Here is a 48,042-nt window from a genome sequence, read left to right on the forward strand (position 1 = left end):
AATCGTTTTCTTGCACGCGACTATCGCAATCCGATCGTCGAGTCCGAAATCAAAGGCGTCGGGTTCGATTTTTTGAAATGCCTGGACCTGTACCACAGCAAGGAACTCGACGCTCAGGTCAAACGGTTCGTCATCAACCCGAAGCGCAGCTATCGACTCGATAATCGCTCGTCAGACCGCTCCAGGTGAGGCCGATCCTCCCGCACCGCTCAAGCCCCCGCTTTCACCGGCCGGCCATGCCAGCGCAGCACGAGGTAACGCCCGACGAAACACAGCACGCCGCAGACGCCGATCGTCACACCCATCGCGAACGGCGTGCCGTCCGCCAGTGCGCCGATCGCGATGCTCGCGAGCGCGCCGAGCGCGAGCTGCATCGCGCCGAACACGGCCGCCGACGCACCCGCGTTGTGCGGATAGCGGTGCATCAGGTCGGTCGTGCAGTTCGCGGACAGGATCCCGACCACGCCGACGACGAAGAACAGGCACACGACGATCGACCACAGCCCGCCCAGTCCCGTCAGCGCGACGAATGCGACCGCGAGCGACGCGACGCAGCTCACGAGCGACGCGGTCGCGATGAGGCGCAGCGAGCCGACGCGGCCGACGAGCCGCGTGTTCGCGAAGTTGCCGATCATGATCCCGACGACGTTCAGGCCGAACAGCAGCCCGTAATGCTGCGGCGACACGTGGAAATACTCGATGTACACGAACGGCGTCGCGGTGATGTAGGAGAACATCGACGCGAACGCCATCCCGCCGCACAGCATGTGCCCCCACGCGACCGGATCGGACAGGATGCGCCCGTACGACGCGAACGACGCGAGCACGGCCGTGCTCTTGCGCCGCTCCTTCGGCCAGGTTTCGGGCACGCGCAGGTACGCGGTCGCCGCGCACAGCGCGCCGAACGCGGCCAGCACGACGAACACGCCGCGCCAGCCGGCGAAGCGCAGGATCTGGCCGCCGATCAGCGGCGCGAGCAGCGGCCCGACCGCGGTGACGATCGCGACCATCGACAGCACCTTCGCCGCATCGGTCGGCTCGTGCGCGTCGCGCGCGATCGCACGGGCGAGCACCGACGCGGCGCCCGCGCCGAGCGCCTGCAGGAAGCGCACGAGGATCAGCATGTCGATCGAGCCCGACACGAAGCAGCCGACACTCGCGAGCGTGAACAGCGCGATGCCGCCGAGCAGCACGGGCCGGCGGCCCCACGTATCGGACAGCGGACCGTACAGCAGCATGCCGATCGAGAAGCCGGCCATGAAGCTCGTCAGCGTGCGCTGCGCGGCGCCGGGGCTCACGGAGAAGCCGTCGGCGATCGACGGCAGGCTCGGCAGGTACATGTCGGTGGCGATCGGCCCGCAGGCGGCGAGAGCACCGAGCAACAGGATCAGCCGGGCATCGGGCCGGCGCCGGACGACGTGGGACATGGGTATCCGCAATGGAGGCCCGCGCGCATCGGGGCACGCGTGGCGGTGAAGACGGGAGGCTACGCCGCAAGCGGCGCGTTCAAGCACATGATTGTACGCGCAACTTTTTCGCGTGCCGCGCGCGGTCTGCCGCGCCAGGCTGGAACACGCGCGCATGACCGGCGTCGCGGCAGACCGCGCGCGGATTCGATTAAGCTTGCTGCTCCCCGCCTCTCTTGTCTGATCAATCCGACGCACGACCGACCCGATGACCGCCTTCCTGCTGATCTGGAGCCCCAAGAAATGGCCGTGGCCCGAGCTGCCCGACGTCGCCGCGCGCGTGAAGGCCGGCGATGCCGTGCACGACGTGTGGGGCTGCGGCTTCGCGCGCGGCATCCTGCCGGGCGACCGTGTGTTCCTGCACCGCGTCGCGCAGGAGCCGAAGGGCGTGTTCGGCTCGGGCTACGTGACGCGCGCGCCCTACGAGGTGCCCGACCCGGCGACGAAGCGCGGCTACCGGCTGTGCATCGATTTCGTCTACGACTGGCTGGTCGACGCCCACCAGGACGTCGTGATCCCGCGCGACGCGCTGCGCGCGCATCCGTACTCGGTGCAGACCTGGGACGCTCAATCCTCCGGCACGTCGATCAAGCCGATGGTCGAAGGCCCGCTCGAGAAGCGCTGGGCCGAGCTGACCGGCAAGCGCCGGTCGCCACGATAAGCGGGCCGGATCGGCCGCGCGCCGTTCGCGCCGGCCAATCCCCCACGCGCGCAAAGGCCGCAGACCCGGCCGCGGGCCCGCCGGGCGCGTCTCCGGTACAATCAGACGATCGTTCCGCTCAGGCGCCGCGGCCCGTGCACAGGCCCCCGCGCCCTTCTCTCGCAGGTTTCGCACATGTCCAACAATCAGATCCTCTTCGAACGCGCCCAGAAGACCATCCCGGGCGGCGTCAACTCGCCGGTGCGCGCCTTCCGTTCGGTCGGCGGCACGCCGCGCTTCGTGTCGCGCGCGCAAGGCCCGTACTTCTGGGATGCCGACGGCAAGCAGTACATCGACTACATCGGCTCGTGGGGCCCGATGATCGTCGGCCACGTCCATCCGGAAGTGCTGTCGGCCGTGCAGAACGTGCTCGCCGACGGCTTCTCGTTCGGCGCGCCGACCGAAGCGGAAATCGAGATCGCCGAGGAAATCTGCAAGCTGGTGCCGTCGATCGAGCAGGTGCGGATGGTGTCGAGCGGCACCGAGGCCACGATGAGCGCGCTGCGTCTCGCGCGCGGCTTCACGGGCCGCAGCCGCATCGTCAAGTTCGAGGGCTGCTACCACGGCCACGCGGACAGCCTGCTGGTCAAGGCCGGCTCGGGCCTGCTGACGTTCGGCAACCCGACGTCGGCCGGCGTGCCGGCCGACATCGCGAAGCACACGACCGTCCTCGAATACAACAACGTCGCCGCGCTGGAAGAAGCGTTCGGCGCGTTCGGCCACGAGATCGCCGCGGTGATCGTCGAGCCCGTCGCGGGCAACATGAACCTCGTGCGCGGCACGCCCGAGTTCCTGAACGCGCTGCGCGCGCTGTGCACGAAGCACGGCGCCGTGCTGATCTTCGACGAGGTGATGTGCGGCTTCCGCGTCGCGCTCGGCGGCGCGCAGGCGTACTACGGGATCGCGGCCGACCTCACCTGCCTCGGCAAGGTGATCGGCGGCGGGATGCCGGCTGCCGCGTTCGGCGGCCGCCGCGACATCATGGCCCACCTCGCGCCGCTCGGCGGCGTGTACCAGGCCGGCACGCTGTCGGGCAACCCGATCGCGGTCGCCGCGGGCCTGAAGACGCTGCAGCTGATCCAGGCGCCCGGCTTCTACGACGCGCTCACCGCGCAGACGAAGCGCCTCGCCGACGGCCTCGCGGCCGAAGCGCGCGCGGCCGGCGTGCCGTTCGCGGCCGACTCGATCGGCGCGATGTTCGGCCTGTACTTCGCCGAGCGCGTGCCGACCAGCTTCGCGGAAGTCACGAAGAGCGACACCGAGCGCTTCAACCGCTTCTTCCACCTGATGCTGGACGAAGGCGTGTACTTCGCGCCGTCCGCGTACGAGGCCGGCTTCGTGTCGAGCACGCACGACGACGCGGTGATCGACGCGACGCTCGCGGCCGCGCGCCGCGCGTTCGCGGCGCTGGCCGCCTGACCCGGGTCCGCACGCATGTTCTCGGATACCGATTTCGCCCACATGCAGCGCGCGCTGACGCTCGCGGCGCGCGGCATGTATACGACCGCGCCGAACCCGCGCGTCGGCTGCGTGATCGTCAAGGACGGCGACGTGATCGGCGAAGGCTTTACGCAGCCGGCCGGCCAGGACCACGCGGAAGTGCAGGCGCTGAAGGACGCGCGCGCGCGCGGCCACGACGTCGCCGGCGCCACCGTGTACGTGACGCTCGAGCCGTGCAGCCACTTCGGCCGCACGCCGCCGTGCGCGAACGCGCTGATCGACGCGCGCGTCGCGAAGGTCGTCGCGGCGATGGAAGACCCGAATCCTCAGGTGTCCGGGCGCGGCCTCGGAATGCTGCGCGACGCGGGCATCGACGTGCGCTGCGGGCTGCTCGCGCATGAAGCGGGCGAACTGAACATCGGCTTCGTGTCGCGTATGACGCGCGGCCGCCCGTGGGTGCGGATGAAGACGGCCGCGTCGCTCGATGCACGCACCGCGCTGCCGTCCGGCGAAAGCCAGTGGATCACCGGCGAGGCCGCGCGCCTCGACGGCCACGCCTGGCGCGCGCGCGCGTGCGCGATCCTCACCGGGATCGGCACCGTACGCGAGGACAACCCGCTCCTGACCGTGCGCGGCATCGACACGCCGCGCCAGCCGCAGCGCGTGCTGGTCGACAGCCGCCTCGACCTGCCGCTCGATGCGCGCCTGCTCGAAGGCGCGCCGCTGCTGATCTTCTGCGGCCGGCTCGATGCCGCCGGCGAAGTGCGCGCGAACGTGCTGAAGTCGCGCGGCGCGGAAATCGTGCCGCTCGCGAATGCGCACGGCAAGGTCGACCTGCCCGCGATGCTGGCGGCGCTCGGCGCGCGCGGCGTCAACGAGCTGCACGTCGAGGCCGGCCACAAGCTGAACGGCTCGCTGCTGCGCGAGCAGTGCGTCGACGAGCTGCTGGTCTATCTCGCGCCGAGCCTGCTCGGCAGCGACGCGGCCGGCATGTTCGACCTCGCCGCACCGGCGAGCCTCGACGCCCGCACGCGGCTCGCGTTCCACAGCGTCGAGCGGATCGGCGACGATCTGCGGATCCTGGCGCGTGTCGCGCCGCCCCCTGCCACGCATTGAACGGAGCCGTCACGATGTTTACCGGAATTGTCGCGGCCGTCGGCCGCATCGAATCGATCACCCCGCTCGGCGCGTCGCCCGACGCGGGTGTGCGGCTGACCGTACAGGCCGGCGGGCTCGACCTCGCCGATGTCGCGCTCGGCGACAGCATCGCGATCCAGGGTGCGTGCATGACGGTGATCGCCAAGACCGGCACCGGATTCGACGTCGACGTGTCGCGCGAAAGCCTGAACCGCACGGTCGGGCTCGCGCAACCCGGCGAAGTGAACCTCGAGAAGGCGCTGCGCGCGCACGACCGCCTCGGCGGGCACATCGTGTCGGGCCACGTCGACGGCCTCGGTACCGTGACGCGCTTCGCGCCGGTCGGCGAGTCGCACGAGCTGCGCATCGTCGCACCGCGCGAGCTCGGCCGCTATCTGGCGTACAAGGGCTCGATCACGGTCAACGGCGTGAGCCTGACCGTCAACACGGTCGACGATCGCGCCGACGGCTGCGAATTCTCGATCAACCTGATCCCGCATACGGTCGAGGTCACGACGCTGCGTCACGTGACGGCCGGCGACAAGGTCAATCTCGAAATCGACATGATCGCGCGGTATGTCGAGCGGATGATGTCGGCATCGCAGGGCGTGCATCAGGACTGATCCGGCGGTTCCGCCCCCTGGGCAGGGATTGGCGGCTGGCGGCTCGGCGCGGCACCTGGCCTGATGGCCAACGACGCGCACGCGCCATCCCGTCGCGCTAAGATGCAACGGCAGCGTTTTCGGCGCCGCGACGCACGGTGCGCCGCGTACCGGCTGCCCCTTTTCCTCCAGGAGTCGTCCCCATGTCCATCTCGATGTACCAGGCTTCGCTGCCCGTCCTGATCCGCGGCCTGACCAACCTGCAGCACATCCTCGGCAAGGCGCAGGCGCATGCGGCCGAGAAGCAAATCGACCCGTCGGTGTTCATCGGCGCACGCCTCTATCCGGACATGCTGCCGCTCGTCCGCCAGGTGTACATCGCGACCGACACGGCCAAGGGTTGCGCCGCCCGGCTCGCCGGCGTCGACATCCCGAGCTTCCCCGACGTCGAGCAGACGTTCGACGAACTGCATGCGCGCATCCAGAAGACGATCGACTACCTGAAAGGCTTCGACGCCGCGCAGATCGACGGCAGCGAAGAACGCCAGGTCGTGCTCAAGATGCGTGTCGGTCCGATCGAGTTCACCGGGCAGTCGTACCTGCTGAACTTCGTGCTGCCCAACTTCTTCTTCCACGTGACGACGGCGTACGACATCCTGCGTCACAGCGGCGTCGAACTCGGCAAGCTCGACTACCTCGGCGGCCGCAACGACCACGCGTGACGCACGGCGGGGCCCCGGCCAGCCTGCGGCTGCCTGACATCGGGCGGGCCGCGGCGGCCCGGGCAGGCCCGCCTCGCAGGCCGGTCGCGCCGCGTTTCGGCGCGCTCGCCGGCCGCGCGCAGCCGGTGCCAGCCGAAACGCGGCCCGGCTGGCGTAAAATACGCACTTTCCTCTTTCTCGCCCCCTTATGACGCTCGCCTCCACGCTCGACATCATCGCGGAGTTGAAAGCCGGCCGGATGGTGATCCTGGTCGACGAAGAAGACCGCGAAAACGAAGGCGACCTCGTGATCGCCGCCGAATTCGTCACGCCGGAAGCGATCAACTTCATGGCCAAGTACGGCCGCGGCCTGATTTGTCTGACGTTGACGCAGGAACGCTGCAAGCAGTTGCACCTGCCGCTGATGACCTACCGCAACGGCACCCAGTACGGCACCGCGTTCACGGTCAGCATCGAAGCGGCCGAAGGCGTGACGACCGGCATCTCGGCCGCCGACCGCGCGCATACGATCGCCACGGCGGTCGCGCACGACGTCCGTCCCGAGCACATCGTGCAGCCGGGCCACGTGTTCCCGATCATGGCGCAGCCGGGCGGCGTGCTGGTGCGCGCCGGCCACACCGAGGCCGGCTGCGACTTCACCGCGCTCGCCGGGCTCACGCCGGCCGCGGTGATCTGCGAGGTCATCAAGGACGACGGCACGATGGCGCGCCTGCCCGACCTGCTCGAGTTCGCGAAGGAACACGGCCTGAAGATCGGCACGATCGCCGACCTGATCCAGTACCGCAGCCGCACCGAATCGATCATCGAGCGGATCGCCGAGCGCACGATGCAGACCGCGCACGGCACGTTCCGCGCGGTGCTGTACCGCGACCAGCCGAGCGGCTCGCCGCACATCGCGCTGGTGCGCGGCACGCCGTCGCCCGACGTCGATACGCCCGTGCGCGTGCACGAGCCGCTGTCGGTCCTCGACCTGCTCGAGACGGGCGTCTCGACACACTCGTGGACGCTCGACGCGGCGATGCGCGACATCGCGGAACGCGACCTCGGCGTGATCGTGCTGCTCAACTGCGGCGACACGAAGGAACATCTGATCGACGTCTTCAAGGCGTTCGACGAGGAAGAAAAGGCCGCTGCGCTGAAGCGCCGGCCGGTCGATTTCAAGACGTTCGGCATCGGCGCGCAGATCCTGCGCGATGTCGGCGTCGCCAGGATGCAGGTGCTGTCGAATCCGCGCAAGCTGGGCAGCATGTCCGGCTACGGCCTCGAAGTCACGGGCTTCATTCCGATGCCCGGCGGCGAAGCCAAGTCCTGCCCGGCGTCCCACGCGTAACCCGCCACGACGCTTTCGCCCTATAACCGTTCATCCACACCACGGACCAGATCATGGAAATCGGACAATACCAACCGAATCTCGAAGGCGACGGCCTGCGTATCGGCATCGTGCAATCCCGCTTCAACGAACCCGTCTGCAACGGCCTCGCCGATGCGTGCGTCGAAGAACTCGAGCGCCTCGGCGTCTCCGGTGAAGACGTGCTGCTCGTGTCGGTGCCCGGCGCGCTGGAAATCCCGCTCGCGCTGCAGAAGCTCGCGGAAAGCGGCCAGTTCGACGCACTGATCGCGCTCGGCGCGGTGATCCGCGGCGAGACGTACCATTTCGAACTCGTGTCGAACGAAAGCGGCGCGGGCATCACCCGCATCGGCCTCGACTTCAACCTGCCGATCGCGAACGCGGTCCTGACGACCGAAAACGACGAGCAGGCCGTCGCGCGCATGACCGAAAAGGGTCGTGACGCCGCGCGCGTCGCGGTCGAGATGGCCAACCTGACGATGGCACTCGACCAGCTCGGCGACGATGAGGACGAGGACGAAGAAGACGAAGACGACGAAGAGGAGCGCGCATGAAGAAGAGCGCCCGCCGACAATCGCGCGAGCTGGCGACGCAGGGCCTGTATCAGTGGCTGCTGTCGAACGCGGCCCCCGGCGAGATCGACGCGCAACTGCGCGGCGCGCTCGGTTACGACAAGGCCGACAAGGAGCTGCTCGACGCGATCCTGCACGGCGTGATTCGCGAGCATGCGACGCTCGTCGAAGCCCTCACGCCGTCGCTGGACCGTCCGGTCGACCAGCTGTCGCCGGTCGAACGCGCCGTGCTGCTGATCGCGACGTTCGAGCTCACGCATCATGTCGAAACGCCGTACCGCGTGATCATCAACGAAGCAGTCGAACTCGCGAAGACGTTCGGCGGCTCCGACGGCTACAAGTACGTCAACGGCGTGCTCGACAAGCTCGCCGCGAAGCTGCGCCCCGCCGAAACGCAGGCGCGCCGCAACGGCTGATTCCGCAGGTAGACGGGCGCGCGAGCGCCCGTTTTTCGTTCTCCCTCCCCTCCCCGCTCCGCCCGACCGATGAATACCACTGCCGATTCGCTCGTCACGCTCGCCGCACGCGTCGACGCGATCCAGCCCTTCTACGTGATGGAACTGATGAAGGAGGCACAGCGGCTCGAGTCCTCCGGGCGCGACGTTATCCACATGGGCATCGGCGAGCCGGACTTCACCGCACCGGAGCCCGTCGTCGAGGCGGCGGCGGCCGCGTTGCGCCGCGGCGTCACGCAGTACACGAGCGCGCTCGGCATCGCGCCGCTGCGCGAAGCGATCGCCGCGCACTACGCGCGCGCGTACGGCCTCACGATCAGCCCCGAGCGGATCGTCGTGACGGCCGGCGCGTCGGCCGCGCTGCTGCTCGCGTGCCTCGCGCTCGTGGGCCGCGACGACGAGGTGCTGATGCCCGACCCGTCGTACCCGTGCAACCGGCACTTCGTCGCGGCGGCCGAAGGCCTCCCGGTGCTCGTGCCGAGCGGCCCGGAAGCGCGCTTCCAGCTCACCGCGGACGACGTCCGCACGCGCTGGGGCAGCCGCACGCGCGGCGTGCTGCTCGCGTCGCCGTCGAACCCGACCGGCACGTCGCTCGAGCCGGACGAACTGAAGCGGATCGTCGAAGCCGTGCGCGCACGCGGCGGCTTCACGATCGTCGACGAGATCTACCAGGGGCTCAGCTATGATGCGGCGCCCGTGTCGGCGCTGTCATACGGCGATGATGTCGTCACCGTCAACAGCTTCTCGAAGTACTTCAGCATGACCGGCTGGCGGCTCGGCTGGCTGGTCGTACCGCCCGCGCTCGTGAGCACGTTCGAAAAGCTGTCGCAGAACCTGTTCATCTGCCCGTCCACGCTCGCGCAGCACGCGGCGCTCGCGTGCTTCGAACCGGCGGCGCTCGACATCTACGAGGCGCGTCGCCTCGAATTCAAGCGTCGCCGCGACTTCATCGCGCCGGCGCTCGAACGGCTCGGCTTCACGGTGCCGGTGATGCCGGACGGCGCGTTCTACGTCTATGCGCACTGCGGCGGCGTCGCCCATCCGGCGGCCGGCGACAGCGCGGCGCTCACGCAGGCGATGCTGCACGACGCGGGCGTCGTGCTGGTGCCGGGCATGGATTTCGGCGTGCATGCGCCGCGCGACTATATCCGGCTGTCCTATGCGACCGCCTATTCGCGCCTCGAAGAGGCCGTCGAGCGGCTCGCGACGCTGTTCGGCCAGCACTGACGTCCGAGCGGCCCTCCCGGCCGGCGTGCCGGACGCTACCGTCCACGCCAAAACGAAAAGGCACCCGAACGGGTGCCTTTTTGCTTGAGTCCTGCCGGAACCGCGGGGCGTTGCGTGACTTACGCGCCGAGCTCCGAATGATCGCCGTGCGCCTGCTTCGCGGTGTCGACGCTTGCGTCGTCCTGCTGCGGCGCGCCCTTCGGCGCCGCGGCGGCCTTCGCGGCGATCGGCTGCGCTGCGTCGAGCGTCGCGTGCATGCGCTTCGTGCTGCCTGCCGCCGCCGTCACGGCCGCGGTGACGATCGGCTTCGACGGCTGGGCCGGCGCCTGCGGCGCATTGACCGGCACGCTGCGGCCGTGCGCGACATCGCGCAGGCGGCCGCGCTCGGCCATGACCTTCGAGCCGTACACGGTGTCGTCCGGGTTGGTCGAGCCGTTGTACAGACGCAGGCCGTTCGCAAGCGAGCCGCCGCGGGCGATGCAGTCCTTCAGCACGAGCGCGCCGACCTGCAGGTTCGCGAGCGGCTGCAGTGCGGTGTCGGTACCGCCGAAATATTCGAACTTGTCGGAATGGACCTTCGACATGACCTGCATCAGGCCTTGCGCGCCGACGCCGCTTTCCGCGTACGGGTTGAAGCCCGATTCGATCGCCATCACGGACAGCAGCAGCAGCGGATCGAGGCCGACGTCGTGGCCGGTCTGGAACGCGGCCTTGACGAGCTGGCCGAGCGGCTCCTGGGCGACCCGGTAACGGCGCGACAGGTAGGTGGCGACGAGCGCCTGCTGGCGGTTCGACGCGAGCGCACGGTCGTCGCGCGCATCGGCCGGGACCCGCTGGGACGGGATCAGTTTCGCGAGCGCGACAGGCGACGGGCCGTTGCGGGCCGGATCGGACGCATCGCTCTGCGCGGCGGTTTCCGGTGCCACGTCGAGACCGACGGCGAGCGCATCCGTCTCGGGAGCCTCTTCCTGCTGCGGCTGCGCGCCGGCGGGCGCGAAGTTCGGCAGCGGATGGCCGGTCAGCAGACGGGCCGGACCGGCCTGCACGGCCGCGGATACGACCGGCATCAGCTTCGCGGCGAGGTTCCCGCGCACGGTCGGCAGCAGCCACAGGGCCAGTGCGATCGCGACGGCGAAACAGCCGACGACGCTGAATAAATGGTGACTGACACGCGTCCCGCGACGCAGCATGTTGCGCACGATCTGTGCATGCTGCTCACTGGGACGCCACGATAACCAAGCGTTCATTCAGATCATCTCCCATGAACATGACTCGTGCGACTCGCTCGGCTCGATGGCGAGACAGAAAACGCGCCGCGGAATCACGACGCCGCACGCCTTGGTCGGGGCATGCAGGCATCGGGGAAACGGTATAAGTACCGTTCGAGGCCACGGTATAAGACGGCCGGCACCTTCGCACATTGGGCGAGGCGGGCATACGCGGTGGCACCCACGCAAAAAACCAGCGTCTGGTGGCGCTGGCTGGGACTACGACAAAGGCCGTCGAATACGCCGTGCAGGTTTCGGCGGACGGTGACGCGCTGCGTCAAAGATCGGTGATTGGCGGCTCGAAGCCTTTTACCCTGCAGCCAATGTGAGCGGATTCTAGCAGGGTTTTATAGATCGTCAACACTATAAAACCTTCAAATTATAACAAAAAGTAATTTTGAACCGCCCTTCAGATCGCAAGCCCCCTGCCGTAGGGGCTCTCCGCGCGGTCCACTTTTTTCTCCGCCCGGGCGTGCGCGCGGCGGCCCGGGTAAAATCTGCGCTCGATTCGGGGCCGCAGCCGGCCGCTGCGCCCGCCCATCGCTGCCCGCCTTGCGGGCGGCCCGGACCTTGTTCATGAAATACAAAGACTTACGCGATTTCATCCAGCGCCTCGAGGCGCTCGGCGAACTGCGGCGCGTCACGCAACCCGTGTCGCCCGTGCTCGAAATGACCGAGCTGTGCGACCGCGTGCTGCGCGCCGGCGGCCCGGCGCTGCTGTTCGCCGCGCCGCCCGGCAATGCGTTCCCGGTACTCGGCAACCTGTTCGGCACACCGCGCCGCGTCGCGCTCGGGATGGGCGTCGATGCCGGCGACGACGCCGCGCTCGGCTCGCTGCGCGACCTCGGGCGGCTGCTGTCCGCGCTGAAGGAGCCGGATCCGCCGAAGAGCCTGAAGGACGCCGGCAAGCTGCTGTCGCTCGCGAAGGCCGTATGGGACATGGCGCCGAAATCGGTGTCGTCGCCGCCGTGCCAGGAGATCGTCTGGGAAGGTGCCGACGTCGACCTGCACAAGCTGCCGATCCAGACCTGCTGGCCCGGCGACGCGGGGCCGCTCGTCACGTGGGGCCTCACGGTCACGCGCGGGCCGAACAAGCCGCGCCAGAACCTCGGCATCTATCGCCAGCAGCTGATCGGCCGCAACAAGCTGATCATGCGCTGGCTCGCGCATCGCGGCGGCGCGCTCGACTTCCGCGAATTCGCGTTGAAGAACCCCGGCAAGCCATATCCGGTCGCGGTCGTGCTCGGCGCGGATCCGGCCACGACGCTCGGCGCGGTGACGCCGGTGCCCGATTCGCTGTCCGAGTATCAGTTCGCCGGCCTGCTGCGCGGCAGCCGCACCGAGCTCGCGAAGTGCCTGACGCCCGGCGTCGACACGCTGCAGGTGCCCGCCCGCGCGGAGATCGTGCTCGAAGGTTTCATTTATCCGCAGGAAGGCGCGCCCGCCCCCGCCCCGGCCGGCGCACCGCCGCGGCCGGCCGGCAACGCGTCGGCCGCTTATGAGCATGCGCTCGAAGGCCCGTACGGCGACCACACCGGCTACTACAACGAACAGGAGTGGTTCCCGGTGTTCACCGTCGAGCGCATCACGATGCGTCGCGACGCGATCTATCACTCGACCTATACGGGCAAGCCGCCCGACGAGCCGGCCGTGCTCGGCGTCGCGCTCAACGAGGTGTTCGTGCCGCTGCTGCAGAAGCAGTTCACCGAGATCACCGACTTCTACCTGCCGCCGGAAGGCTGCAGCTACCGGATGGCGATCGTCCAGATGAAGAAGAGCTACGCCGGCCATGCGAAGCGCGTGATGTTCGGCGTGTGGAGCTTCCTGCGGCAGTTCATGTATACGAAGTTCATCGTGGTCGTCGACGAGGACGTGAACATCCGCGACTGGAACGAGGTGATCTGGGCGATCACGACGCGCGTCGACCCCGTGCGCGACACCGTGATGGTCGACAGCACGCCGATCGACTATCTGGATTTCGCGTCGCCCGTCGCGGGCCTCGGCTCGAAGATGGGGCTCGACGCGACCAACAAGTGGCCCGGCGAGACGAACCGCGAATGGGGCCGCCCGATCGAGATGGACGCCGCCGTGAAGGCGCGCGTCGACCGCCTCTGGCAGGAGATCGGACTGTAAGTCCGCGCGCTGAACGCACCCGACAAGAACGACGATGAGCTTTCCTCCCGCCTCGATGCTGTCCGACGGATTCTTCCTGTCGCTTTCGCTATGTCTCGACATCGGCCTCGTCAACGTCGCGATGCTGTCGCTGACGCTGTCGCACGGCTTCCGGCCCGGCTTCTGGCTCGGCGTCGGCTCGTGCGTCGGCGACCTCGTCTACGCGGCGCTCGCGCTCGCCGGCATGGCCGTGCTGCTGCAGTTCGAGACCGTGCGCTGGATCGTCTGGATCGGCGGCGGTGCGGTGCTGCTGTTCCTCACGTGGAAGATGGCGCGTGAAGCGCTCGCGCCGGCCGGCGGCACCGACGACGGCGATGCGGACGACACGCCGCAGCCGCGTGCCAGTGCGCGGCGCAGCTTCATGCGCGGGATGCTGCTCGCGATGTCGTCGCCGAGCGCGATCCTGTGGTTCGCGGCGGTCGGCGGCGCGCTGATCGCGAAAGCCGGCGCGACCACGCCGGCCACGGCGTCGGTGTTCCTGTCCGGCTTCTTCCTCGGCGGCCTCGCGTGGACGCTGTTCATGTGCACGCTCGCGAGCCAGGGCCGCAAGCGCGCGGGCGCGGGGCTGATGCGCGCATGCCACGTCGCGTCGGCGCTGCTGTTCGCGTATTTCTCGTACAGCGTGATCGTCGGCGGCTATCGCGACCTGATCGCGCACGCCGTGTCGTAACCGGCGCGCACCGGATCGCGCGCCCAATGAAAAACGGCGCAACGCCCCACGCGGGACGTTGCGCCGTTTTGCCGCGCGCGGTCAGGCCGCCGCGCGGAATGCGTCAACGACGCCAGTAGCCGTGGTGGCCCCAGCCGCCGTAACCGTGACGCCAGTACGGACGGCCGTAGTAGCCGCCGACGACCACGGGGGGCGGTGCATAGTAGGCCGGCGCCGGCGCGTAATACACGGGCGGGGGCGGCGGTGCGTAGTACACGGGCGGCGGCGCCGCATACACGGGATACGCAGGTGCGATCGGAACCCCGATGCCGACCCCGATCGACACGTGGGCCTGCGCGGCGCTCGCGGCACCCAGGCCCAGCGCGGCGGCGGCGATGAACGGAATGAGCTTTTTCACTTCGATTCTCCTGCTGGAGCGGTAATTTGTGCGCTCCTGTCGGCAACGGCGGGCATGCACGTCGCATGCAAGCAATGTAGCGAAAACCCGCCGCGCGCGTATCGCGCATTTGTTGCAAATTGCAATTCCATCCGGCTGCAAACACCGTGCGGCGTGGCCTTGCGGATCCTTGACATCGCTTGCCGGTCGCGTGATTCCGTCCGACCAGTGAAAGCGCGACACATTGTCCGGTCAGTCTTACCGGATCCGGCAAGCACGGCGGGCACGCTTCCGTAATGAACGATTACAAATTTGAGACAAGACGCCGACAATTCAACGGGGATGTGGCCCCCGCGTGATTCGGGGCCGAATCACGCGATCGTCGCGGGCGGCGAAAACGGCCGCGCGAATTTACCGCTACCCCGTGTCGCACGCGGTCTTCCAGGTCGTCCTCGCCCGACGCCGCCCTTGCGCGGCCGCCCCGTCATTCCTGCGATACTGGCGGCTGCTCCGTTTTCGCTTCGTGACCCACCATGTCCCTTCCCGACACGCCCCGCCTCGGCTTCATCGGCGCCGGCCGCCTGGCGCGCTGCCTTGCCCTGCGTTTCGCGGCGGCCGGCTTTCCGGTCGTCGCGATCGCGAGCCGCACGGCGGAATCGGCCACGGCGCTCGCCGCGCGCATCGACGGCTGCCGCGCGGTCGACACGCCGCAGCAGGTCGTCGACGCCGCCGACCTGATCTTCCTCACCGTGCCCGACGACCATCTCGCGTCGACCGCCGCGGCGTTGCGGTTCGACGCGGCGCGCGCGGCGAGCCAGGCGCTCGTCCACTGCAGCGGTGCGTCGGCGGTCGAGCTGCTCGATCCGGCCAAGCGGCAAGGCGTGGCCACGGGCGGCTTCCATCCGCTCTACCTGTTCGGCGGCACCGACGCCGATCTCGCCCGCATCGACGGCTGCTCGGTCACGCTCGAAGCCGACGGCGCGCTGCACGCGACGCTGCTGCGGCTTGCTGACGCACTCGGCTGCCATCCGCTGTCGATTCCGGCCGGCGGCCGGATGCTCTATCACGCGGCCGCCCATTACGCGGCGAGCTTCGCGCTGTGCGGGCTGTCGGAGGCGGTCGAGCTGTGGCGCGGCCTCGGCTTCGACGAGGAAGCGGCGCTGCGCGCGCTGCTGCCGATGCTCGCCGGCACGATCGAGACCGCGCGCGACAAGGGCCTCGCGAACGCACTCGCGGGCCCGGTATCGCGCGGCGACACCGGCATCGTCGAGCGTCAGCTCGCGCTGCTCGAGGCGCGCGGCGGCGATCACGCGACGCTGTACGCGCTGATGACCCGCCGCGCGGTCGCGCTCGCGGCGAAGCGCGCCGCGCCGCCGGCCGCGCTGCCGGCGCTCACGCAGGCCGTCGAAACGTCGCTCGCGCGCACGACCGGGCACCCCTCCCCGCCGCGGGACGAGGCGTGATAAGGTGTCGGCCGATGCGCCGCCATCCGGCGTTGGCGGCCGCACGCTACTCGACTGTATAAAAAGGATGCCAACGATGTTCGGCGAGATCGCCCGTTTTCTGCTCAATACCGTCTTCACGCTGTTCGGCGCCGCGCTGATCCTGCGCGTCTGGATGCAGGCCGTCCGCGTGCCGCCGTACAACCCCGTCACGCAGGCCGTGCTGCAGGCGACCAACTGGCTCGTGCTGCCGCTGCGCCGCGTGATCGCGGGCGTGCGCGGCATCGACTGGGCAAGCGTCGTCGCAGCGCTGCTCACCGCGCTCGTCTATGTGGTGCTGATGGTCGTGATGGCCGGCTTCGACCCGGCCTCGGTGATCGCGACGCTCGTCGTGGTCGCGCTGCTCACCGTCGTGAAGTGGGCGCTCAATCTCGTGATCTGGATGACGATCCTGATGGCGCTGCTGTCGTGGCTCAATCCGCGCTCGCCGGCGATGCCGATCCTCTACCAGCTCACCGCACCGTTCCTGAACCCGCTGCGCCGTGTGATCCCGAACCTCGGCGGCATCGACCTGTCGCCGATCCTGCTGTTCGTGATCGTGCAGGTGCTGCTGATGATCGTCACGCGCGCCGCCGTGTCGCTGACGATCTTCGGCATCTGATCCGACGTGTCGCGCTACGCTGCCGGCCCCTGCGCCGGCGGCGCCTCGAGCGTGTCGATCACGCCGAAATTCGCCGGAATCATCGCGTAGCACACGCGCACTTTCTCGCGCGACACGCGCTCGAGCAGCCGCTTCGCCTCGTCGTCGGTGACGATGAACTCGACCTCGACCGCGAGCGAACCCTGCAGTTCGAAAAAGCGGTCCTCGTGCAGCACCCGATGCCGGCCGAAGCCGGCCATCGCGCGAAACGCCGAACCGCCCGCGACCCCCATCCGGTTTCCCTCCTCCAGCAACCACTCCCACAGCGGCTTCCAGTGCAGCCGGTGCTGCTCGTGCACGTAGAAGCGCAAGAAGACCCTGTCCATCGCGTCCTCCCGGTGCCGGCGCGCTCAGGCCGCCGCGAACCACGCGCGCGCGGTCCACATGCCGAGCGCCGTCAGCGTGAACGATCCAGTCAAGTGTAGGGCAGCCACCGCGAACGCCCATCCGAATTCGCCCTGCACCGCGTGCGTCATCACTTCGACCGAATAGGTCGAGAACGTCGTGAGGCCGCCGAGGAAGCCGGTGATCACGAACAGCCGCCACTCGGGCGGCAGCCCGACGCGGGTGGTAAAAACGACGGCGGCAACGCCGATCACGTAGCCGCCGATCAGGTTCGCGGCGAGCGTGCCGAGCGGCACGGCGGGAAAGAACGCGTTGAGCGCAAGGCTCAGAAACCAGCGCAGCAATGCGCCGAGCCCGGCGCCGACGAAGATCGCGACCATCGAATAGAACAAGGGAGCTCCTCGCTGACGAGCCCGCATCGCGGATGCGGCCTACGCCGAACTGTATGCGCAATCGCGCCGCGACGGCAATGCCGGAGGACCGGCGGACGGGGCCCGCATCGCGTCGCACCGGCATCACGCATTTCATTGTTCCGGCATCCGTGCCGCAATCGATTTTTTCCAATCGATTACGCCGGACATTACAAATCAAACCGGCGTCGATTATTTATCAGATTTTTAATACCGGAAAGATCAGCTTCGTCGGGCGGCACGCCAGCGCTTGAACGCCGCATTCCATTGGTATTTCACGTATTTACCCTCATCAGATATTCCCGTATTCGTTCGATATCCGATGCAATTTACGCAGCCGATTTCGTAGAATTGTTTCGCCCGCTACTCCATCGACATGGAGATTCGAAGAATGAACAATATCCGCCTGTCTTCCATGTTGATACCGGCGCTGTGCGCGTCGCTGCTCGCGTCGAGCGTCGCGCTCGCCGCGGACAACGGGCCGCCGCCCTACGTCGAGGGCGCCCGTGCACCCAAGGGATTCGCCCGTCCGCCGTTCCATACGAAACCGCGCGCAAGCACGGCCACGGTGGCCGGCCTCACGCCGGCGCTCACCCGGCACGCGTACGGATTCGACACGATCGCCAACCAGGGCGACGGGATGGTCGTTGCGATCGTCGACGCATACGACGACCCGCGGATCGAGTCCGATCTCGGCGTGTTCAGCAACGCGTTCTCGTTGCCGGCCTGCACCACGGCGAACGGCTGCTTCACCAAGGTATATGCACGCGGCGCGCGGCCCAGGGCCGATTCGGGCTGGGCGCTCGAGATATCGCTCGACGTCGAATGGGTGCATGCGATCGCACCGAAGGCGAGAATCGTGCTCGTCGAGGCCGCGTCGGCCAGCTTCAACGACCTGATGGCCGCGGTCGACGTCGCGGTCAAGCGCGGCGCGTCGGTCGTGTCGATGAGCTTCGGCGGCAACGAGTTCAACAGCGAAACCGGCTTCGACAGCCACTTCAACGTATCGGGTGTCACGTTCGTCGCGTCGTCCGGCGACAGCGGCACCGGCACCGAGTACCCGGCGGCGTCGCCGTACGTGGTGGCGGTGGGCGGCACGACGTTGTCCACCGACGTATCCGGCGCCTACGTCGGCGAGGCCGCGTGGAGCGGCAGCGGCGGCGGCGTGAGTTCCGTCGAGGGCGAACCGGCCGGCCAGACCGCCTGGCCGGTGCCGGTCGCCGGCAAGCGCGGCGTGCCCGACGTCAGCTACGACGCGAACCCGTCCAGCGGTTTCGCGGTGTACGACTCGGTCACCTACCAGGGGCAGGCGGGCTGGTTCCAGGTCGGCGGCACCAGCGCAGGCGCGCCGCAATGGTCGGCACTCGTCGCGATCGCGAATTCGCTGCGCGCGGCGGCCGGCAAAAGCCCGTTGAGCGGTACCTACAACACGCTCTATACGGTCGGGAAAAACGCCTACGGCAGCGACTATCACGACGTCACGACCGGGTCCAACGGCAGCTGCGGCAGCATCTGCAACGCCGCGGGCGGCTACGACTACGTGACCGGCCTCGGTTCGCCGCAAGCACCGGCACTCGTGCAGGCGCTCGTCGGCCAGCCGTAACGGGTGAACGCAGGCCGTGCCGGGGTGCGGCGTTCAATCGCCGTGCCGTGCGACAAGCCCCGGCACTCGTGCAGGCGCTCGTCGGCCAACCGCAACGGGCGAACGCAGCCCGTACCGGGGTGCGGCGTTCAACCCCCGTGCCACGCGCGGTCGAGCGCGGCGAGCGTCGCGAGCGCGCCGCCCTTCAGCCCGATCACGTCCGCGCGGCGCGCATGGGCTTCGCGTGCGTTGATGCGGATCACGTCGGCGCCGAGCCGTTCGCTCAGCAGCCGCACGGTCGGAATCGCGGTGCCCGCGCCGATCTCGACGACGCTCACCCGTCCTGCCTGCGCGATCCAGTCGTGCAGCGCCCGCTCCTGCGCGTCGTAGCGTTCGCCGAGCCAGCCGTGGTCGCCGAACATCAGGATGTTCGGCCGCGCGAGGCCGCCGCACCGCGGGCAGCGCGGCAACTCGCCGACCAGCCGACACGCGGCTGCGTCGACGTCGGGCGTGAACGGCGCGGCGTCCCACGTGTCGTCCGAGCAGGGTCGCAGGCATTGCATCGAATGAATCGAACCGTGAATCTCGACGACACGCGCCGGATCGAAGCCGGCCTTCTGGAACTGGCCGTCGACATTGCTCGTCAGCACGAAGCCGCCGTTCGGCATCGCGTCCATCCAGCGCCGCAGGATCGCGAAGCCCGCGTGCGGCACCGTCCGACGGTAGAGTTCGAGACGGTGCCCGTAGAAGCCCCACGCAAGCTGCGGATGCGCGCGGAACGCCTGCGGCGACGCGATCTCGTGGAATTCGAAACGCTCGTGGCGCAGCGCCGGATACGCGCGCCAGAAGCCGTCCGTGCCGCGGAAATCGGGCAGCCCCGAATCGACGCCGATGCCGGCGCCGGCCGTCACGAGCAGCGCATCGGCCCGCGCGAGCGCCTCGACGGCGGACGCGACCAGATGCGCCGGCAGTGGCGCGGCAGCGGCATTGGAATCGGCGGAACCGATGGAGTCGGGCGAATCGGAAATCGGCATGATGGCGCAGCGGTAGCGTCGAACGGTGTACGAATGGCGTCGCGCGATCATACGCCCGTTCGAGTGCCGCGCCGCGGCCTCATCCCGTCGTTGCGCGCCCGCCCGCGGGTTCACGCAGCGCGACGTACTGCAGCAGCATGATCGTCTTCGCGTCGACGATCTCGCCGCGCTCGACGGCATCCAGCGCCGTGTGCAGCGGCATCTCGACGACCTCGAGATCCTCGCCCTCCTCCGCGATCCCGCCGCCGTCGCCCGTGCGCAGCGACGCATCGTATTCGCCGACGAAGAAATGCAGCTTCTCCGTCACCGAGCCCGGGCTCATGAACGCCTCGAACACCTTGCGCACGCCGCGCACGCGATAGCCGGTTTCCTCTTCGGCCTCGGCACGGATGCGTGCGTCGGGCGTCGCGTCGTCGAGCAGGCCCGCGGCGGCTTCGAGCAGCATCCCGTCGTGTCCGTTGACGAACGCCGGCATCCGGAACTGCCGCGTGAGCAGCACGTCGCCCGTCGCCGCGTTGCGCAGCAGGATGGTCGCGCCGTTGCCGCGATCGTAGGTTTCGCGGCTGAGGCGCTGCCACGTGCCGTCGCGGCGCAGGAAATCGAACGTGACCTTCTTCAGCACATACCAGTCATCGGACAGCACCGTCGTATCGACGATGCGGACGCGGTCCCGCGTTGCGGCCATGGCGGCCTCCCATTCGACAAGTGATGGCACTCATGGTAACGTGCATATTCGTGCAATTTCAAGAAATTTCGTGCAAACACGATGCTGACGACCCAACGCAAGAAAGCGATCCTCGACGCGCTCGCCCGCGACGGCCAGGTGCTGGCTGTCGAACTGAGCGCGCAATTCGGCGTGTCCGAGGACACCGTGCGCCGCGACCTGCGCGAGCTGGCGGCCGAAGGCCTGCTGCAACGCGTGCACGGCGGCGCGCTGCCGGCGTCGCCGGCCGTCGCGCCGTTCGCGCAGCGCGAGACGCTCGACACGGCGGAAAAGCGGCGTATCGCACGCCGCGCCGCGCAGATGATCGCGCCCGGACAGGTCGTGATCGTCGACGGCGGCACGACCTCGGCCTTGCTCGTCAGCCAGTTGCCGCCCGACCTGCGCGCGACGATCGTCACGCACAGCCCGAGCGTCGCCGTCGCGCTGGCCGCGCATCCGTCGATCGACGTGATCCTGATCGGCGGACGGTTGTACAAGCATTCGATCGTCGCGGTGGGCGCCGCGGCGATGGAAGGCATCGCGCGCATCCACGCCGACCTGTATTTCATGGGCGTCACGGGCGTTCATCCGGTCGCGGGGCTCAGCACCGGCGACTTCGAGGAAGCGGCGATCAAGCGCGCGCTGGCCGCGCGAGCCGGCGAGACGATCGTGCTGGCGTCGCAATCCAAGTTGCGTGCGGCGTCGCAGTTCGTGATCGGCGAGCTCGCGCTCGCACAGGCCATCGTGGTCGAACGGGAAACCGATGCGGCGCTGACCGAGCCGATCGAGGCCGCGGGCGTGACGGTCGTGCGGGCCTAGCCGCGCGCCGGTTTCGGCGGGCGCGCCGACGTCGTTGCGCAAGCATCCTCGCCGGCCCGATGTCAGCGTGCTGACAGGCACCGCTTGCTACCATGGGCGACTGCCCACCCGCCGCGCCTTGTCCGTCCGATGTCTTCGCCCGCCACCCCGATCGCACCCGCGCCGCCCGACGGCGCTGCCCCGCCCCCCGGCGTCCTCGCGCTGTTCATCGCGTTCGCGCAAATCGGCCTCACCAGCTTCGGCGGCGGGCTGAGCGGGCGCATGATGCGCGACTTCGTGCACGAGCGGCGCTGGCTCGACGAAGAGGCGTTCCTCAACGGCCTCGCGCTGTCGCAGGCGCTGCCGGGCGTCAACGTGAAGAACCTCTCAATCTGGATCGGCTACCGGCTGGCCGGATGGCGCGGCGCGGTGGCCGGCTTCACCGGCATCATCGCACCGCCGGCCGTGCTGATCGTGCTGTTCGGCGTCGCGTTCTCGACGCTCACGCGTTTTCCGCTCACGCATGTCGCACTCGCGGGCGCGGCCGCCGCGGCGATCGGGCTGTCGATCTCGATGGCGATCACCGCGGTGCGCCGGCTGCCGCGCCGCGCGCTGCCGTTCGCGGTGACGACGCTCACGTTCGTGTCGGTGGCGGTGCTGCACTGGCCGCTCGTCTGGACCGTGCTGATCGGCGGCACGCTGAGCGTCGCGCTCGAATACCGCCGTGCGGGCGCCGCCACCGGCGGGAGCGCCGAACGATGACTGCCCCGTCACGCTACGCCGCCCTGTTCGGCGTATTCGCGCCGCTGTCGATCGCGACGATCGGCGGCGGACAGGCGATCATCGCCGACATCCAGCGGCAGGTCGTCGACGTGCATCACTGGATGACGGCCACGCAGTTCGTGAACGACTTCGCGATCGCGCGGATGGCACCCGGCCCCGGCTCGCTGCTCGCGACGCTGATCGGCTGGCAGGTGGCGGGCTTCTGGGGCGCGGTGATCGCGACGCTCGCGCTGTTCGGGCCGACCGCGTTCCTGATCTACGGCGTCGCGCATCTGTGGCGGCGGCACCAGGGCGCACGCTGGCAGATCGCACTCGAAGCCGGCCTGCGCCCGGTCGCGGCCGGCATGATCCTCGCGTCGGTCTGGGTGCTGCTGCGCGCGCTCGACGGCGGCTGGGCCGCGCGGGCGATCGCGGTCGGGTCGACCGTGTGCGTGATGGGCACGCGCATTCATGCGTTGCTGCTGATCGTCGTCGGCGCGTTGCTGCTGGTCGGCGTGCACGCGATCGGCTGACGGCGGCATCCGCGCCAAGCCGGCCCGCCAAAGCATGCACGGCCCGCTTCGCGATCGACGCGCGCTGACACCGGCGGCGCCGGTCAGCGGCCCGCGACCGAGCGAAACGCGCGACAGGCATCGGCATGCAGCTCGAAACCGATGCCCGGCGCCTGCGGCACGGGCGTGTAGCCGGCGTCGACCGTTGCGCCGTCCGCCAGCCCGCTGAACGGATGGAACGCGAACGGGCTGACTTCCGCGCCGCCAAGCCCGAGCGCCGACACGACGTGCAGCGAGAACAGATGACCGCCATGCGGCCAGAACGCATCGCGCCGCCAGCCGTTCGACACGAAATGGTCGACGATCTGCAGGTAGCCCGGCAGGCCATAGCAATGCACCGGATCGAACACGAGGACGTCGCGGTCCGGGCGCAGGCCGCCGTAGCGCTCGAGCAGCTTCGCTTCCGCGAGCGAGAACAACGCCTCGCCGGCCGCGACCGGCGGCGTGTATTGCGCAGTCAGGTCCGCGTGAAGCGGCAGGTCGAGCGGGTCGCACAGATCCTCGAACCACCAGAGTTCGAACGGGGCCAGCCGCGCGGCGGCAGCGGGGCCGCTCGTCGCGTCGTACGCGTTCATCGCGTCGACCGCGAGATGCGAGCTGTCGGCAAGGCAGGCCGCGGCGGTTTCGACGCGGCGTGTGTCCTGGTCGATATCCGGGCCGCCGATCTTGATCTTCGCGTGCGTGTAGCCGAGATCGGCGATGCGGCGCATCTCGTCCGACAGGTGCGGGAGATCGTCGTGCGGATAGCGGTAGCCGCCGCCCGCGTAGACGCGCACGCGGGGCGCCGCGTGGCGCGCGAGCCGGTCGGCGACGAAGCGATGGAGCGGCAGGCCCGCGATCTTCGCGGCGGCATCCCAGATCGCCATGTCGAGCACGCCGACCGCGACACAGCGTTCGCCGTGCCCGCCGGGCTTCTCGCCCGCCATCATCGCGCGCCATGCGCGAAACGGATCGAGGTTCGTGCCGGCGTCGTCGGCGATGGCGTGCGCGGCGGCCAGCAGACGCGGCGCGAACCGTTCGCGAATCAGCCCGCCCTGCGCATGGCGGCCGACCGACGCGTAGCCATAGCCCGTGACCGGCCGGCCATCGCGCACGACATCGGTGACGATCGCGACGACGCTCGTCGTCAGGCCGCCCGACGGAATCGCCGGATCGGCATAGCGGGAAACCGGGATCGCCTGCTCGCGGATGTCGGTGATGCGCATGGTCGGGGTTCCGGGAAAACGTTCGGCGTTCGCGGGCCATGCACGCGCGGCAGCCGGCGTGACGGGCGGATCGCTGCATCATAGGCGCTTGCGCGATGCCCTGCATGCTCGCGATCGTCGCGATGCCGTGAAGTCATGCGACTTGAGCGACAGCGTCCGAATCGTGCCGTACTGCATCGGTGCGCGCATGCGTGCTCCGTCATGCGCGAGGCGCGTGACACGTGCACTTGCGCGTCGGCCATGCGCGGCCTCGGCAACGTGCGCCGAGATCCAATGGCGCCCCCGCGATTTACGCTTGTACCGCGGCACCGCCGCGCCGATCGGCATCGCATGCGAAACATGTCGCTGCCGGTGAACAGGCGGGTGAACAGCGCGTCACCCGGCGCGATCCGCGCGATAGTGGAACCGGCCGGGCGTGCGACCACGCTCGGGAGCTGTTTCCGACCCGGAACGCGTTTTATTTTGTTGGGCCGGGGTTCGCTGCTGGCGATCCCCGGCTGAATCCGCTGTTCGTCGGTATCGGCTGAAGGTGCGGCTCAACGCGTCGGTGCGACCGGCGCGTTGGCGCAGCCCGAACCGATCCACACGCTCAGGCGAAGACGAAGTACTTGCGCACCGTCTCCACCACTTCCCACGTTCCTTTCATGCCGGGTTCGATCACGAACACGTCGCCGGCCCTCAGGTGCACAGGCTCCTCGCCTTCCGGCGTGATGATGCAGTAGCCGTCGAGGAAGTGGCAGTACTCCCATTTCTCGTAGTTCACCTCGAACTTGCCCGGCGTGCAGATCCAGGTGCCCATGATCTTGCTGCCGTCCTTGGAGACGTAGGCGTTGAGGTTCACGGTGTGCGGATCGCCGCCGATGCGCTTCCACTTGGTCGCGTCGACGACCGGGGTCGGGCAGGTTTTGCGCAGAACGGTGATGAAATCGGACATGTCAGCTCCAGACTAACGATCGGGTAAGAGGTCTGTCACGTTAGTTCGAAAGCTGCACCGCAGCTTGTATGCGTCCGACACCGACTCGTCCATTTTCGACACGGGCCCGCATGCAGGCGCGCCGCCAGCGCATTTTCCGGACGGCCTTGCGTTGACGGACCGCTGCAGACCGATCCTTGACGCTCGTTACCGGCGATCGATCGCACCGCCACCGGGCCACGCCGGTTTCAAGGCCGGCGGCCAAAACGCCTCAAAACGCCTCGCTTGCAACATCCGCGCCAAACCCTGTAGAATTACCCGTTCTGCGGGCGTCGTATAATGGCCATTACCTCAGCTTCCCAAGCTGATGACGTGGGTTCGATTCCCATCGCCCGCTCCACGCTTAGTTTCCACTGCGCTCCAGTGACTTCTGTAGTCGGTTGAATTCAAAGGGTTTTTCGGCCTTTTGAGTTCCACCAAGAGTCATACTGAGCCACCAAAAGCCACCCAAAACAAGTAGGTTTTTAAGTAGTTTTTTGCGGTGGCGAGCAGTTCCGCATTGTTTGTGGGAGCGTGAGCGACGATAGAACAGCATCACCCTGAACTTCGATTCAGGAGTCGATGACATGTCTCTTATAGATTTCGCGGTCCGTCACGCCAAAGCGACGGGCAAAAAGTACACCCTCCGGGACTCGCTCGGTCTCTTCCTCCAGGTTACAGCCACAGGCGGTCGCGCCTGGCATTTCCGCTACTACTGGGCAGGCAAGCAACGGCCGATCTCATTCGGGACCTATCCGGAGGTGTCGCTGCAGGAAGCACGGACGATGCGCGATGAGGCGCGTTCGCAGCTCGCCAAGGGCATCAATCCGCACATCGAGCGCAAGAAGAAGCAACGGAGCGCGCGCCTGGCCAGCGACAACACCTTCGCGGCTGTCTTCGAGCAATGGCTGGCTCACCGGTCGATTGTCCTGCCTGACGGCCGGCAGAGCACACTTTCGCAAATCCGCCGCGGCTTCGACAACGACGTTCTGCCCCTGCTGCGCTCGTTGTCTATCTACGATGTGACACGCGGCCATCTGCTCGAAGTCATCCAGCGAATCGAAGCGCGCAAGTCCTATTCCGTGGCCGAAAAGGTGCGGACCTGGTTCGCCCAGATGTTCCGTTTCGCCCTCGTCGTCGTCCCCGACTTGGAGAAAAATCCTGCCACCGATCTGGACGTTGTCGCCGTACCCTTGCCCCCGGTGGAACACAATCCGTTCCTTCGTATGGGTCAGTTGCCGGCTTTCCTCCAAACGCTGCGCAAGGGGCCGATTCGGCAGCAAACCACATTGGCGATTCGCCTGAGCGTCTCGCTGCCCATGGCGAAGCTGATGCTGCCGTTGGTCTTGGCGCACGTACAGCCTTCCTTCAGCCGATTGGGGTCCTGTGTGGCCGGGTGTTGCCTGCTCTGCGCCTCGTGCATGTTTTCAGAGCCCGTGCGTCCACCCTGGCTGGTGGTGTGGGGCTTGACGCCCGCGCAGCGCACCTTGGATGCGCAGGCGCGGCAGGCCATCAGCCGCGAGCTGAGGCATGAGCGCACGCAGATTACGGCGGTGTATCTGAAGCGATAGAAAAACGGAACTGCCGAATAGCTCCGTCGACACGGATAGCTGCGAAGGAGCATCCGATGGAACGTGCTGACCAATGAGTCTTGAAAGATGGCCTGAACAAGTAGATAATTAAGTACTTTCCTCCATCTCGAATTGAGGAAAGCGTTTATTTATCAACAAGTTGCGGGGTTTTTGCTGTTACCATCGCCCGCTCCACCTTCGGCTGCTCGGCAGCCTGCGCAAGAGCCGCCTCGTCGAAGGCGGCTTTTTTGTACCATCTGCCTGTCCATCCGGCAGCACCGCTGCGCGTAGCGGGCGTAACGGGCCCGCGCCCGAACCAAGCCTTTCTCTGTCACCGATGATGCACGACGATCCGAACGAAGCCGGCCTGCCGCCGGACGACGCCGCCCTTCCCGACGAAGCCGCCGACGGCGCCGACGAAGTCAATCCGCTGCACCGACGCCGCATCCGCAGCTTCGTGACGCGCGCCGGCCGCGTGTCGACCGGCCAGCGTCGCGCGCTCGACGATCTGGGCCCGCGCTTCGTCGTGCCGTACGCCGCTGAAATCCCCGACTGGGACGCCGTGTTCGGCCGCCGCGCGCCGCGCATCCTGGAAATCGGCTTCGGGATGGGCGCGTCGACCGCGGAAATCGCCGCGCATCGCCCGGGCGACGACTTCCTCGGCGTCGAGGTGCACGAGCCGGGCGTCGGCGCGCTGCTGAAGCTGATCGGCGAGCAGGACCTGCCGAACATCCGCATCATCCAGCACGACGCGGTCGAAGTGCTCGAGCACATGCTCGCGCCGGAAAGCCTCGACGGCGTGCACATCTTCTTCCCGGATCCGTGGCACAAGGCGCGTCACCACAAGCGCCGGCTGATCCAGCCGCCGCTCGTCGCGCACCTCGCATCGCGCCTGAAACCAGGTGCGTACCTGCATTGCGCGACCGACTGGCAGAACTACGCGGAACAGATGCTGGAAGTGCTCGGCGCCGAACCGACGCTCGAGAACACGGCCGCCGACTACGCGCCGCGCCCCGACTACCGCCCCGTCACGAAGTTCGAACGGCGCGGGCTGCGGCTCGGCCACGGCGTGTGGGACCTGGTGTTCCGCAAGCGCGCCGGCTGAACACGGCTCGCGGCGGCATGGCGCACGCTGCGCGCCGCGCCATGAAAAACGGCCCGACCGGCATCTTGCCGATCGGGCCGTTCTTCATCCATCTGTCGGGAGCACCTGCGCCCCCGCACCGGCATCACGCCCAGTTCAGCCACCCGCTGTAGCCCACCAGCAGCACGAACAGGCCGAACGCGATCCGGTACCACGCGAACACGGTGAAGTCGTGCGTCGCGACGAAGCGCAGCAGCCAGCGCACGCACACGAACGCGCTGACGAACGCGGCAACCAGCCCGAGCGCGAACAGGCCGAGCGAGTCGACCGTGAATGCCTGCCAGTCCTTGACGGTTTCATAGAGCGTCGCGCCGAAGATGATCGGAATCGCGAGGAAGAACGAGAATTCGGTCGCGACGCGCCGGTCGAGGCCGAACAGCATCCCGCCGATGATCGTCGAGCCGGAGCGCGACATGCCCGGCACCAGCGCGAAGCATTGCGCGAGGCCGACCTTCAGCGCATCGAGCGGCGTGAGCGCATCGACCGACTGCACGCGCGGCGGCTCGCTGCGTTCGCGCTGCCGCGCCTCGGCCCACAGGATGATCGCGCCGCCGACGACGAGCGCGAATGCGACCGGCACCGGCGAGAACAGCACGGCCTTGATCTTCTTCTCGAACAGCAGGCCGAGCGCGATCGCGGGAATGGTCGCGATCACGACGTTCAGCGTGAAGCGCTGCGCGTCGGGCCGGCTCGGCAGCCCGGACACGATGGACACGATCCGCTGCCGGTATTCCCAGCAGACCGCGAGAATCGCGCCGAACTGGATCACGACGTCGAAGGTCTTCGCGTGCGCATCGTTGAAATTCAGGAAACTGCCCGCGACGATCAGGTGGCCGGTGCTCGACACCGGGAGGAATTCCGTCAGCCCCTCGACGACGCCGAGGATCAATGCCTTGCAGATCAGGATCCAGTCCATCCGTGGCCCAACTCCGAAGTAGTCGAAAGAAAGGGCCGCGTCACCGCCGCGGCCCGCCCGGCCGCGCGCGGTGCGCCGTCACTTTTCGACGATCGCCACGCGTATGCCGTTTGTAAGAATCGTAATTGTACCGGGTTCGTAGTTCACGCCGGCAAATTGCAGTTGCTCGGGCTTGAACGTATAGATCGGATAGTTGGTCAGCACCTGCGTCGCGAGCAGGCCGGCGGCCGCGCCGACCTGTTGCGCGTACATCTGCGCGTTGCCGTCGAGCACGAGGCTGTCGACGGCCGGCGCCTTCAGCACGACCGAGCGGCTCGGCGCGTCGTAGGCCAGCTGGCCCGACACGGTGAACTTGCCGCTCACCGGTTCGCTCAGGAACGGACTCGCGAAATGCGCATCGAGCTGCACCGCGACGCGGTTCTGGTCGGGCAGCAGGTTGACGGCCGGATTCGCCAGCGACACGTCGACGACCTGCGCGACCGTCTTCTGGTACGGAAACTTGCGCGCGACGGCCTTCTGCACGTCGCCGCGCGAGAACGTGTAGTGATCGGGAATGAACGGAAACGTCGACGCGCAGGCGGCGAGCGATACCGACACGCCGATGGCGCCGGCGCAAGCGGCGAGGAAGCGGCGCCGGCCAGGCGTGCAAGATGCGGTCATGCTGAACAATCTCCTGTATCGGGCGAAGCGGCAGTCCGGTTATCGGCTCCGCCCCATGTGGCGCCGGGGACCCAAGTTAGTGCTTCGACGCGCGTCGCCGGTTCCATGCGCGTGCCGGCAAACGACAGCGCGGGCAGCGCGTCAGCGGGCCGCGCCGGGCGACGGCTGCGTCGCGATCTCGAGGCGCGTCAGCCACGCGAGCGCGTCGTCGCGCGACGCACCGCACATCTCGGCGGACGGCTGCAGCCCGGAACAGCACGCGGGCCGCTCGGGCCGGCCGAAGATCCGGCAGCGCAGGTCGTCGCCGAGCTGCACGCAGCGCACGCCGGCCGGCTTGCCGTCGGGCATTCCCGGAATCGGCGAGGAAATCGACGGCGCGATGCAGCATGCGCCGCACCCCTCGCGGCACGCATGCGGCGGCGGGACCTCGGCGGGCGCCGGACGGACAGGCATTTCGACGGACACTCGGCTCTCTCACGAACAACAAAAAACGGTGCGGCAACCGGACGCAGCGTGCGGCAGCCCACCGCGCATTGTGCCACCGCCGGCTGCGACGTTATTACACAATGCAGCCGGAACGCGCGTTCATATACTCCAAAGCATCCAAAAAGCGCGAGACCATCATGAGTTCCGGTTCTGCCGACACACTGTTCCGTCCCGATTTGCTCGCGAAGTACGGTGCGAACGGGCCGCGCTATACGTCCTACCCCACCGCGCTGCAGTTCCGCGACGAATTCGACCCGGCCGACTACGTGCGCGCCGCGGGCGATCCCGGCGCGTCGGCCAGCGACCTGTCGCTGTACTTTCACATCCCGTTCTGCAATACGGCCTGCTTCTATTGCGGCTGCAACAAGATCGCGACCAACAACCGCCGCCGCGCGCGCCCGTATCTCGAGCAACTGAAGCGCGAACTGGCGCTGCAGGCCGCGCTGTTCGATCCCGCGCGCCCGGTCACGCAGCTTCACTGGGGCGGCGGCACGCCGACCTTCCTGTCCGACGACGAAACGGCCGAGCTGATGGCGGCCACCCGCGAACATTTCGCGCTCGCGCCGGACGCCGACGCCGAGTTCTCGATCGAGATCGACCCGCGCACGGTCACGCCCGCGACGCTCGTCCACCTGCGCAACATCGGCTTCAACCGGCTGAGCCTCGGCGTGCAGGATTTCGATCCGGTCGTGCAGCAGGCGATCAACCGGGTCCAGCCGCTCGCGATGACGGCCGACCTGCTGTCGGCCGCGCGCACGACGGGCTTCCAATCGGTCAGCGTCGACCTGATCTACGGGCTGCCGCACCAGACGGTCGCCGTGTTCGCGCGCACGCTCGAGACGATCATCGAGCTCGCGCCGGACCGCCTGTCGGTATTCGGCTACGCGCACATGCCGCACCTGTTCAAGATGCAGCGGCAGATCGACGACGCGACGCTGCCGCCGCCCGCAACGCGCATCGCACTGCTCGGCCTCGCGATCGACATGCTGACGCAGGCCGGCTACGTGTACATCGGGATGGACCACTTCGCGCGGCCTTCCGACGAACTCGTGCGCGCGCAGCGCAACGGCACGCTGCAACGCAATTTCCAGGGCTACAGCACGCGCGCGGATACCGACCTGATCGGCTTCGGCGTGTCGTCGATCGGCAAGGTCGGCGACGTCTACGCACAGAACGCGAAGGACCTGCCGGCCTATGGCGCCGCGCTCGACGCGGGCCAGCTGCCGATCGCGCGCGGCGTGCGGCTCACGCCCGACGACCGGCTGCGCCGCGACGTGATCACGCAGCTGATGTGCAACCTCGAACTGCCGTTCTCGCATATCGAGGCGGCGCACGGGATCCGCTTCGCCGATCACTTCGCGCGCGAGCTCGACGCGCTGCGCGGGTTCGAGCAGGACGGCCTGCTGACCGTCGCCGGCGACCGCCTGACGATCCATGCGGCCGGCCGGATGGTCGTGCGCAACATCGCGATGGCGTTCGACGCGTACCTCGGCCAGACGCCGCATCAGCGCTACTCGCGCACCGTCTGACACCGCACGGCCGCATGCGGGCGGCCGGTTTGATAAAGTAAGGGGCTCCACGCCCCTGCAAGAACCCGCACGATGCGCACCACCAAAGCAACCCACGCGGTCGAACGCCTCAAGACCCGTTCCGGCAACCCGCAGTTCGCCGCCGTCGCGATGGCGGGCGGCCTGTTCTACCTGGTCGACCGCTCCGGCGGCACCGCCGAGAAACGCAGCGAGCCGCTGCCGCTCGACGAATTCGTCAGGTTCGTCGACGAATTCGGCCCCAAAAAGCCGCGCAAGGCGAGCAAGCTCGACCTCGCGTTCGAGGCGCAGATCAAGAAGAGCAAGGCGTAAAGGTCTGTTGCAGGCCGTCTGAAGGCTTCGCCGCCGCCCCGTTTGGTACAATCACGAAGTTTCTCTATCCCCGCTGATGGCCGACCTGGCTGCGTGACCACACCATGAATATCGAAAACGCGCGTTTCAACATGATCGAACAACAGATCCGGCCGTGGGACGTGCTGGATCTGGACGTCCTGGGCCTGCTGTCGATCGTCAAGCGTGAACACTACGTGTCGCCCGAACACCGCGATCTCGCGTTCGCCGACCTCGAGCTGCCGCTGCCCGGCGGCCGCAGCAAGATGCTGTTCCCGCGCGTCGAAGCGCGCGTGCTGCAGGAACTGGCGGTCAAGAAGCACGAGAACGTGCTCGTGATCGGCGCGGGTTCGGGCTACCTGGCCGCGCTGTTCGCGCATCGCGCGCAGCACGTGACGGCCGTCGAGATCGATCCGGCCATCGCGAAGTTCGCGGCCGACAACCTGCGCAACGACGGCGTGACGAACGCGGAAGTCGCACTCGGCGACGGTTCGCTCGGCTGGCCCGACAAGGCGCCGTACGACGTGATCTGCGTCGCGGGCGGCCTGCCGGTCGTGCCGCAGCAGATGCTCGAACAGCTGAAGATCGGCGGCCGCCTGTCGGCGTTCGTCGGCGGCCGTCCGGTGATGAAGGCGCAGGTCATCACGCGCATCGACGAGAAGCAGTACCGCGTCGCCGACGTATTCGAAACCTACGTCGACCACCTCGTCAACGCGATCGAACCGTCGCGTTTCAAGTTCTGAGCGGCGGCCCCATGCAGATCCTGACGCCCGCGATGCTTGCGGAATGGCTTCGCGATCCGGCGCGCCCCGCGCCGGTCGTGCTCGACGTGCGCGAGCCGTGGGAAATCTCGACCGCGCAGATCGCCGGCAGCGTGTCGATCCCGATGCAGCAGATCCCCGCGCGCAGCGAGGAGCTCGACGACGAAGCGGAAATCGTCTGCGTGTGCCATCACGGGATGCGCAGCGCGCAAGTCGCGATGTTCCTCGAATCGCGCGGCTTCACGAAGCTGTACAACCTGCAGGGCGGCATCGACGCGTGGTCGCGTGACGTCGATCCGTCCGTACCGCGTTACTGACCTTCCCGGCGGCGCATCGCGCGCCGCCACGGCGACCGGCGAGTAATAGCCGATCGCTCCAGTCCCGCCGAACGGGCGCGCATCGCGCGCCCGTTTGCGTTTCTGCTGCACCGTTCCATCCTCTTCCGTTTGTTTCCGCACGCCGGCCATCCGCGTCCGCTCGATGACGCGAGGCGGCGAGAACCCGGGCAACGCACCCGTCGAGCGGAGCGCCTCGCCCTTCCCCTGGCACTTCATGACCAAGCCGTGTGCACGCGACGCCGACACGACACGGCCGGATGCGTGCGCATCAATCCCGCGCCGCCCCCCTTCGACGTGTGACGCACGCGCTCGAACACGGGCGCCCGCCGTGCACCATTTGCGCCCGTGCGAGCGCACCGCAACGGATCGCGCATGCTGCACGACGCGTCATGCGCACCGCGCCGGCGCCCCGCGCCGCCCCGCACAGGCACGCCCGGCGTGCATCGGCGCGACTGGCACATGCCTTGCGTTACTCCGATGCCGGCGCCGCCACGGCGCACGCACATCCAACATGACAAGGGGATCCCGATGAAACGTCGCAGTCTGTTGAAGTTCGGTTCGATGGCCGGTGCACTCGCGCTGGCAGGCAAGAGTCCGTTCGCTCACGCGGCCGATGCGGGCACGGGCCCGATCAAGGTCGGCATCCTGCATTCGCTGTCGGGCACGATGGCAATCTCCGAAACGTCGCTGAAGGACACGGCGCTGATGACGATCGCAGAGATCAACAAGAACGGCGGCGTGATGGGCCGCAAGCTCGAGCCGGTGGTCGTCGATCCCGCATCGAACTGGCCGCTGTTCGCGGAGAAGGCGCGCCAGCTGCTCACGCAGGACAAGGTCGCGTGCGTGTTCGGCTGCTGGACGTCGGTGTCGCGCAAGTCGGTGCTGCCGGTGTTCGAGGAGCTGAACGGCCTGCTCTACTACCCGGTGCAATACGAAGGCGAGGAAATGTCGCGCAACGTGTTCTACACGGGCGCCGCGCCGAACCAGCAGGCGATCCCCGCCGTCGAGTACCTGATGAGCGCGGAAGGCGGCGGCGCGAAGCGCTTCTTCCTGCTCGGCACCGACTACGTGTATCCGCGCACGACCAACAAGATCCTGCGCGCGTTCCTGAAATCGAAGGGCGTGAAGGACGCCGACATTCAGGAGGTCTACACGCCGTTCGGCCACAGCGATTACCAGACGATCGTCGCGAACATCAAGAACTTCGCCCAGGGCGGCAAGACGACCGTGGTCTCGACGATCAACGGCGATTCGAACGTGCCGTTCTACAAGGAGCTCGGCAACCAGGGAATCAAGGCGACCGACGTGCCGGTGGTCGCGTTCTCGGTCGGCGAGGAAGAGCTGCGCGGGATCGACACGAAGCCGCTCGTCGGCCATCTCGCCGCGTGGAACTACTTCATGTCGGTGAAGAACCCGACCAACACGAAGTTCAAGGACCAGTTTGCCGCGTGGGTGAAGGCGAACAACCTGCCGGGCGGCGCGAAGCGCGTGACGAACGATCCGATGGAGGCGACCTACGTGGGCATCCACATGTGGAAGCAGGCCGTCGAAAAGGCGAAGAGCACCGACGTCGACAAGGTGCGCGTCGCGATGATCGGCCAGACCGTTGCCGGCCCCTCGGGCTTCACGCTCACGATGGACGGCAACCATCACCTGCACAAGCCGGTGATGATCGGCGAGATCCGCGGCGACGGGCAATTCAACGTCGTGTGGAAGACGAAGACCGCGGTGCGCGCGCAGCCGTGGAGCCCGTTCATCGCAGGCAACCAGGGCAAGCCGGACATCGTCAGCTCGATCCCGGCGTTCCTGCGCCGGCAGCGCGCGACGCTGGCCTGATGCGATGCGGGGCGCGGCGCACCGGCGTGGCGCTCCGCTTGCAGGCCGGTGCGCGAATGCCGGTACTCACCGTAACGCATCGCACGCGCACCGCCGCACGAACCCGCTTTCCCACGCCCGACAGGATCTCCCGATGCCTACACGCTTTCGCCGCGCCGCCGTCGCGGTCGTCGCCTGTGCCGCGCTGGCGGGCGCACTGCCGCGCGCCGCGTTCGCCCTGACGGCCGCCGATACCGCCGCGCTCGCCGGCGACGACTTCGACGCGAAGACGGCCGCGGTCGACCGTCTCGCCGCCGATGCCGACCCGCGCGCCGTCGCGTTGCTCAATGCGCTGTCGAGCGGCGACGCGCTCGCGACCGGCGACGGCCGCCTGCTGATCCAGACGGGCGACACCGCGCGCGACGCGCTCACGCAAGCCGCGACGCCGGCCGGCGACGCGCAGCCCGTGATGCTGAACAACCTGCTGCGCACGAAGATCGCCGGCGCGCTGTCGGGCCTCGCCCTCGCGTCGCCCGACGTCGCCGCGCGCCGCGACGCGATCGATGCGCTGCTGAAGTCGCCCGACCCGGCGCTCAAGCCGATGATCGATCGCGCGCGCGCGAAGGAAACCGATCCCGCGCTGAAACGCCGCCTCGACGCACTGTGGGCCATCGCCGCGCTGCACGACGCCGATCCGGCGAAGCGTCTCGATGCCGTGCAGGTGGTGGCCGCGCGCCGCGACCTCGACATGATCGAGCAATTGCGCCCCCTCGTCGCGAAGAATGCCGACGGCAGCTACACGGAACCCGACGCGCGCGTGCGCGACGCCGCGCAGCAAGGCCTCGACGCATTGCACGCGCTGCAGCGCCGCGGCGAAATCGCCGGCACCGTGTTCGCGGGCCTGTCGCTCGGCAGCGTGCTGCTGCTCGCGGCGCTCGGGCTCGCGATCACGTACGGGCTGATCGGCGTGATCAACATGGCGCACGGTGAATTCCTGATGATCGGTGCGTACGCAACCTATGTCGTGCAGACGCTGATCCAGCGCTACGCGCCGGCCGCGTTCGACTGGTATCCGCTCGTCGCGGTGCCCGTTTCGTTCGCGGCGGCCGCGCTGGTCGGCGTCGTGCTGGAGCGGCTCGTGCTGCGGCACCTGTACGGCCGCCCGCTCGAGACGCTGCTCGCGACCTTCGGCGTGAGCCTGATCCTGATCCAGGCGACGCGCATGCTGTTCGGCGCGCAGAACGTGCAGGTCGTGAACCCGTCGTGGATGAGCGGCGGCGTCACCGTGATGCAGAACCTGATCCTGCCGTACAACCGGCTCGCGATCCTCGCGTTCGCGCTCGCGGTCGTGTGCGTCGCGTGGGGCGTGCTGACGAAGACGCGGCTCGGCCTGTTCGTGCGCGCGGTCACGCAGAACCGCCGGATGGCCGCGTGCGTCGGCGTGAAGACCGCGCGCGTCGACGCGTATGCGTTCGCGTTCGGCGCGGGCATCGCGGGCCTCGGCGGCTGCGCGCTGTCGCAGATCGGCAACGTGGGCCCCGACCTCGGGCAGAACTACATCATCGATTCGTTCATGGCGGTCGTGCTCGGCGGGGTCGGCCAGATCGCCGGCACCGTGCTCGGCGGCTTCGGGCTCGGCCTCGTCAGCAAGGCGATCGAGCCGTTCTGGGGCGCCGTGCTCGCGAAGATCGCGGTGCTCGTGATGATCGTGCTGTTCATCCAGAAACGTCCGCAGGGCATGTTCGCCCCGAAGGGACGCAGCGCGGAGGCCTGACATGACTTCAATCACCGATTCGTTGTCGAAGCCGATCGCCGACGCGCCGAAGCCCGCTGCCGCCGCGCGTGCGGAAGAAAAATTCGCGCTCGGCCTGCCGCCCCGCCCCGCGCTGCTGTCGCGTCGCGCATGGCTCGCGCTCGTCGCGCTGTGCGTCGCGATCGGCATCGGCGTGCCGCTCGCCGCGCTGGTCGCGCCCGAGTCGAGCGCGTTCCATCTGTCCGCGTATGCGATGACGCTCGCCGGCAAGCTGATGTGCTACGCGATCGCCGCGCTCGCGCTCGATCTCGTGTGGGGCTACTGCGGCATTCTCAGCCTCGGCCACGGCCTCTTCTTCGCGCTCGGCGGTTATGCGATCGGCATGTACCTGATGCGCGAGATCGGCCGCGACGGCAAGTACGGCAGCGACCTGCCCGACTTCATGGTGTTTCTCGACTGGCATCAACTGCCGTGGTACTGGAGCGGCACGCAGCATCTCGCGTGGGCGCTCGCGCTGGTCGTGCTCGTGCCGGCCGTGCTCGCGTGGGTGTTCGGCTTCTTCACGTTCCGCTCGCGCGTGAAGGGCGTGTACCTGTCGATCATCACGCAGGCGCTGACGTTCGCGGCGATGCTGCTGTTCTTTCGCAACGAGACGGGCTTCGGCGGCAACAACGGCTTCACCGACTTCAAGCGCATCGCCGGGTTTCCGATCACGTCGCCCGGCACGCGTACGGTGCTGCTGCTGCTGACCTTCGCGACGCTCGTGCTCGCGTTCATCGTCGCGCGCGCAATCGTCACCAGCAAGCTCGGGCGCGTGGTCACCGCGGTGCGCGACGGCGAGACGCGGCTGATGTTCCTCGGCTACAGCCCACTCGCGTACAAGCTGTTCGTATGGACGCTGTCGGCCGTGCTGTGCGGGATCGCGGGCGCGTTGTACGTGCCGCAGGTCGGCATCATCAACCCCGGCGAGATGTCGCCCGGCAACTCGATCGAAATGGCGATCTGGGTCGCGGTGGGCGGGCGCGGCACGCTGATCGGGCCGATCGTCGGCGCGTTCGCGGTGAACGGCGCGAAGAGCCTCTTTACCGCGTACTTCGCCGAATACTGGCTGTTCTTTCTCGGCCTGATCTTCGTGCTCGTGCCGCTCCTGCTGCCGCGCGGCATCATGGGCCTCGTCGACACGCTGCTCGCAAAGGGGAAACGCGCATGAACGGCACCGCCCTCTACCAGTTCACGCCACCGCCCGAGGACGAGCTGCTGGCCGTCAGCGGCAGCGCATCGATGGGCCGCGTGGCGCCGCCCGGCATCGACACGTCGCATGGCACGATCCTCTACCTCGAGGACATCGAGGTGAGCTTCGACGGCTTTCGCGCGCTGAACAAGCTGTCGCTCGCGATCGACGCGGGCGAGCTGCGCTGCGTGATCGGCCCGAACGGCGCGGGCAAGACCACGATGATGGACGTGATCACCGGCAAGACGCGGCCCGATGCGGGCAAGGTGTTTCTCGGCCAGACCATCGACCTCGCGCGGATGAACGAACCCGGGATCGCGCGCGCGGGGATCGGCCGCAAGTTCCAGAAGCCGACCGTGTTCGAACAGCATCCGGTGTGGGAAAACCTCGAACTGGCGATGCAGACCGACAAGGGCTGGCTCGCGTCGCTGCGCGCGCGGCTCGACCGCGCGGCGCAGGCGAAGATCGAGGAGACGCTCGCGCTGATCGGCCTCGAAAGCGACGCGTATCGCGCGGCCGGCGAGTTGTCGCACGGGCAGAAGCAGCGGCTCGAGATCGGCATGCTGCTGATGCAGCGCCCCGCCCTGCTGCTGCTCGACGAGCCGGCGGCCGGGATGACCGACCACGAGACGATGGAGCTCGCGAAGCTGCTGAACACGCTGCGCGGCACCTGCTCGATGATGGTCGTCGAGCACGACATGGAGTTCGTCGCGGCGCTCGCGGGCGACACGGGCCGCGTGACGGTGATGGCCGAAGGCGCGGTGCTCGCGCAAGGCACGCTCGACCAGGTCAAGCGCGACGACGCGGTGATCGAGTCTTACCTCGGACGGTGACGCAATGCTGAAGATCGATGCACTGAACCAGTACTACGGCGGCAGCCACATCCTGCGCAACGTGACGCTGGCCGCCGACGACGGCAAGCTCACCGTGCTGCTCGGCCGCAACGGCGTCGGCAAGAGCACGCTGCTGCGCTGCCTGATGGGCGTCGTCGCCGCGAAGAGCGGCAGCGTGTCGTGGCGCGGCACCGCGCTCGGCGCACTGCCGCCGTATGCGCGCGTCGCGGCCGGGCTCGCGTACGTGCCGCAGGGCCGTGACATCTTTCCGCGGCTCACCGTCGAGGAGAACCTGCTCGTCGGCGCGGCAAGCCGCAAGGCGCCATCGAAAGTGCCCGACCGCATCTACGACCTGTTCCCGGTGCTGAAGGACATGCGCGCCCGGCGCGGCGGCGACCTGTCGGGCGGCCAGCAGCAGCAGCTCGCGATCGGCCGCGCGCTGATGAGCGAGCCGCAGTTGCTGATCCTCGACGAGCCGACCGAGGGCATCCAGCCGTCGATCATCCAGGACATCGGCCGCACGCTGCGCCAGCTCGTCGACGAATCGAAGATGACCGTGCTGCTCGTCGAGCAGTATTACGACTTCGCGCGCTCGATCGCAGACCATTACTGGGTGATGAGCCGCGGCGAGGTCATCGCCGGCGGCGATGCGCGGGACATGGAAACGAACGGCGTGCGCGAGCTGATCGCGGTGTAGCGCGCCACGCAGCGCAGGATTGCGCCCACGCGTGGCGCCGACGGTCGACGCATGTCACGCGATGGCCGGCGCCGTCGCCGCTCCCCTTCGCCACGTTCGGCAACCCGAACACCCAAGCGTATAGTGTTGCGGTAGCATCCTCGATCACCGCGCCCGTTCCCTGCTTCCCGCCGATGTCCGCCCTCGATTCCCACGCCCCGCTGTCCCGCCCCGCCGTCGCCAAGTCGTGGCGCGGCCGTCTCGAACTCGGCTTCGAACGGCACGGCGCGCGCACGACGCTCGTCCATCGGCTGCACGACGGCCCGCTGCGCGTGCAGCGGCCGCTGTATCCGGAAGGCGACGCGATCTGCCACGCGGTCATCGTCCACCCGCCGGGCGGTGTCGCGGGCGGCGACCGGCTCGACATCGACATCGCGCTCGGCGACGGCACGCACGCGGTGCTGACGACGCCCGGCGCGACCAAGTGGTACAAGTCGAACGGCCTCGACGCGACGCAACGCATCGGCATCACGGTCGGCGCGCACGCGAAGCTCGACTGGCTGCCGCAGAACAACCTGTTCTTCGACGCGGCCCACGCCGCGCTGGACTTCACGGTGACGCTCGGCGCGGGCGCGAGCGCGATCGGCTGGGACGCGACGCAGCTCGGCCGGCAGGCGGCCGGCGAAACGTGGTCGGCGGGCCGCATCGTGTCGGGTTCGGCACTCGTCGATGCCGACGGCCGGCCGCTGTGGACCGAGCGCGCGCTGCTCGACGCACACGATCCGCTGCGCGGCTCGCTGCAGGGCCTCGCCGGCTTTCCCGTGTACGGCACGCTGTGGGCGGCCGGCGCCGCGTGCGATGCCGCGCTCGCCGAAACGCTTGCCGCGCGGATGCCGTTCGACGACACGCTGCGCGCGGGCGCGACCTGCGTGACGCCGGGCGTCGTGCTGGTGCGCGCGGTGTCGACGTCGATGGAAGCGCTGCAGCGTCACTTCACCGACTGCTGGCTCCACCTGCGCCCGCTCGTGCACGGTGTCGACGCGCGACCGCTGCGCCTCTGGCAGACCTGAGCACGCGGCCCGGCACGCACCGTTTCGGCGCAGCAGCGACGCCCGCGTTGCCCACGATCCATGCATCGCGCACCACGATCGCGCATCGCCGCACGCCGCACCGACATGGCACGCACCTTGCTGCTTACATATCGGATACACGACGCAGGAACAACGGCGCGGTGCTACGATGAACCGCGCCCCCGCCGGCATCCCGCGCACCGATAAAAATTACGTTTTCCTGAACGACTGCCTTCATGAAACTGACTCCCCGAGAAAAGGACAAGCTGCTGATCTTCACGGCAGCGCTGCTGGCCGAGCGCCGCCGCGCGCGCGGGCTGAAGCTCAACTATCCGGAAGCGGTCGCGTTCATCACCGCCGCGCTGATGGAAGCCGCGCGCGACGGCAAGACCGTCGCCGAGGTGATGCACTACGGCACGACGCTGCTCACGCGCGACGACGTGATGGACGGCGTGCCGGAGATGATCCCCGACATCCAGGTCGAGGCGACCTTCCCGGACGGCACCAAGCTCGTCACCGTCCACCACCCGATTCCGTGACCGAGGTAGCACGCATGATCCCCGGCGAAATCCTCACCGACGACGGCGAGCACGAACTGAACGCGGGCCGCGCGACGATCTCGCTCGTCGTCGCGAACACCGGCGACCGCCCGGTGCAGGTCGGCTCGCACTACCACTTCTTCGAAGTCAACGACGCGCTGTCGTTCGATCGCGCGGCCTCGCGTGGCTTCCGGCTCAACATCGCGGCCGGCACGGCCGTGCGCTTCGAGCCGGGCCAGACGCGCACCGTCGAGCTCGTCGAGCTGGCCGGCGAACGCGCCGTCTATGGTTTTCAGGGCAAGGTGATGGGGCCGCTGTAAGCCGCGCCCCGCTCTTCAGGAACAGCACATGACACTACGCTTGAGCCGCCGCGCGTACGCGGAAATGTTCGGGCCGACGACGGGCGACCGCGTGCGGCTCGCCGATACCGAACTGCTGATCGAGATCGAACGCGACTTCACGACCTACGGCGAGGAGGTGAAATTCGGCGGCGGGAAGGTGATTCGCGACGGGATGGGCCAGTCGCAGCGCGTGGCCGCCGACGTGCCCGACACGATCATCACGAACGCGGTGATCCTCGATCACTGGGGCATCGTGAAGGCCGACATCGCGATCAAGCACGGCCGGATCGCCGCGATCGGCAAGGCCGGCAATCCCGACATCCAGCCCGGCGTGACGATCGCGATCGGCGCGGCGACCGAAGTGATCGCCGGCGAAGGGCTGATCGTGACGGCCGGCGGCATCGATACGCACATCCACTTCATCAGCCCGCAGCAGATCGACGAAGCGCTCGCGTCGGGCGTCACGACGATGCTCGGCGGCGGCACGGGGCCGGCCACCGGCACCAACGCGACGACCTGCACGCCGGGCCCGTGGCACATGGAGCGGATGCTGCAGGCGGCCGACGGCTGGCCGATCAACCTCGGCTTCCTCGGCAAGGGCAACGCGAGCCTGCCGCAGCCGCTCGTCGAGCAGATCGCGGCCGGCGCGATCGGCCTGAAGCTGCATGAAGACTGGGGCACGACGCCCGCCGCGATCGACAACTGCCTGTCGGTCGCCGACGATACCGACACGCAGGTCGCGATCCACACCGACACGCTGAACGAAGGCGGCTTCGTCGAATCGACCGTCGCCGCGTTCAAGGGCCGCACGATCCACACGTACCACACCGAAGGCGCGGGCGGTGGCCATGCGCCCGACATCCTGAAGGTGTGCGGCGAAGCGAACGTGCTGCCGTCGTCGACCAACCCGACGCGCCCGTACACGATCAACACGCTCGACGAGCATCTCGACATGCTGATGGTGTGTCACCACCTCGATCCGTCGATCGCCGAGGATCTCGCGTTCGCCGAATCGCGGATCCGCCGCGAGACGATCGCGGCCGAAGATATCCTGCACGATCTCGGCGCGCTGTCGATGCTGTCGTCCGACTCGCAGGCGATGGGCCGCGTCGGCGAAGTGATCATCCGTACCTGGCAGACCGCGCACAAGATGAAGGTGCAGCGCGGCGCGCTGCCCGAGGACGGCGCGCGCAACGACAACTTCCGCGCGAAACGCTACGTTGCGAAGTACACGATCAACCCGGCGATCACGCACGGCATCGCGCACGAAGTCGGTTCGATCGAACCCGGCAAGTGGGCCGACCTCGTGTTGTGGGAGCCCGCATTCTTCGGGATCAAGCCGTCGATGATCCTGAAGGGCGGGATGATCGCGATGGCGCAGATGGGCGACCCGAACGCGTCGATCCCGACGCCGCAGCCGGTCCACTACCGCGAGATGTTCGCCACGCGCGGCGGTGCGCTCGCGCGCACGTCGCTGACCTTCGTGTCGCAGATGGCGGCCGACGCGGGCATCGCCGAACGCTACGGGCTCGCGAAGCGCGTCGTGCCCGTGCGCAACTGCCGCAACGTGACGAAGGCCGACATGATCCACAACGCATGGCGCCCGTCGATCAGCGTCGATCCCGAAACCTACGACGTGATCGCCGACGGCCAGCTGCTCACCTGCGAGCCGGCGACGGTGCTGCCGATGGCGCAGCGCTATTTCCTGTTCTGATTTCCGGTTTTCCGTTCCATGCGCACCCTCGACAAACGCATTGCCCCGAACGTGAAGCTCGCCGCGTCGCTCGTCGCGCGCGCGCCGACGCTCACGCTCGCCTATGACGCCCGCTGCAAGAGCCGCCTCGCGGCCACGCTCGACACCGGCGAGGACGTCGCGGTCCTGCTGCCGCGCGGCACCGTGCTGCGCGACGGCGACGTGCTCGTCGCCGACGACGGCGCGCTCGTGCGCGTCACCGCTGCCTCCGAGACCGTGCTGCTGGTGCGCGCGGCCGACCCGCTCACGCTGATGCGCGCCGCGTATCACCTCGGCAACCGTCACACGCCGGTCGAGATCGGCGACGGTTACCTGAAGCTCGAAGCCGATCCGGTGCTCGCTGACATGCTGCGCCGGCTCGACACGCAGGTCGAAGAAACGAGCGCACCGTTCCAGCCGGAAGCCGGCGCATATGGTGGCGGCCACAAGCACGGGCACGATGCGACGTTCGCCGAGGACTACGCGCTCGCGCAGCAGGTCTTCGGCGAACACCACGGCCACTCGCACTCGCACGATCACGATCACGATCACGATCATCAGCATGGTCCCGGCTGCTCGCACGGCCACCACGGTCATGACCACCACTGAGCTCGTCGCGCTGCTGCATCTCGCGTCGCCCGCATTGCCGATCGGCGCGTTCAGCTATTCGCAGGGACTCGAAGCCGCGCTCGACGCGAACCTGATCCGCGACGCCGACACCGCGTGCGACTGGATCGCGAGCGGGCTGACCGACGTGCTCGCACACGGCGAGCTGCCGTTCCTCGCGCACCAGCTCGCGCGCTGGCACGCGCACGACGCCGACGCGCTGGCGCGCGAGAACGCATGGTTCGTCGCGAGCCGCGAATCGGCGGAGCTGCGCCGCGAGACCGAACAGATGGGCTGGTCGCTCGCGCAACTGTGCGCGTCGCTCGAATGGGGCGATCCCGCGCGCCGCGCGACGCTCGCATCGCTCACGCCGATCGCGCTGCCGACCGCATTCGCATACGCGGCCGCCGCACACGGTGCCGGCGCCGACGCCACGCTCGCCGCATACGCGTTCGGCTGGGTCGAGAACCAGACATCGGCCGCGCTGAAAGCGGTGCCGCTCGGCCAGCTCGCCGGCCAGCGCATCATCGTCGCGCTGCGCGGCGCGATCGACGCGGCCGTGCGCCGCGCGCTCGCGACGCCGCCCGACGCCATCAACACGTTCGCGCCGCAGCTCGGCATCCTGTCCGCACGGCACGAAACCCAGTATTCGCGGTTGTTCCGCTCCTGAACCCGATCCACGCCATGAACGCACCCGCAACCTCCTCCGCCCGCCGCACCAAGAAACTGCCGCCGCTGCGCGTCGGCATCGGCGGCCCGGTCGGCTCCGGCAAGACCACGCTGCTCGAAATGCTGTGCAAGGCGATGCGCGAGCGCTACGACCTCGTCGCGATCACGAACGACATCTATACGAAGGAAGACCAGCGCCTGCTGACGGTCGCGGGCGCGCTGCCCGAGGAACGCATCATGGGCGTCGAGACGGGCGGCTGCCCGCACACGGCGATCCGCGAGGATGCGTCGATCAACCTCGAGGCCGTCGACCGCATGCTGTCGCGCTTCCCCGACGCCGACATCGTGTTCATCGAATCGGGCGGCGACAATCTCGCGGCGACCTTCAGCCCCGAGCTGTCGGACCTGACGATCTACGTGATCGACGTGGCCGGCGGCGAGAAGATTCCGCGCAAGGGCGGGCCCGGTATCACGAAGTCCGACCTGCTCGTGATCAACAAGACGGATCTCGCGCCGCTCGTCGGCGCGAACCTCGACGTGATGGCGTCCGACACGAAGAAGATGCGCGGCGAGCGGCCTTACGTGATGACGAACCTGAAGGCGCTCGAGGGCGTCGCCGATGTCGTCGCGTTCATCGAAAGGAAAGGATTGCTGACGGTGTGAGCGACGCGGCGGCGACATGCCGCCGCCACGTCGGCCCGGGGGACGGCCCTGCGCCGCCCGCTCAGTCGTCGGATGCGTCGGCCGCGCCGTGCATCGCACGCCCGCCGCGCTCGACGGGCGGCAGCAGCGCCGCGAGCACGTCCACCGAGCGCGCGGTCGCGCCGCGATGGCGCGACGCGAACGCGGCGCCGGCCGCGCCCATCGCGACGCGCCGCGCGTGGTCGGCGAACAGCGCATCGAGCACGTGCGCGAGATCGAGCGGATCCGCGACCTGCATCGCCGCGCCGGCCGCGACCGCATCGGCGGTCGCCTGCGTGAAGTTGAACACGTGCGGGCCGATCAGCACCGGCACGCCGACCGCACACGCCTCGATCAGGTTCTGCCCGCCGAGCGGCAGCAGGCTGCCGCCGATGAACGCGACGTCGGCGGCCGCATAGTACGCGCCGAGTTCCCCCATCGAATCGCCGAGCAGCACCGTCACGTCGGCCGGCAACGGTTCGGCGGCCGGTCGGCCGGCCGCGAGCGCCGCGGCGTCGGCGCTCCACACCGAACGCCGCACGCACTTGAACCCATTGCGCGCGACCAGCGCTTCCACTTCGGCGAAGCGCTGCGGATGACGCGGCACGAGAATCAGCAGCGCACCGGCCGTCTTCATCGCGGCGAACGCCTGCAGCACCAGCGCCTCCTCGTTCTCGCGCGTGCTGGCCGCGACCCACACCGGCCGCGTGCCGATCGCGTCGCGCCATGCGTGGCCGCGCGCCGCCAGTTCCGGCGGCGTCGTCATGTCGAACTTCAGGTTGCCCAGCACCGCCACGTTGCGTGCACCGAGCGACGTCAGCCGCTCCGCGTCGGCCGGGCTCTGCGCGAGCACGCGCGAGAATCCGCCGAACACGTCGCGCGTCGCCGCGCCGAACTTCGCCGCGCGCCGATGCGAGCGCGCGGACATCCGCGCGTTGGTCAGCACGAGCGGCACGTCCGCGCGGCGGCACTCGTCGACCAGCGTCGGCCACACCTCGGTTTCCATCACGAGGCCGAGCGTCGGCCGCCAGGCGCGCAGGAAGCGCCGCACCGCGCCCGGCATGTCGTACGGCAGGTAGCAGCGCAGCACGCGCTCGCCGAAGATCTGCTCGCCGGTCGCGCGGCCGCTCGGCGTCATGTGCGTGAGCAGGATGCGTGCGTCGGGCCGCGCGCGCATCAGCGCGTCGATCAGCGGCTGCGCGGCGCGCGTCTCGCCGACCGACACCGCATGCACCCAGATCAGCGGCGCGCGATCGTCCGGCGAACGGCCGGCGACGTGGCCGAAGCGCTCGCCGATGTGCTCGCGATAGCCGCGCTCCTTGCGCGAGCGCACGAGGAGCCGGATCACCGCGATCGGCGCGACGAGCCACCACAGCGCGCGATAGATCGCCCTCAGCATGCAGCAGCCCTCGTATTGCGTCGGTGAAAAGGCGCGCTCAAACCAGCGCCCTGCCCTGCAGGCGCTCGAGAATCCCGAGCGGCGCGCATTCGCGACGCACCATCGCGTCGACCGGCAGGAAGAAGGTCTGCTCGAGCATGAACTGGCCGGACATCACAGCGTGCGAAGTCTGATCGGAGAAACATATCCACACGCTGCCCGGCGGAAACGGCATCGTCTGCTGTGGACAAGTCTTCTGGTAGTCGAGATCGGCTTTCATCCCGTCGTGCAGGTTCAGCATCAGGTGGTCGTACGCGCTGCGCGGCGACTTCGTCACGTGCAGCAGGTTCAACAGCCACGCCGAGCCCGGCAACTGCGGCCGGATCTTCGGCAGGAAGCGCTTCGCGACGTCCTCGAACGGCTCGCCGACACGCCACACGCGCGGCACGCCGGCCGGGTTCACGTTCGTGAACACGCGCAGGATCCGCTCGCCGTAGTTCGGCCGCGACGGGAACGCGTCGACGTGCAGCCGGCTGTCGTCCTTGCGCCAGGATGTCTGGCGCGTCTCGACCTGCATCAGCCGCAGGCTCGTCGGCGCGACGCGCAGCTTGCCGCGGTATTCGGGAAACAGGCCGTCGACGAGCGTGCCGGCCTGCTGCTGGAAGCGCGCGACCAGCGCGCGCACGGCCGATTGCGTGACGCTGTCGCCGAGCACGCCGACGAGCGCGCCGCCGTTCGGCGCGAGGCTGATGTTCTTGCGTTTCGGGTCGGCGAGCGCCGGATCGAGCAACGCTTCCTCGCCGCCTTCGATCGCGAAGCGCAGGTGCGGGAAATACAGCACCTTGCCTTCCTCGACCGCGGCGAGCAGCTGCTCGCGCGGCGTCGACAGGTTGTGTCCGCTCCAGTCGGCGGACGGGACTTCGATGATCTGGGATTCGCTCATGATCGGTTCGCGTGCGTGACAGGCAAGGCAGGCAGGACAGGCATGACGGGCATCACAGCAGGCCGAAGCCCGCGAGTGCCGCCTTCACCTGCGCGATCGACGGCGGCTGCCCCGCCGTGCCGAGATTGACGACGTTCGGCGACCAGTATCCGCCGGTGCGCCAGGCCGTCGCGAAATTGTACAGTTCGACCGTCGGACGCTTCAGCGCGGCCGCGATGTGAACCAGACCTGTATCAACCCCGACCGTCGCGGCCGCGCCGTCGATCAGGCCGACGACGGCCGGCAGCGACAGCTTCGGCGGCACGATCGCCGCCGCGCCGAACGACTGAGCGAGCCGCTCGCTGGTCGCGCGCTCCGCGTCGTTGCCCCACGGCAGCACGAGCGACGCGCCGCGCCGCACGAGCGCCTGGCCGAGCTCGATCCAAGCGGCATCCGGCCACTGCTTGTCGGCGCGCGACGTCGCATGCACGAACACCACGTACGGCACCGGCAGGTTCAGGCCGAGCGTCGCGACCGCGCGCGCCGCCGCGCGCGTATCGAGGCCGAAGTCGACCGGATCGGCCGGCGTCGGCGCCGGGTCGCCCAGCGCGGCCGCGACCAGCTGGCGCGAACGCTCGACCACGTGCGTGCGCGGCGCGATCGGCACGCGCTTGCGATAGAAGAAGCGCACCGGCCATTCGTAGCCGGCGCCGTCGGTGCGATTGCCGAGGCCGGCGAGCGGGCCGCGCGCCCAGCTCGCGACCCAGGCCGTCTTGATGAGCCCCTGGCAGTCGATCACGAGGTCGTACTGCTCGGCCGCGAGGCGCTTGCGGAACGCGCGGATCTCGCGCCACGTCGCGCCCGAGAACGGCTTCTTGCGCCAGCGGCGCAACGAGAACGGCAGCACGTCGCGCACGCCGTCGACGAGCCGCACGAGGTCGACGAAGCTCTCCTCGACGAGCCAGTCGATCTGCGCGTCGGGATGGCGACGCCGGATATCGGCGATCACCGGCATGTTGTGCACGACGTCGCCCAGCGACGACACGCGCACGATCAGGATCTTTTGCACGCTGAAAAAACGCCGGCGGACAGCCGGCGACAGGCATAAAGACGCGATTTTATCGCGCCCGGGGAGGCACACAGGCAAAAAGCGGCCGCACGCCGTCAGCGTGCGCCGCTTTTCGGGAATGGCGCGACGATCCTTCTACCGTCGTCGCACCGGCGGCGGCCCGCAGGCCGCCGGGGTTCAGAACGGCAGCTCGACGTCCGGCTTCGCGGCCGTCAGCACGCGGCGGAAGTCCGCCTGGATGCGCTCGAGCCCTTCCTTGGTCTCCGCTTCAAAGCGCAGCACGACCACCGGCGTCGTGTTCGACGAACGCGCGA

52 protein-coding genes, 1 tRNA gene and 1 pseudogene (1 of these 54 cut by a window edge) are annotated in these 48,042 nt (G+C 68.5%); 38 read left to right on the top strand and 16 right to left on the bottom strand.

The annotated features are described in order from the left end of the window. Positions 1 to 189: the 3' portion of a type VI secretion system amidase immunity protein Tai4 gene (locus DIE17_RS25065; RefSeq protein ID WP_124487772.1), read on the top strand. It extends 273 nt beyond the left edge of the window; only the last 189 of its 462 coding nucleotides appear in the window; its start codon lies off the left edge, out of view; its stop codon occupies positions 187 to 189. Positions 190 to 209: 20 nt separating this feature from the next. Here DIE17_RS25065 and DIE17_RS25070 read toward each other — a convergent pair whose 3' ends face one another. Beyond that, positions 210 to 1,427, bottom strand: coding sequence for a Bcr/CflA family multidrug efflux MFS transporter (locus tag DIE17_RS25070; protein ID WP_124487771.1), 1,218 nt, complete (start codon positions 1,425 to 1,427; stop codon positions 210 to 212). Between the two features lie 247 nt (positions 1,428 to 1,674). On the opposite strand from DIE17_RS25070, the gene DIE17_RS25075 reads away from it, so the two are divergent. The 9 genes from DIE17_RS25075 to DIE17_RS25115 all read left to right on the top strand — a co-directional run bounded on the left by DIE17_RS25075 (position 1,675) and on the right by DIE17_RS25115 (position 9,669). After that, positions 1,675 to 2,127 (top strand): hypothetical protein, encoded by a 453-nt coding sequence (locus DIE17_RS25075; RefSeq protein ID WP_124487770.1) that lies wholly within the window; start codon positions 1,675 to 1,677, stop codon positions 2,125 to 2,127. Between the two features lie 174 nt (positions 2,128 to 2,301). After that, positions 2,302 to 3,585 carry a glutamate-1-semialdehyde 2,1-aminomutase gene (hemL, locus tag DIE17_RS25080; protein WP_124487769.1) on the top strand — a complete coding sequence of 428 codons (1,284 nt, stop codon included), beginning with the start codon at positions 2,302 to 2,304 and terminating at the stop codon, positions 3,583 to 3,585. Positions 3,586 to 3,600: 15 nt separating this feature from the next. Then, positions 3,601 to 4,722: a bifunctional diaminohydroxyphosphoribosylaminopyrimidine deaminase/5-amino-6-(5-phosphoribosylamino)uracil reductase RibD gene (ribD, locus tag DIE17_RS25085; RefSeq protein ID WP_124487768.1), complete on the top strand. Its 1,122-nt coding sequence runs from the start codon at positions 3,601 to 3,603 to the stop codon at positions 4,720 to 4,722. 14 nt (positions 4,723 to 4,736) lie between these two features. Next, positions 4,737 to 5,366 carry a riboflavin synthase gene (locus tag DIE17_RS25090; protein WP_124521637.1) on the top strand — a complete coding sequence of 210 codons (630 nt, stop codon included), beginning with the start codon at positions 4,737 to 4,739 and terminating at the stop codon, positions 5,364 to 5,366. Between the two features lie 182 nt (positions 5,367 to 5,548). Continuing rightward, positions 5,549 to 6,067, top strand: coding sequence for a DUF1993 family protein (locus DIE17_RS25095; RefSeq protein WP_124487766.1), 519 nt, complete (start codon positions 5,549 to 5,551; stop codon positions 6,065 to 6,067). 187 nt (positions 6,068 to 6,254) lie between these two features. Next, positions 6,255 to 7,397: a bifunctional 3,4-dihydroxy-2-butanone-4-phosphate synthase/GTP cyclohydrolase II gene (gene ribBA, locus DIE17_RS25100; RefSeq protein ID WP_044846224.1), complete on the top strand. Its 1,143-nt coding sequence runs from the start codon at positions 6,255 to 6,257 to the stop codon at positions 7,395 to 7,397. 53 nt (positions 7,398 to 7,450) lie between these two features. Continuing rightward, positions 7,451 to 7,969 (top strand): 6,7-dimethyl-8-ribityllumazine synthase, encoded by a 519-nt coding sequence (gene ribH, locus DIE17_RS25105; protein WP_124521635.1) that lies wholly within the window; start codon positions 7,451 to 7,453, stop codon positions 7,967 to 7,969. Continuing rightward, complete coding sequence (gene nusB, locus DIE17_RS25110; protein WP_044846225.1) at positions 7,966 to 8,403, top strand: transcription antitermination factor NusB; 438 nt, start codon at positions 7,966 to 7,968, stop codon at positions 8,401 to 8,403. The genes ribH and nusB overlap by 4 nt, the downstream gene beginning before the upstream one ends. Positions 8,404 to 8,472: 69 nt before the next feature. After that, positions 8,473 to 9,669, top strand: a complete 1,197-nt coding sequence (locus DIE17_RS25115) for a pyridoxal phosphate-dependent aminotransferase (protein WP_124521633.1) — start codon at positions 8,473 to 8,475, stop codon at positions 9,667 to 9,669. Between the two features lie 119 nt (positions 9,670 to 9,788). On the opposite strand, the gene DIE17_RS25120 is transcribed toward DIE17_RS25115, so the two are convergent. Further along, positions 9,789 to 10,916: a lytic transglycosylase domain-containing protein gene (locus tag DIE17_RS25120; protein ID WP_124521631.1), complete on the bottom strand. Its 1,128-nt coding sequence runs from the start codon at positions 10,914 to 10,916 to the stop codon at positions 9,789 to 9,791. A gap of 597 nt (positions 10,917 to 11,513) precedes the next feature. Between DIE17_RS25120 and DIE17_RS25125 the strand changes: the two genes are divergently transcribed. Continuing rightward, a complete protein-coding gene (locus DIE17_RS25125) occupies positions 11,514 to 13,070 on the top strand; it encodes a UbiD family decarboxylase (protein WP_124487762.1) in 1,557 nt (518 codons plus the stop codon). A 34-nt stretch (positions 13,071 to 13,104) separates the two neighbouring features. Next, on the top strand, positions 13,105 to 13,779 hold the full coding sequence (locus tag DIE17_RS25130; protein WP_124487761.1) for a LysE family translocator: 675 nt from the start codon (positions 13,105 to 13,107) through the stop codon (positions 13,777 to 13,779). 103 nt (positions 13,780 to 13,882) lie between these two features. Here DIE17_RS25130 and DIE17_RS25135 read toward each other — a convergent pair whose 3' ends face one another. Continuing rightward, a complete protein-coding gene (locus tag DIE17_RS25135) occupies positions 13,883 to 14,176 on the bottom strand; it encodes a hypothetical protein (RefSeq protein ID WP_044846230.1) in 294 nt (97 codons plus the stop codon). Between the two features lie 512 nt (positions 14,177 to 14,688). Here DIE17_RS25135 and DIE17_RS25145 point away from each other — a divergent pair. Both DIE17_RS25145 and DIE17_RS25150 read left to right on the top strand, forming a co-directional pair. Further along, entirely contained in the window at positions 14,689 to 15,618 is a 930-nt protein-coding gene (locus DIE17_RS25145) for a Rossmann-like and DUF2520 domain-containing protein (RefSeq protein WP_124521629.1), read from the top strand. A gap of 76 nt (positions 15,619 to 15,694) precedes the next feature. Further along, a complete protein-coding gene (locus DIE17_RS25150; RefSeq protein WP_044846232.1) occupies positions 15,695 to 16,258 on the top strand; it encodes a YggT family protein in 564 nt (187 codons plus the stop codon). A 14-nt stretch (positions 16,259 to 16,272) separates the two neighbouring features. On the opposite strand, the gene DIE17_RS25155 is transcribed toward DIE17_RS25150, so the two are convergent. Together DIE17_RS25155 and crcB are read right to left on the bottom strand one after the other, a co-directional pair. Further along, entirely contained in the window at positions 16,273 to 16,623 is a 351-nt protein-coding gene (locus DIE17_RS25155) for a DUF190 domain-containing protein (protein ID WP_124521627.1), read from the bottom strand. A 24-nt stretch (positions 16,624 to 16,647) separates the two neighbouring features. Beyond that, a complete protein-coding gene (gene crcB, locus DIE17_RS25160) occupies positions 16,648 to 17,034 on the bottom strand; it encodes a fluoride efflux transporter CrcB (RefSeq protein ID WP_044846234.1) in 387 nt (128 codons plus the stop codon). Positions 17,035 to 17,087: 53 nt separating this feature from the next. Here crcB and DIE17_RS25165 point away from each other — a divergent pair, with 53 nt between their 5' ends. Both DIE17_RS25165 and DIE17_RS25170 read left to right on the top strand, forming a co-directional pair. Beyond that, positions 17,088 to 17,306, top strand: a complete 219-nt coding sequence (locus DIE17_RS25165; RefSeq protein ID WP_124521625.1) for a hypothetical protein — start codon at positions 17,088 to 17,090, stop codon at positions 17,304 to 17,306. Between the two features lie 137 nt (positions 17,307 to 17,443). Next, positions 17,444 to 18,655: a S53 family peptidase gene (locus tag DIE17_RS25170; RefSeq protein ID WP_124521623.1), complete on the top strand. Its 1,212-nt coding sequence runs from the start codon at positions 17,444 to 17,446 to the stop codon at positions 18,653 to 18,655. A 128-nt stretch (positions 18,656 to 18,783) separates the two neighbouring features. Here the strand turns inward: DIE17_RS25170 and DIE17_RS25175 are convergent, their stop codons facing one another. Next, entirely contained in the window at positions 18,784 to 19,668 is an 885-nt protein-coding gene (locus DIE17_RS25175) for an SIR2 family NAD-dependent protein deacylase (RefSeq protein ID WP_124521621.1), read from the bottom strand. A gap of 79 nt (positions 19,669 to 19,747) precedes the next feature. Then, complete coding sequence (locus tag DIE17_RS25180; RefSeq protein WP_124522144.1) at positions 19,748 to 20,353, bottom strand: NUDIX domain-containing protein; 606 nt, start codon at positions 20,351 to 20,353, stop codon at positions 19,748 to 19,750. A gap of 81 nt (positions 20,354 to 20,434) precedes the next feature. On the opposite strand from DIE17_RS25180, the gene DIE17_RS25185 reads away from it, so the two are divergent. The 3 genes from DIE17_RS25185 (at position 20,435) to DIE17_RS25195 (ending at position 22,464) form a co-directional block, all read left to right on the top strand. Beyond that, entirely contained in the window at positions 20,435 to 21,190 is a 756-nt protein-coding gene (locus DIE17_RS25185; protein ID WP_044846306.1) for a DeoR/GlpR family DNA-binding transcription regulator, read from the top strand. Positions 21,191 to 21,319: 129 nt separating this feature from the next. Further along, positions 21,320 to 21,931 carry a chromate transporter gene (locus DIE17_RS25190; RefSeq protein ID WP_124521619.1) on the top strand — a complete coding sequence of 204 codons (612 nt, stop codon included), beginning with the start codon at positions 21,320 to 21,322 and terminating at the stop codon, positions 21,929 to 21,931. After that, positions 21,928 to 22,464: a chromate transporter gene (locus DIE17_RS25195; RefSeq protein ID WP_124521610.1), complete on the top strand. Its 537-nt coding sequence runs from the start codon at positions 21,928 to 21,930 to the stop codon at positions 22,462 to 22,464. Before DIE17_RS25190 ends, DIE17_RS25195 begins: the two co-directional genes overlap by 4 nt. An 83-nt stretch (positions 22,465 to 22,547) precedes the next feature. Here DIE17_RS25195 and DIE17_RS25200 read toward each other — a convergent pair whose 3' ends face one another. Further along, the gene (locus DIE17_RS25200; protein WP_124551319.1) at positions 22,548 to 23,708 is read right to left on the bottom strand and encodes an enolase C-terminal domain-like protein; all 1,161 of its coding nucleotides are present in this window, start codon (positions 23,706 to 23,708) and stop codon (positions 22,548 to 22,550) included. A 589-nt stretch (positions 23,709 to 24,297) separates the two neighbouring features. Further along, complete coding sequence (locus DIE17_RS25205; protein ID WP_124522149.1) at positions 24,298 to 24,642, bottom strand: cupin domain-containing protein; 345 nt, start codon at positions 24,640 to 24,642, stop codon at positions 24,298 to 24,300. A 304-nt stretch (positions 24,643 to 24,946) separates the two neighbouring features. Between DIE17_RS25205 and DIE17_RS25210 the strand changes: the two genes are divergently transcribed. From DIE17_RS25210 to trmB, 3 genes and pseudogenes are all read left to right on the top strand, one after another. Then, positions 24,947 to 25,021 (top strand) — tRNA-Gly (locus DIE17_RS25210). 226 nt (positions 25,022 to 25,247) lie between these two features. After that, a pseudogene (locus tag DIE17_RS25215) lies at positions 25,248 to 25,964 on the top strand (tyrosine-type recombinase/integrase); the annotation flags it as partial. Positions 25,965 to 26,568: 604 nt separating this feature from the next. Further along, positions 26,569 to 27,336, top strand: coding sequence for a tRNA (guanosine(46)-N7)-methyltransferase TrmB (trmB, locus tag DIE17_RS25220; protein WP_059605632.1), 768 nt, complete (start codon positions 26,569 to 26,571; stop codon positions 27,334 to 27,336). Positions 27,337 to 27,460: 124 nt separating this feature from the next. Here trmB and DIE17_RS25225 read toward each other — a convergent pair whose 3' ends face one another. The 3 genes from DIE17_RS25225 to DIE17_RS25235 form a co-directional block, all read right to left on the bottom strand. Further along, entirely contained in the window at positions 27,461 to 28,291 is an 831-nt protein-coding gene (locus tag DIE17_RS25225) for an undecaprenyl-diphosphate phosphatase (RefSeq protein WP_044846253.1), read from the bottom strand. 78 nt (positions 28,292 to 28,369) lie between these two features. Further along, a complete protein-coding gene (locus tag DIE17_RS25230; protein ID WP_044846254.1) occupies positions 28,370 to 28,951 on the bottom strand; it encodes a DUF1439 domain-containing protein in 582 nt (193 codons plus the stop codon). Positions 28,952 to 29,092: 141 nt separating this feature from the next. Next, positions 29,093 to 29,404 (bottom strand): YkgJ family cysteine cluster protein, encoded by a 312-nt coding sequence (locus tag DIE17_RS25235; protein ID WP_044846310.1) that lies wholly within the window; start codon positions 29,402 to 29,404, stop codon positions 29,093 to 29,095. Positions 29,405 to 29,574: 170 nt separating this feature from the next. On the opposite strand from DIE17_RS25235, the gene hemN reads away from it, so the two are divergent. The 16 genes from hemN (at position 29,575) to ureG (ending at position 44,341) form a co-directional block, all read left to right on the top strand. Next, positions 29,575 to 30,966, top strand: a complete 1,392-nt coding sequence (hemN, locus tag DIE17_RS25240) for an oxygen-independent coproporphyrinogen III oxidase (RefSeq protein WP_124551311.1) — start codon at positions 29,575 to 29,577, stop codon at positions 30,964 to 30,966. A gap of 72 nt (positions 30,967 to 31,038) precedes the next feature. Continuing rightward, entirely contained in the window at positions 31,039 to 31,296 is a 258-nt protein-coding gene (locus DIE17_RS25245) for a hypothetical protein (protein WP_044846256.1), read from the top strand. A 104-nt stretch (positions 31,297 to 31,400) separates the two neighbouring features. Next, the gene (locus DIE17_RS25250; protein WP_124487749.1) at positions 31,401 to 32,057 is read left to right on the top strand and encodes a protein-L-isoaspartate O-methyltransferase; all 657 of its coding nucleotides are present in this window, start codon (positions 31,401 to 31,403) and stop codon (positions 32,055 to 32,057) included. A gap of 11 nt (positions 32,058 to 32,068) precedes the next feature. Then, positions 32,069 to 32,392: a rhodanese-like domain-containing protein gene (locus DIE17_RS25255; protein WP_006758748.1), complete on the top strand. Its 324-nt coding sequence runs from the start codon at positions 32,069 to 32,071 to the stop codon at positions 32,390 to 32,392. A gap of 549 nt (positions 32,393 to 32,941) precedes the next feature. Continuing rightward, positions 32,942 to 34,249 carry an urea ABC transporter substrate-binding protein gene (gene urtA / locus DIE17_RS25260; RefSeq protein WP_124551310.1) on the top strand — a complete coding sequence of 436 codons (1,308 nt, stop codon included), beginning with the start codon at positions 32,942 to 32,944 and terminating at the stop codon, positions 34,247 to 34,249. Positions 34,250 to 34,382: 133 nt separating this feature from the next. Continuing rightward, the gene (urtB, locus tag DIE17_RS25265) at positions 34,383 to 36,002 is read left to right on the top strand and encodes an urea ABC transporter permease subunit UrtB (RefSeq protein WP_124551309.1); all 1,620 of its coding nucleotides are present in this window, start codon (positions 34,383 to 34,385) and stop codon (positions 36,000 to 36,002) included. 1 nt (position 36,003) lies between these two features. Continuing rightward, on the top strand, positions 36,004 to 37,191 hold the full coding sequence (urtC, locus tag DIE17_RS25270; protein ID WP_124572992.1) for an urea ABC transporter permease subunit UrtC: 1,188 nt from the start codon (positions 36,004 to 36,006) through the stop codon (positions 37,189 to 37,191). Then, positions 37,188 to 38,045: an urea ABC transporter ATP-binding protein UrtD gene (gene urtD / locus DIE17_RS25275; protein WP_124521602.1), complete on the top strand. Its 858-nt coding sequence runs from the start codon at positions 37,188 to 37,190 to the stop codon at positions 38,043 to 38,045. The genes urtC and urtD overlap by 4 nt, the downstream gene beginning before the upstream one ends. A gap of 4 nt (positions 38,046 to 38,049) precedes the next feature. Beyond that, complete coding sequence (urtE, locus tag DIE17_RS25280; protein WP_124521600.1) at positions 38,050 to 38,742, top strand: urea ABC transporter ATP-binding subunit UrtE; 693 nt, start codon at positions 38,050 to 38,052, stop codon at positions 38,740 to 38,742. Between the two features lie 173 nt (positions 38,743 to 38,915). Next, positions 38,916 to 39,791 carry an urease accessory protein UreD gene (locus DIE17_RS25285; RefSeq protein WP_124521598.1) on the top strand — a complete coding sequence of 292 codons (876 nt, stop codon included), beginning with the start codon at positions 38,916 to 38,918 and terminating at the stop codon, positions 39,789 to 39,791. Between the two features lie 236 nt (positions 39,792 to 40,027). Continuing rightward, positions 40,028 to 40,330, top strand: coding sequence for an urease subunit gamma (gene ureA / locus DIE17_RS25290; RefSeq protein ID WP_006406310.1), 303 nt, complete (start codon positions 40,028 to 40,030; stop codon positions 40,328 to 40,330). Between the two features lie 14 nt (positions 40,331 to 40,344). Continuing rightward, a complete protein-coding gene (locus DIE17_RS25295; RefSeq protein ID WP_124521596.1) occupies positions 40,345 to 40,650 on the top strand; it encodes an urease subunit beta in 306 nt (101 codons plus the stop codon). A gap of 28 nt (positions 40,651 to 40,678) precedes the next feature. Further along, positions 40,679 to 42,385 carry an urease subunit alpha gene (gene ureC, locus DIE17_RS25300; RefSeq protein ID WP_044846265.1) on the top strand — a complete coding sequence of 569 codons (1,707 nt, stop codon included), beginning with the start codon at positions 40,679 to 40,681 and terminating at the stop codon, positions 42,383 to 42,385. An 18-nt stretch (positions 42,386 to 42,403) separates the two neighbouring features. Further along, a complete protein-coding gene (gene ureE / locus DIE17_RS25305; protein WP_124572994.1) occupies positions 42,404 to 43,012 on the top strand; it encodes an urease accessory protein UreE in 609 nt (202 codons plus the stop codon). Then, complete coding sequence (locus DIE17_RS25310; RefSeq protein ID WP_124522160.1) at positions 42,999 to 43,679, top strand: urease accessory protein UreF; 681 nt, start codon at positions 42,999 to 43,001, stop codon at positions 43,677 to 43,679. Before ureE ends, DIE17_RS25310 begins: the two co-directional genes overlap by 14 nt. Before the next feature lie 14 nt (positions 43,680 to 43,693). Further along, positions 43,694 to 44,341 carry an urease accessory protein UreG gene (gene ureG / locus DIE17_RS25315; RefSeq protein ID WP_044846268.1) on the top strand — a complete coding sequence of 216 codons (648 nt, stop codon included), beginning with the start codon at positions 43,694 to 43,696 and terminating at the stop codon, positions 44,339 to 44,341. Positions 44,342 to 44,402: 61 nt separating this feature from the next. Here the strand turns inward: ureG and waaA are convergent, their stop codons facing one another. The 4 genes from waaA to DIE17_RS25335 all read right to left on the bottom strand — a co-directional run. After that, a complete protein-coding gene (waaA, locus tag DIE17_RS25320) occupies positions 44,403 to 45,758 on the bottom strand; it encodes a lipid IV(A) 3-deoxy-D-manno-octulosonic acid transferase (RefSeq protein WP_124521588.1) in 1,356 nt (451 codons plus the stop codon). A gap of 37 nt (positions 45,759 to 45,795) precedes the next feature. Next, complete coding sequence (locus DIE17_RS25325) at positions 45,796 to 46,680, bottom strand: Kdo hydroxylase family protein (protein WP_124521586.1); 885 nt, start codon at positions 46,678 to 46,680, stop codon at positions 45,796 to 45,798. A 52-nt stretch (positions 46,681 to 46,732) separates the two neighbouring features. After that, entirely contained in the window at positions 46,733 to 47,728 is a 996-nt protein-coding gene (gene waaC / locus DIE17_RS25330; RefSeq protein ID WP_124487740.1) for a lipopolysaccharide heptosyltransferase I, read from the bottom strand. A gap of 177 nt (positions 47,729 to 47,905) precedes the next feature. After that, on the bottom strand, positions 47,906 to 48,042 hold a 137-nt coding region (locus tag DIE17_RS25335), incomplete at its 5' end, for a hypothetical protein (RefSeq protein ID WP_148095668.1).

It is taken from the genome of Burkholderia sp. Bp9099 (assembly GCF_003857805.1).
Lineage (GTDB): Bacteria > Pseudomonadota > Gammaproteobacteria > Burkholderiales > Burkholderiaceae > Burkholderia.

Coding starts and splice junctions, on each gene's coding strand:
- DIE17_RS25250 (WP_124487749.1), top strand. CDS start 31,401: ATGAATATCGAAAACGCGCGTTTCAACATGATCGAACAACAGATCCGG.
- hemN (WP_124551311.1), top strand. CDS start 29,575: ATGAGTTCCGGTTCTGCCGACACACTGTTCCGTCCCGATTTGCTCGCG.
- DIE17_RS25205 (WP_124522149.1), bottom strand. CDS start 24,642: ATGTCCGATTTCATCACCGTTCTGCGCAAAACCTGCCCGACCCCGGTC.
- DIE17_RS25155 (WP_124521627.1), bottom strand. CDS start 16,623: ATGGACAGGGTCTTCTTGCGCTTCTACGTGCACGAGCAGCACCGGCTG.
- DIE17_RS25325 (WP_124521586.1), bottom strand. CDS start 46,680: ATGAGCGAATCCCAGATCATCGAAGTCCCGTCCGCCGACTGGAGCGGA.
- DIE17_RS25150 (WP_044846232.1), top strand. CDS start 15,695: ATGTTCGGCGAGATCGCCCGTTTTCTGCTCAATACCGTCTTCACGCTG.
- DIE17_RS25230 (WP_044846254.1), bottom strand. CDS start 28,951: ATGACCGCATCTTGCACGCCTGGCCGGCGCCGCTTCCTCGCCGCTTGC.
- DIE17_RS25145 (WP_124521629.1), top strand. CDS start 14,689: ATGTCCCTTCCCGACACGCCCCGCCTCGGCTTCATCGGCGCCGGCCGC.
- DIE17_RS25130 (WP_124487761.1), top strand. CDS start 13,105: ATGAGCTTTCCTCCCGCCTCGATGCTGTCCGACGGATTCTTCCTGTCG.
- ureC (WP_044846265.1), top strand. CDS start 40,679: ATGACACTACGCTTGAGCCGCCGCGCGTACGCGGAAATGTTCGGGCCG.
- DIE17_RS25295 (WP_124521596.1), top strand. CDS start 40,345: ATGATCCCCGGCGAAATCCTCACCGACGACGGCGAGCACGAACTGAAC.
- DIE17_RS25125 (WP_124487762.1), top strand. CDS start 11,514: ATGAAATACAAAGACTTACGCGATTTCATCCAGCGCCTCGAGGCGCTC.
- DIE17_RS25180 (WP_124522144.1), bottom strand. CDS start 20,353: ATGGCCGCAACGCGGGACCGCGTCCGCATCGTCGATACGACGGTGCTG.
- ureG (WP_044846268.1), top strand. CDS start 43,694: ATGAACGCACCCGCAACCTCCTCCGCCCGCCGCACCAAGAAACTGCCG.
- ribH (WP_124521635.1), top strand. CDS start 7,451: ATGGAAATCGGACAATACCAACCGAATCTCGAAGGCGACGGCCTGCGT.
- ribD (WP_124487768.1), top strand. CDS start 3,601: ATGTTCTCGGATACCGATTTCGCCCACATGCAGCGCGCGCTGACGCTC.
- DIE17_RS25195 (WP_124521610.1), top strand. CDS start 21,928: ATGACTGCCCCGTCACGCTACGCCGCCCTGTTCGGCGTATTCGCGCCG.
- waaA (WP_124521588.1), bottom strand. CDS start 45,758: ATGCTGAGGGCGATCTATCGCGCGCTGTGGTGGCTCGTCGCGCCGATC.
- DIE17_RS25075 (WP_124487770.1), top strand. CDS start 1,675: ATGACCGCCTTCCTGCTGATCTGGAGCCCCAAGAAATGGCCGTGGCCC.
- DIE17_RS25235 (WP_044846310.1), bottom strand. CDS start 29,404: ATGCCTGTCCGTCCGGCGCCCGCCGAGGTCCCGCCGCCGCATGCGTGC.
- DIE17_RS25310 (WP_124522160.1), top strand. CDS start 42,999: ATGACCACCACTGAGCTCGTCGCGCTGCTGCATCTCGCGTCGCCCGCA.
- hemL (WP_124487769.1), top strand. CDS start 2,302: ATGTCCAACAATCAGATCCTCTTCGAACGCGCCCAGAAGACCATCCCG.
- DIE17_RS25200 (WP_124551319.1), bottom strand. CDS start 23,708: ATGCGCATCACCGACATCCGCGAGCAGGCGATCCCGGTTTCCCGCTAT.
- DIE17_RS25165 (WP_124521625.1), top strand. CDS start 17,088: ATGCGCAATCGCGCCGCGACGGCAATGCCGGAGGACCGGCGGACGGGG.
- urtD (WP_124521602.1), top strand. CDS start 37,188: ATGAACGGCACCGCCCTCTACCAGTTCACGCCACCGCCCGAGGACGAG.
- DIE17_RS25190 (WP_124521619.1), top strand. CDS start 21,320: ATGTCTTCGCCCGCCACCCCGATCGCACCCGCGCCGCCCGACGGCGCT.
- DIE17_RS25285 (WP_124521598.1), top strand. CDS start 38,916: ATGTCCGCCCTCGATTCCCACGCCCCGCTGTCCCGCCCCGCCGTCGCC.
- DIE17_RS25255 (WP_006758748.1), top strand. CDS start 32,069: ATGCAGATCCTGACGCCCGCGATGCTTGCGGAATGGCTTCGCGATCCG.
- urtA (WP_124551310.1), top strand. CDS start 32,942: ATGAAACGTCGCAGTCTGTTGAAGTTCGGTTCGATGGCCGGTGCACTC.
- DIE17_RS25225 (WP_044846253.1), bottom strand. CDS start 28,291: ATGGACTGGATCCTGATCTGCAAGGCATTGATCCTCGGCGTCGTCGAG.
- ureE (WP_124572994.1), top strand. CDS start 42,404: ATGCGCACCCTCGACAAACGCATTGCCCCGAACGTGAAGCTCGCCGCG.
- trmB (WP_059605632.1), top strand. CDS start 26,569: ATGATGCACGACGATCCGAACGAAGCCGGCCTGCCGCCGGACGACGCC.
- DIE17_RS25115 (WP_124521633.1), top strand. CDS start 8,473: ATGAATACCACTGCCGATTCGCTCGTCACGCTCGCCGCACGCGTCGAC.
- DIE17_RS25070 (WP_124487771.1), bottom strand. CDS start 1,427: ATGTCCCACGTCGTCCGGCGCCGGCCCGATGCCCGGCTGATCCTGTTG.
- DIE17_RS25120 (WP_124521631.1), bottom strand. CDS start 10,916: ATGAACGCTTGGTTATCGTGGCGTCCCAGTGAGCAGCATGCACAGATC.
- ureA (WP_006406310.1), top strand. CDS start 40,028: ATGAAACTGACTCCCCGAGAAAAGGACAAGCTGCTGATCTTCACGGCA.
- DIE17_RS25185 (WP_044846306.1), top strand. CDS start 20,435: ATGCTGACGACCCAACGCAAGAAAGCGATCCTCGACGCGCTCGCCCGC.
- urtC (WP_124572992.1), top strand. CDS start 36,004: ATGACTTCAATCACCGATTCGTTGTCGAAGCCGATCGCCGACGCGCCG.
- DIE17_RS25170 (WP_124521623.1), top strand. CDS start 17,444: ATGAACAATATCCGCCTGTCTTCCATGTTGATACCGGCGCTGTGCGCG.
- urtB (WP_124551309.1), top strand. CDS start 34,383: ATGCCTACACGCTTTCGCCGCGCCGCCGTCGCGGTCGTCGCCTGTGCC.
- urtE (WP_124521600.1), top strand. CDS start 38,050: ATGCTGAAGATCGATGCACTGAACCAGTACTACGGCGGCAGCCACATC.
- nusB (WP_044846225.1), top strand. CDS start 7,966: ATGAAGAAGAGCGCCCGCCGACAATCGCGCGAGCTGGCGACGCAGGGC.
- DIE17_RS25090 (WP_124521637.1), top strand. CDS start 4,737: ATGTTTACCGGAATTGTCGCGGCCGTCGGCCGCATCGAATCGATCACC.
- DIE17_RS25175 (WP_124521621.1), bottom strand. CDS start 19,668: ATGCCGATTTCCGATTCGCCCGACTCCATCGGTTCCGCCGATTCCAAT.
- DIE17_RS25245 (WP_044846256.1), top strand. CDS start 31,039: ATGCGCACCACCAAAGCAACCCACGCGGTCGAACGCCTCAAGACCCGT.
- DIE17_RS25095 (WP_124487766.1), top strand. CDS start 5,549: ATGTCCATCTCGATGTACCAGGCTTCGCTGCCCGTCCTGATCCGCGGC.
- ribBA (WP_044846224.1), top strand. CDS start 6,255: ATGACGCTCGCCTCCACGCTCGACATCATCGCGGAGTTGAAAGCCGGC.